The organism is Celeribacter arenosi, from assembly GCF_039539485.1.
Classification (GTDB): Bacteria; Pseudomonadota; Alphaproteobacteria; order Rhodobacterales; family Rhodobacteraceae; genus Celeribacter; species Celeribacter arenosi.
This window is the reverse complement of record NZ_BAABDF010000007.1, coordinates 1182348-1238964: the sequence shown is the minus strand read 5'-3', so window position 1 is coordinate 1238964 and position 56617 is coordinate 1182348. Positions and strand designations below refer to the sequence as shown.

General features: G+C 57.4%; 54 protein-coding genes and 1 tRNA gene (2 of these 55 only partly in view). 29 read left to right on the top strand and 26 right to left on the bottom strand.

The window, feature by feature from the left end; all coding sequences use genetic code 11:
• The 3 genes from ligA to ABD815_RS13670 form a co-directional block, all read left to right on the top strand.
• Positions 1 to 1436: the 3' portion of an NAD-dependent DNA ligase LigA gene (gene ligA, locus ABD815_RS13680; protein WP_344847929.1), read on the top strand. Its footprint begins 676 nt before the window's first position; the window shows 1436 of its 2112 coding nt (coding positions 677-2112); its start codon lies beyond the left edge, outside the window; its stop codon occupies positions 1434 to 1436.
• The gene (gene recG / locus ABD815_RS13675; protein ID WP_344847928.1) at positions 1433 to 3526 is read left to right on the top strand and encodes an ATP-dependent DNA helicase RecG; all 2094 of its coding nucleotides are present in this window, start codon (positions 1433 to 1435) and stop codon (positions 3524 to 3526) included. The genes ligA and recG overlap by 4 nt, the downstream gene beginning before the upstream one ends.
• Positions 3527 to 3671: 145 nt before the next feature.
• Positions 3672 to 3794: a hypothetical protein gene (locus ABD815_RS13670; protein ID WP_344847927.1), complete on the top strand. Its 123-nt coding sequence runs from the start codon at positions 3672 to 3674 to the stop codon at positions 3792 to 3794.
• A 185-nt stretch (positions 3795 to 3979) separates the two neighbouring features.
• On the opposite strand, the gene ABD815_RS13665 is transcribed toward ABD815_RS13670, so the two are convergent.
• Positions 3980 to 5386 (bottom strand): methyl-accepting chemotaxis protein, encoded by a 1407-nt coding sequence (locus ABD815_RS13665; protein ID WP_344847926.1) that lies wholly within the window; start codon positions 5384 to 5386, stop codon positions 3980 to 3982.
• Positions 5387 to 5436: 50 nt separating this feature from the next.
• On the bottom strand, positions 5437 to 5883 hold the full coding sequence (locus ABD815_RS13660) for an iron-sulfur cluster assembly scaffold protein (RefSeq protein WP_344847925.1): 447 nt from the start codon (positions 5881 to 5883) through the stop codon (positions 5437 to 5439).
• 82 nt (positions 5884 to 5965) lie between these two features.
• On the opposite strand from ABD815_RS13660, the gene hisI reads away from it, so the two are divergent.
• Positions 5966 to 6325: a phosphoribosyl-AMP cyclohydrolase gene (gene hisI / locus ABD815_RS13655; RefSeq protein ID WP_344847924.1), complete on the top strand. Its 360-nt coding sequence runs from the start codon at positions 5966 to 5968 to the stop codon at positions 6323 to 6325.
• Positions 6326 to 6355: 30 nt separating this feature from the next.
• On the opposite strand, the gene gluQRS is transcribed toward hisI, so the two are convergent.
• From gluQRS to gyrA, 4 genes are all read right to left on the bottom strand, one after another.
• Positions 6356 to 7207 carry a tRNA glutamyl-Q(34) synthetase GluQRS gene (gene gluQRS, locus ABD815_RS13650; protein ID WP_344847923.1) on the bottom strand — a complete coding sequence of 284 codons (852 nt, stop codon included), beginning with the start codon at positions 7205 to 7207 and terminating at the stop codon, positions 6356 to 6358.
• Positions 7195 to 8550 (bottom strand): methylenetetrahydrofolate--tRNA-(uracil(54)-C(5))-methyltransferase (FADH(2)-oxidizing) TrmFO, encoded by a 1356-nt coding sequence (trmFO, locus tag ABD815_RS13645; RefSeq protein WP_344847922.1) that lies wholly within the window; start codon positions 8548 to 8550, stop codon positions 7195 to 7197. Before trmFO ends, gluQRS begins: the two co-directional genes overlap by 13 nt.
• A gap of 91 nt (positions 8551 to 8641) precedes the next feature.
• A complete protein-coding gene (locus ABD815_RS13640; protein WP_344847921.1) occupies positions 8642 to 9553 on the bottom strand; it encodes a hypothetical protein in 912 nt (303 codons plus the stop codon).
• Positions 9554 to 9698: 145 nt separating this feature from the next.
• On the bottom strand, positions 9699 to 12443 hold the full coding sequence (gyrA, locus tag ABD815_RS13635) for a DNA gyrase subunit A (protein WP_344847920.1): 2745 nt from the start codon (positions 12441 to 12443) through the stop codon (positions 9699 to 9701).
• Positions 12444 to 12687: 244 nt separating this feature from the next.
• Between gyrA and ABD815_RS13630 the strand changes: the two genes are divergently transcribed.
• Positions 12688 to 12951: an usg protein gene (locus tag ABD815_RS13630; RefSeq protein WP_344847919.1), complete on the top strand. Its 264-nt coding sequence runs from the start codon at positions 12688 to 12690 to the stop codon at positions 12949 to 12951.
• A 45-nt stretch (positions 12952 to 12996) separates the two neighbouring features.
• Here ABD815_RS13630 and ABD815_RS13625 read toward each other — a convergent pair whose 3' ends face one another.
• Both ABD815_RS13625 and ABD815_RS13620 read right to left on the bottom strand, forming a co-directional pair.
• Positions 12997 to 13473: a disulfide bond formation protein B gene (locus ABD815_RS13625; RefSeq protein ID WP_344847918.1), complete on the bottom strand. Its 477-nt coding sequence runs from the start codon at positions 13471 to 13473 to the stop codon at positions 12997 to 12999.
• Complete coding sequence (locus tag ABD815_RS13620; RefSeq protein ID WP_344847917.1) at positions 13470 to 14048, bottom strand: YqaA family protein; 579 nt, start codon at positions 14046 to 14048, stop codon at positions 13470 to 13472. Before ABD815_RS13620 ends, ABD815_RS13625 begins: the two co-directional genes overlap by 4 nt.
• 137 nt (positions 14049 to 14185) lie before the next feature.
• Here ABD815_RS13620 and ypfJ point away from each other — a divergent pair, with 137 nt between their 5' ends.
• The 3 genes from ypfJ to ABD815_RS13605 all read left to right on the top strand — a co-directional run bounded on the left by ypfJ (position 14186) and on the right by ABD815_RS13605 (position 17255).
• Positions 14186 to 15034 (top strand): KPN_02809 family neutral zinc metallopeptidase, encoded by an 849-nt coding sequence (ypfJ, locus tag ABD815_RS13615; RefSeq protein ID WP_344847916.1) that lies wholly within the window; start codon positions 14186 to 14188, stop codon positions 15032 to 15034.
• A gap of 140 nt (positions 15035 to 15174) precedes the next feature.
• Positions 15175 to 15261: transfer RNA gene (locus ABD815_RS13610), tRNA-Leu, on the top strand.
• Between the two features lie 479 nt (positions 15262 to 15740).
• Complete coding sequence (locus ABD815_RS13605; protein WP_344847915.1) at positions 15741 to 17255, top strand: Hint domain-containing protein; 1515 nt, start codon at positions 15741 to 15743, stop codon at positions 17253 to 17255.
• Between the two features lie 25 nt (positions 17256 to 17280).
• Here the strand turns inward: ABD815_RS13605 and ABD815_RS13600 are convergent, their stop codons facing one another.
• From ABD815_RS13600 to ABD815_RS13570, 7 genes are all read right to left on the bottom strand, one after another.
• Positions 17281 to 17856, bottom strand: a complete 576-nt coding sequence (locus ABD815_RS13600; protein WP_344847914.1) for a nucleotidyltransferase family protein — start codon at positions 17854 to 17856, stop codon at positions 17281 to 17283.
• A 4-nt stretch (positions 17857 to 17860) separates the two neighbouring features.
• Complete coding sequence (locus ABD815_RS13595; protein WP_344847913.1) at positions 17861 to 19159, bottom strand: branched-chain amino acid ABC transporter permease; 1299 nt, start codon at positions 19157 to 19159, stop codon at positions 17861 to 17863.
• Positions 19156 to 20169 (bottom strand): branched-chain amino acid ABC transporter permease, encoded by a 1014-nt coding sequence (locus ABD815_RS13590; RefSeq protein ID WP_344847912.1) that lies wholly within the window; start codon positions 20167 to 20169, stop codon positions 19156 to 19158. Before ABD815_RS13590 ends, ABD815_RS13595 begins: the two co-directional genes overlap by 4 nt.
• A complete protein-coding gene (locus tag ABD815_RS13585) occupies positions 20166 to 20588 on the bottom strand; it encodes a hypothetical protein (RefSeq protein WP_344847911.1) in 423 nt (140 codons plus the stop codon). The genes ABD815_RS13590 and ABD815_RS13585 overlap by 4 nt, the downstream gene beginning before the upstream one ends.
• A gap of 3 nt (positions 20589 to 20591) precedes the next feature.
• Entirely contained in the window at positions 20592 to 21299 is a 708-nt protein-coding gene (locus ABD815_RS13580) for an ABC transporter ATP-binding protein (protein ID WP_344847910.1), read from the bottom strand.
• Entirely contained in the window at positions 21296 to 22084 is a 789-nt protein-coding gene (locus ABD815_RS13575) for an ABC transporter ATP-binding protein (RefSeq protein WP_344847908.1), read from the bottom strand. Before ABD815_RS13575 ends, ABD815_RS13580 begins: the two co-directional genes overlap by 4 nt.
• 115 nt (positions 22085 to 22199) lie before the next feature.
• Positions 22200 to 23384 (bottom strand): ABC transporter substrate-binding protein, encoded by a 1185-nt coding sequence (locus ABD815_RS13570; protein WP_344847907.1) that lies wholly within the window; start codon positions 23382 to 23384, stop codon positions 22200 to 22202.
• A 444-nt stretch (positions 23385 to 23828) separates the two neighbouring features.
• On the opposite strand from ABD815_RS13570, the gene ABD815_RS13565 reads away from it, so the two are divergent.
• Positions 23829 to 25199 (top strand): class II 3-deoxy-7-phosphoheptulonate synthase, encoded by a 1371-nt coding sequence (locus tag ABD815_RS13565; RefSeq protein WP_344847905.1) that lies wholly within the window; start codon positions 23829 to 23831, stop codon positions 25197 to 25199.
• Between the two features lie 86 nt (positions 25200 to 25285).
• On the opposite strand, the gene ABD815_RS13560 is transcribed toward ABD815_RS13565, so the two are convergent.
• Entirely contained in the window at positions 25286 to 25993 is a 708-nt protein-coding gene (locus tag ABD815_RS13560) for a PAS domain-containing protein (protein ID WP_344847903.1), read from the bottom strand.
• A gap of 683 nt (positions 25994 to 26676) precedes the next feature.
• On the opposite strand from ABD815_RS13560, the gene gmk reads away from it, so the two are divergent.
• Positions 26677 to 27327, top strand: a complete 651-nt coding sequence (gmk, locus tag ABD815_RS13555; RefSeq protein WP_344847901.1) for a guanylate kinase — start codon at positions 26677 to 26679, stop codon at positions 27325 to 27327.
• Positions 27324 to 27851 (top strand): gamma carbonic anhydrase family protein, encoded by a 528-nt coding sequence (locus tag ABD815_RS13550; protein WP_344847899.1) that lies wholly within the window; start codon positions 27324 to 27326, stop codon positions 27849 to 27851. The genes gmk and ABD815_RS13550 overlap by 4 nt, the downstream gene beginning before the upstream one ends.
• A 12-nt stretch (positions 27852 to 27863) precedes the next feature.
• On the opposite strand, the gene ABD815_RS13545 is transcribed toward ABD815_RS13550, so the two are convergent.
• Positions 27864 to 28292, bottom strand: coding sequence for a hypothetical protein (locus tag ABD815_RS13545; RefSeq protein WP_344847897.1), 429 nt, complete (start codon positions 28290 to 28292; stop codon positions 27864 to 27866).
• A gap of 224 nt (positions 28293 to 28516) precedes the next feature.
• Between ABD815_RS13545 and ABD815_RS13540 the strand changes: the two genes are divergently transcribed.
• The 8 genes from ABD815_RS13540 (at position 28517) to ABD815_RS13505 (ending at position 37002) form a co-directional block, all read left to right on the top strand.
• Positions 28517 to 29581, top strand: coding sequence for an ATP-binding protein (locus ABD815_RS13540; protein WP_344847895.1), 1065 nt, complete (start codon positions 28517 to 28519; stop codon positions 29579 to 29581).
• Positions 29582 to 29758: 177 nt separating this feature from the next.
• Positions 29759 to 30787 carry a substrate-binding domain-containing protein gene (locus ABD815_RS13535; RefSeq protein ID WP_344847892.1) on the top strand — a complete coding sequence of 343 codons (1029 nt, stop codon included), beginning with the start codon at positions 29759 to 29761 and terminating at the stop codon, positions 30785 to 30787.
• 134 nt (positions 30788 to 30921) lie between these two features.
• A complete protein-coding gene (pstC, locus tag ABD815_RS13530) occupies positions 30922 to 32388 on the top strand; it encodes a phosphate ABC transporter permease subunit PstC (protein WP_344847890.1) in 1467 nt (488 codons plus the stop codon).
• Positions 32388 to 33740, top strand: a complete 1353-nt coding sequence (pstA, locus tag ABD815_RS13525; RefSeq protein WP_344847887.1) for a phosphate ABC transporter permease PstA — start codon at positions 32388 to 32390, stop codon at positions 33738 to 33740. Before pstC ends, pstA begins: the two co-directional genes overlap by 1 nt.
• An 11-nt stretch (positions 33741 to 33751) precedes the next feature.
• Positions 33752 to 34549: a phosphate ABC transporter ATP-binding protein PstB gene (gene pstB / locus ABD815_RS13520; RefSeq protein ID WP_344847884.1), complete on the top strand. Its 798-nt coding sequence runs from the start codon at positions 33752 to 33754 to the stop codon at positions 34547 to 34549.
• Positions 34550 to 34566: 17 nt separating this feature from the next.
• Entirely contained in the window at positions 34567 to 35286 is a 720-nt protein-coding gene (gene phoU / locus ABD815_RS13515) for a phosphate signaling complex protein PhoU (RefSeq protein ID WP_344847882.1), read from the top strand.
• Positions 35287 to 35288: 2 nt separating this feature from the next.
• Positions 35289 to 35978, top strand: coding sequence for a phosphate regulon transcriptional regulator PhoB (gene phoB / locus ABD815_RS13510; RefSeq protein ID WP_344847879.1), 690 nt, complete (start codon positions 35289 to 35291; stop codon positions 35976 to 35978).
• A 274-nt stretch (positions 35979 to 36252) separates the two neighbouring features.
• Positions 36253 to 37002 carry a LuxR family transcriptional regulator gene (locus ABD815_RS13505; RefSeq protein WP_344847876.1) on the top strand — a complete coding sequence of 250 codons (750 nt, stop codon included), beginning with the start codon at positions 36253 to 36255 and terminating at the stop codon, positions 37000 to 37002.
• A gap of 431 nt (positions 37003 to 37433) precedes the next feature.
• On the opposite strand, the gene tsf is transcribed toward ABD815_RS13505, so the two are convergent.
• Together tsf and rpsB are read right to left on the bottom strand one after the other, a co-directional pair.
• A complete protein-coding gene (gene tsf, locus ABD815_RS13500; RefSeq protein WP_344847874.1) occupies positions 37434 to 38309 on the bottom strand; it encodes a translation elongation factor Ts in 876 nt (291 codons plus the stop codon).
• Between the two features lie 99 nt (positions 38310 to 38408).
• The gene (gene rpsB, locus ABD815_RS13495; RefSeq protein WP_344847871.1) at positions 38409 to 39179 is read right to left on the bottom strand and encodes a 30S ribosomal protein S2; all 771 of its coding nucleotides are present in this window, start codon (positions 39177 to 39179) and stop codon (positions 38409 to 38411) included.
• A 329-nt stretch (positions 39180 to 39508) separates the two neighbouring features.
• Between rpsB and ABD815_RS13490 the strand changes: the two genes are divergently transcribed.
• The 4 genes from ABD815_RS13490 (at position 39509) to ABD815_RS13475 (ending at position 42465) form a co-directional block, all read left to right on the top strand.
• Positions 39509 to 40402 carry a PfkB family carbohydrate kinase gene (locus tag ABD815_RS13490; protein WP_344847868.1) on the top strand — a complete coding sequence of 298 codons (894 nt, stop codon included), beginning with the start codon at positions 39509 to 39511 and terminating at the stop codon, positions 40400 to 40402.
• Positions 40402 to 41310: a pseudouridine-5'-phosphate glycosidase gene (locus ABD815_RS13485; RefSeq protein ID WP_344848655.1), complete on the top strand. Its 909-nt coding sequence runs from the start codon at positions 40402 to 40404 to the stop codon at positions 41308 to 41310. Before ABD815_RS13490 ends, ABD815_RS13485 begins: the two co-directional genes overlap by 1 nt.
• Before the next feature lie 108 nt (positions 41311 to 41418).
• Positions 41419 to 42144, top strand: a complete 726-nt coding sequence (locus ABD815_RS13480; protein ID WP_344847864.1) for a DUF502 domain-containing protein — start codon at positions 41419 to 41421, stop codon at positions 42142 to 42144.
• Between the two features lie 117 nt (positions 42145 to 42261).
• A complete protein-coding gene (locus ABD815_RS13475) occupies positions 42262 to 42465 on the top strand; it encodes a hypothetical protein (RefSeq protein ID WP_344847861.1) in 204 nt (67 codons plus the stop codon).
• Positions 42466 to 42493: 28 nt separating this feature from the next.
• Here ABD815_RS13475 and ABD815_RS13470 read toward each other — a convergent pair whose 3' ends face one another.
• Both ABD815_RS13470 and ABD815_RS13465 read right to left on the bottom strand, forming a co-directional pair.
• Positions 42494 to 43528, bottom strand: a complete 1035-nt coding sequence (locus ABD815_RS13470; protein WP_344847859.1) for a patatin-like phospholipase family protein — start codon at positions 43526 to 43528, stop codon at positions 42494 to 42496.
• 37 nt (positions 43529 to 43565) lie between these two features.
• On the bottom strand, positions 43566 to 44339 hold the full coding sequence (locus tag ABD815_RS13465; RefSeq protein ID WP_344847856.1) for a 3-hydroxybutyrate dehydrogenase: 774 nt from the start codon (positions 44337 to 44339) through the stop codon (positions 43566 to 43568).
• A gap of 380 nt (positions 44340 to 44719) precedes the next feature.
• On the opposite strand from ABD815_RS13465, the gene ABD815_RS13460 reads away from it, so the two are divergent.
• Together ABD815_RS13460 and ABD815_RS13455 are read left to right on the top strand one after the other, a co-directional pair.
• Entirely contained in the window at positions 44720 to 46531 is a 1812-nt protein-coding gene (locus ABD815_RS13460) for an extracellular solute-binding protein (RefSeq protein ID WP_344847854.1), read from the top strand.
• 33 nt (positions 46532 to 46564) lie between these two features.
• On the top strand, positions 46565 to 46678 hold the full coding sequence (locus tag ABD815_RS13455; protein ID WP_344847852.1) for an entericidin EcnA/B family protein: 114 nt from the start codon (positions 46565 to 46567) through the stop codon (positions 46676 to 46678).
• 185 nt (positions 46679 to 46863) lie between these two features.
• On the opposite strand, the gene ABD815_RS13450 is transcribed toward ABD815_RS13455, so the two are convergent.
• The gene (locus tag ABD815_RS13450) at positions 46864 to 47490 is read right to left on the bottom strand and encodes a helix-turn-helix domain-containing protein (protein WP_344847850.1); all 627 of its coding nucleotides are present in this window, start codon (positions 47488 to 47490) and stop codon (positions 46864 to 46866) included.
• Positions 47491 to 47640: 150 nt separating this feature from the next.
• Complete coding sequence (locus tag ABD815_RS13445; RefSeq protein ID WP_344847848.1) at positions 47641 to 47871, bottom strand: hypothetical protein; 231 nt, start codon at positions 47869 to 47871, stop codon at positions 47641 to 47643.
• A gap of 296 nt (positions 47872 to 48167) precedes the next feature.
• On the opposite strand from ABD815_RS13445, the gene ABD815_RS13440 reads away from it, so the two are divergent.
• Positions 48168 to 48839 carry a DsbA family oxidoreductase gene (locus ABD815_RS13440; RefSeq protein WP_344847846.1) on the top strand — a complete coding sequence of 224 codons (672 nt, stop codon included), beginning with the start codon at positions 48168 to 48170 and terminating at the stop codon, positions 48837 to 48839.
• A gap of 168 nt (positions 48840 to 49007) precedes the next feature.
• On the top strand, positions 49008 to 50222 hold the full coding sequence (locus ABD815_RS13435; protein WP_344847845.1) for a multidrug effflux MFS transporter: 1215 nt from the start codon (positions 49008 to 49010) through the stop codon (positions 50220 to 50222).
• Position 50223: 1 nt separating this feature from the next.
• Here the strand turns inward: ABD815_RS13435 and mfd are convergent, their stop codons facing one another.
• Both mfd and ABD815_RS13425 read right to left on the bottom strand, forming a co-directional pair.
• Positions 50224 to 53685, bottom strand: a complete 3462-nt coding sequence (gene mfd, locus ABD815_RS13430) for a transcription-repair coupling factor (protein WP_344847843.1) — start codon at positions 53683 to 53685, stop codon at positions 50224 to 50226.
• A gap of 6 nt (positions 53686 to 53691) precedes the next feature.
• Positions 53692 to 54222, bottom strand: coding sequence for a component of SufBCD complex (locus ABD815_RS13425; RefSeq protein WP_344847841.1), 531 nt, complete (start codon positions 54220 to 54222; stop codon positions 53692 to 53694).
• A 154-nt stretch (positions 54223 to 54376) separates the two neighbouring features.
• On the opposite strand from ABD815_RS13425, the gene hemB reads away from it, so the two are divergent.
• Positions 54377 to 55375 carry a porphobilinogen synthase gene (gene hemB, locus ABD815_RS13420; protein WP_344847839.1) on the top strand — a complete coding sequence of 333 codons (999 nt, stop codon included), beginning with the start codon at positions 54377 to 54379 and terminating at the stop codon, positions 55373 to 55375.
• Positions 55376 to 55418: 43 nt separating this feature from the next.
• Here the strand turns inward: hemB and ABD815_RS13415 are convergent, their stop codons facing one another.
• Positions 55419 to 55835 (bottom strand): DoxX family protein, encoded by a 417-nt coding sequence (locus ABD815_RS13415; protein WP_344847838.1) that lies wholly within the window; start codon positions 55833 to 55835, stop codon positions 55419 to 55421.
• Between the two features lie 297 nt (positions 55836 to 56132).
• Here ABD815_RS13415 and ABD815_RS13410 point away from each other — a divergent pair, with 297 nt between their 5' ends.
• Positions 56133 to 56617 carry the 5' portion of a lipid-binding SYLF domain-containing protein gene (locus ABD815_RS13410; RefSeq protein ID WP_344847837.1) on the top strand. The gene runs 73 nt beyond the window's last position, so only the first 485 of its 558 coding nucleotides appear in the window; the start codon lies at positions 56133 to 56135; its stop codon lies beyond the right edge, outside the window.

The window sequence follows — 56617 nt, the reverse complement described above, 5'->3', positions numbered from 1 at the left end:
CACGGCCACTGAAATTCTTTGCCTATGCTTGGGGCGAGGTATCAGAACCCCTCGCGCAGACCCAATCCGAGGCCATTCGCAGGCTGGCCCGGTTGGGTTTCAAGACCAATCCACTGACCCGACGCTTCGATGATCTCGAGTCCCTTCTTGACCATTTCCGCGCCATCGAACTTCAACGTGCGACCCTCGGCTACGATATCGATGGCGTCGTGTACAAAGTTGACGACCTCGATTTCCAGCGTCGGTTGGGGTTTCGCTCGACAACGCCGCGTTGGGCTATTGCACATAAATTTCCAGCTGAATTGGCGTGGACGCGTCTGGAAGCAATCGACATTCAGGTCGGTCGCACTGGGGCGCTGTCACCCGTCGGCCGGCTGCATCCGGTCACGGTAGGTGGTGTCGTTGTGTCGAACGCAACATTGCACAACGAAGATTACATTGCGGGTCTGGACAGCAACGGCGATGAAATCCGCGATGGCAAAGACATACGTGTTGGCGACTGGGTGCAGGTTTATCGTGCGGGCGACGTGATCCCCAAGATCGCCGATGTCGACCTCGCAAAGCGCCCCAAGGACTCCGAACCTTTCGTTTTCCCGACCATATGTCCCGAATGCGGCTCCGAGGCGATCCGCGACGAAGGGGACGCCGTCCGCCGATGCACGGGCGGGTTGATTTGTCCGGCCCAAGCAGTTGAAAAACTTAAACATTTTGTGTCGCGCGCGGCATTCGATATTGAAGGGCTGGGCGCAAAGCAGGTCGAACAGTTCTATGCGGACGGTTGGGTCCGCGAACCCGCCGACATTTTTGAATTGTATGGCCGTTACGGCCAAGGGCTGCGCCAACTGAAAAACCGCGAAGGATGGGGCGAAAAATCGGCCACGAACCTGTTTGCGGCGATTGACGAAAAGCGCCGGATTTCTCTGTCCCGTTTAATATTTGCGCTCGGTATACGCCATGTCGGAGAGAGTTCGGCATCGCTCCTGGCAACCCATTTCGGCGACTGGGGCAGTTTTCAAAATGCAATTCTATCCGCACAGGTCGGAGAGGGCGCCGCATGGGACGATCTGTTGTCGATCGACGGTGTTGGGGCGGTGATGGCGACATCCTTGATCATGACATTTCATCAGCCCGCCGAACGTGACTCCATCAATCGGTTGATTGCGCATCTGGACATCGTCGATGCTGCGCCGCCTGCGTCGGATAGCCCGGTTAGTGGAAAAACGGTCGTTTTCACGGGCACACTGGAAAAGATGACGCGCGCCGAAGCGAAAGCACGCGCCGAAGCGCTTGGTGCAAAGGTGTCGGGCTCCATTTCTGCGAAAACCGATATCCTGATTGCGGGACCTGGTGCGGGGTCCAAGGCCAAGAAAGCCGCGGAGCTCGGCATCGAAATCATTGATGAAGATGCGTGGCTCGACCTCATCGGTGACACATGAGTGCGGGCCGCCCAGCCAAATTGTTCCCCCTTTTTGCAGGTCTTGAAAGCCTGCCCGGGGTTGGTCCCAAAACGGCCAAATCGTTTTCCGGCCTGTCAGTTGTGCGCCCGCGCGATCTGCTATTCACCCTTCCTCATTCTGTGATCGACCGGCGTCGCCGCGACAGTGTCACTGAGGTCCCGGCCGGTGAAGTTGTCACCGTGGTCGCCAAGGTTCTGCGTCATCAACTGCCGCGCCGCAAAGGGTTGCCGCATCGCGTTTTCCTCGAAGATGCCGCGACGACTTTTCAGGTCGTGTTTTTCCGTGGCGCAAGCGACTGGATCGAAAAACAACTACCGGTTGGTGTAAAACGACTGGTGTCGGGAAAGACGGAGCTTTTTGATGGCCAGATACAGATGCCGCACCCGGATCACATTCTTGATCCCGCGGCCAGCGACGACCTGCCAATGTTCGAGCCTGTCTATCCGCTAACTGCGGGTGTGACGCAAAAAACCGTCGCCAAAGCTGCGCGTGCGGCGATTGATCTGTTGCCCGATCTGCCGGAATGGATTGATCCGGGGCTGCGCGCGCGAGAAGGATGGCCGAGTTTTGCAGAGGCGCTCAAGGCGGCGCATGCGCCTCTTTCAACCAACGAGGTGACGCCGGTTTCACCGGCCCGCCAACGCCTCGCCTATGATGAATTGTTTGCCCATCAGGTCACTTTGGCTTTGGCCCGCGCACGTGCCCGTCGTGGAAAAGGGCGGCCCACGGTTGGGAACGGGGCTTCTCGCGGCTCGGTTTTGGCTTCTCTTCCTTACCGGCCAACGGGGGCACAGGATCGCGCCATTCGTGATATTGAAAATGACATGGCAGCGCCGGTCCGGATGAACCGTTTGCTCATGGGGGATGTTGGTTCGGGCAAAACGCTTGTTGCGTTGATGGCGCTTTTGATAGCCGTCGAGGCCGGCGGGCAGGGCGCAATGATGGCCCCGACAGAGATCCTCGCGCGGCAACATTTTGACGGGCTACATCCGCTCGCACAGGCAGCAGGTGTGCGGGTTGAACTCCTGACGGGGCGGGACAAAGGTGCGGCGCGTTCGCAAAAACTCGCGGCGCTGGCGCGCGGTGACATCGACATTCTGGTCGGAACCCACGCGCTTTTTCAGCCCGAAGTCGTGTTTTGCGACCTCAGACTGGCAATTGTCGACGAACAGCACCGGTTCGGTGTCGCACAGCGGTTGGCACTCGCACAAAAGGGCAAATCAGTCGATGTTCTCGTCATGACCGCAACGCCGATTCCGCGTTCGCTTTCTTTGGCCCACTACGGCGATATGGATTTGTCGGTGCTGGATGAAAAACCGCCCGGACGCACCGCTGTTCGCACGGCGCTAAGTTCGACCGAGCGGCTCGACGAAGTTGTGGATCATCTGCGCGGTGCGGTGCAGGACGGGCGGCAGGCCTATTGGGTATGCCCGTTGGTGGAGGAAAGTGAAGTCGTCGACATGATGGCGGCCGAAGAGCGATTTAAAATGCTTCGCGCGAGCCTCGGTGAGGGACGGGTGGGTTTGTTGCACGGGCAGATGCCATCAGAGGACAAAGACGCCGTCATGGCACGGTTCGCGGCCGGAGACATCTCGGTTCTCGTGGCGACGACCGTCATCGAAGTTGGCGTGAACGTACCGAACGCGTCGATTATGGTGATCGAACGGGCCGAGCACTTCGGTCTCGCCCAGTTGCACCAACTGCGCGGGCGCGTGGGGCGGGGTGATGTCGTTTCGACCTGTTTGCTGCTTTACCAACCTCCTTTGAGTGAAAGCGGGCGACGACGCCTCGAGATCCTTCGTGAAACAGATGACGGTTTCAGGATAGCTGAAGAGGACCTCGCGATGCGGGGGGCGGGAGATGTGTTGGGGACCGCGCAGTCGGGGTTGCCGCGGTTCCGCATCGCCGATTTGGAGCGTCAGTCAGCCCTCATGGCTTTGGCGCAATCTGATGCCCGCAAATTGCTTCACGATGATCCTGATCTGAAGTCCGAGCGCGGGTTGGCCGTCCGCCTGTTCCTGTGGTTGATGGAAAAAGACGAAGCTATTCGTTTAATTTCTGTAGGTTAGACGAAAAAATTTTTCGTCGGTTACTTTTTGTTCGCTAATGTTCTCATAAAGTTCTTTACAGAGCGGAGGCAATATGAGAACAAATAGGCAACAAACATTAACCTTAACGCGCTGACGATGCGTAAGTTCATCAAGGGAATTCGATATGATCCACGATTTGAAATCCGCTCTGACACGTTCCCGTTCGACACTTGCCGAAGACATGGTCGGTGCGGTTTCCCTGCTTGTGATCCTGATCGGCGGGCTTTCTATCCCGGCAATCTTCTAACACCTGTTTCTGCCCAAGATCTGACCCACCGGCCCGGCCTTTCCCCAAGGTTTCGACTTCACCTGTTCCGTCGGGGCGATCCTCATCCCGCCCAAAACGGACCGGCAGATCGTACTTAAGCCGCCACACTTTTCAGTGTGCGCGGCTTTTTTTTGGGAATGAAGTACGCGTGGCGCAAGTTGCGCTCAGAAATTGTAGCCCATGCGCATGCCACCCCAATGACGACCCGCTACAAAAATCGGGCAGGACAGGTCCTTCATCATGACAAAGTTTCCGCCCCCCATATCGCGGCGATAGACTTGTAGAAGGAACGGTTCGGTGTTGCGTCCCGCTTTCACGCCGACGCGATCGTTGAACAGGCGACGGTTACGCGAATTGGCCGCATTCCAGTCGGGGTCTGTGCCTTGGGGCTGGGAAAACTTCGCGTTGTGTGTGGGGAGATAACCATTCGGGTCAATGGCTGCACAAAAGACGACTTTGGGATCAAAAGAGAGCATCGGCTCCTGAATTGCGGGCAGAACCTCATCCGTGAACCCGGTGAAGCGGGCGGCGTATTGTTGGGGATTGGTGCCCGAAATGGGCACGTAGTTCCGGTCAAACAGATCCTGACTGGTGATCCGCCCGGATTGGAGCGCTTCTTCGAAAACCAGGCCGGCTTGTTTGGCGGTTTCGGTCAGCGCATCGATAAAGTGGAGTTCATCGCTCGCCCCACCCAGTGCAACGCAGGTTTGGAAGATGGTCTCCGAGGTATCGATCAGTTTATCCGTGCGCTCATGAGCGGTCGTAATGCCGGCCGCCGTTTCGTTTGCGGCGCTTTCGATCTCTTTAAACGCGGGCGCGAACTGTTCAATTGCGGAGCGCACGCTTTCCGCTTCGCGTTTCATATCATGGGTGGCTTCGTGGGTCTCGCGCACGCCGAGCGCGATTTCATTCAATGCCTTGTCTGTCGCATCTGCGCTTTCAATGACATGGCCTGCATCGTCGGAGACCCCTTTGGCCTCTTCGCGCAGCTTGCAGACCCACACGGACAGGTCAGAGATGTTTTCCTCAATACCTTCGGCTGCGCGGGCGGTTTTCTGGCTAAGCTCGTTGATCGCCTCGGCGACGACGCCGAACCCGCGACCGGAATCACCTGCGCGCGCGGCCTCGATCTTGGCGTTAATGGCGAGAATGTTCACCTGACGCGCAATTTCGGCGATATGGGCATTGTTCGCTTCTACCGCGTTCAGTGAGGTGGCCACCCGTTCCATGCGTTCGGATAGGGCCTTTACCCATGTCGCGACAGAGGCGGATTTTTGGCCGCTGTTGCGCACAAAGCCGACCGATCCTTCCACCTGTTCGAGCGTGCTGTCGGTGATCTCCGTGACGGCATCGATCGCCGCGCGCACAGCCAGATTTCCGCTCGTGACGGCATGCACTGCGGTCTGGGCACGTTCGAGGACGCCAATTTGGCGAATTGATTGATGATCGACCTCGTCAAGAAAGCCGGCAATGTCGACAATTTCATACCCCAGATGACCTGCGTATTCCGCAAGGCGGGACAGTCCGTCGTCCGCAGTCGTGGCATTGTCAAAATCGGGATTGGGAATCATGCGCGTCTCCAGTTTGGCCCAGAAGATGGCGCATGGCTGTTACATCTTCGTTAAGCGCAATCTTTTTCTGCAGCCTGGGCAAAGGCTTGGTCGGCTGCGGTGATCGCGAGCAGAATGGATGCGTGGCGGTTTTTGTAGTCCCGTGCGGGCAGGAGTGCTTCAAAGCCGTCGAACGGTGCGGCGGGGACGGGGCCGTTTTCTTTGAGAAACGCCGCAAGTTCGCGTTTGGCGCGGGCAATTTGGGCGTGGGTACATCCGATGATGTTCGCGCCCACGACCGCCGCCGCTGCCTGACCAAGGGCGCATGCTTTTACGTCCTGTGCAAAGTGTTGAACGCGGTCATCTTCGATATCCATATCGACGGTCACGGTCGATCCACACAGTGGCGCCCGTTCGCGCACCGTTGCCTGAGGGGCCTCCAAGCGGCCGACATGAGGAATGTCAGCTGCGAGCGCCAGAAGGCGCGTCGAATAGAGTTTGGCGAGATCATTGGACATTTTGGTGGTCTTCCGAGCGTTGCCAATCAGGCATTTGCCCAGATAGATAGGGCAGGTCGCGCGCTTTGAAAAGGAAAACACCATGACTTTTGATCCAACGAGCCTGCGCTACAATGCCGACGGACTGATCCCTGCCATCGCGCAGGATGCAAACAGTGGCGAGGTATTGATGTTGGCGTGGATGAACGCGCAGGCCGTCGCGCGCACGTTGGACACGGGTCGCGTCACCTATTGGAGCCGGTCACGGCAGGACTATTGGGTCAAAGGGGAAACCTCGGGTCACATTCAGGAACTCGTGGATTTTCGCTATGACTGCGATGAGGATTGCATCCTCGTGACGGTTAATCAGAGCGGACCCGCCTGTCACACAAACCGACGGTCCTGTTTCTACCGTGCGGTGCGTGGCGGCGACGTTGTAGAGCTCATGACGCCAGAGGCGTGAGGACGTAGTCCGCTCTCGCTCCCGAAGGGGTCAGGCGAGGCCGACCATTTCCCTGATATCTGCCGGCGTTTTGCCCATGTCACGGTAGGTCGATAGCGCCCGCGCATCGTCACGTTTCGCGAGTCGTTTACCTGCCTCGTCGCGGATCAGGGTGTGGTGGTAATAGGCCGCTGTCGGGAACCCCATGAGAGTTTGAAGCAGGACGTGGATCGGCGTGGCTGGTGCAAGGTCCTCTCCGCGCACAACATGTGTAATCGCCTGTGCGGCATCATCGACGACCACAGAGAGGTGATAGGATGTGCCCATATCCCTCCGTGCGAGCACGACATCACCTATAGACGTGATTAGCTCACTGGAGGGGATGGAATGGTGTCCGCAATCGGGGCCGGCTTCATCCCATTCAACATGCGAAATCTCCTGTGTTGCCTTTGCGATGTCGAGCCGGAGGGCAACATCATACGGTCTGGGGCCCGTTGGAGGCTGCGTGGGGCGACAGGTTCCGGGATAGATGATGCCATCGGGCCCTTGCAGGGGGGCACCCTCCTGTGGAGCGCTGGCCGCCGCAGAAATATCGCGGCGGTTGCACGAGCAGGGGTAGAGCAGCCCCTTTTCCCAAAGCAAATCCAGAGCCCGACTGTAGGCCGCCAGGTTGTCCGATTGGCGCAGAACCGGTGTTTCCCACGTCAGCCCGAGCCACGCGAGATCATTGTAAATCTGCGCTTCCCATTGGGGCCGCGCACGCGATTGGTCAATGTCCTCGATCCGTAGGAGGAAACGACCGTTCATCGATTGTGCGAGGCGAAATGCGGTCAGAGCCGAGAAGGCATGACCCAAGTGCAGTGGACCCGTCGGTGACGGCGCAAAGCGGGTTATGCATTGCATGAGGATTGCGCCTCAAGCCATTGATTAAAGTCTACTTTGGCGCGGACTGTGTAGCCTTTGTAACGCTCTTTTCGCCCTTTTCGGCCACCGCGCAATCCTTCGAGCGGCGGGAAGAGGCCGAAGTTCACGTTCATCGGCTGGAACGTCTTGGCATCCGCACCGCCGGTGATGTGGTTGATCAGGGCACCCATCGCCGTTGTGAACGGTGGGGGCGCGAGGTCGCGGCCCATGATTGTGTGGGCAGCCATGCGTCCGGCAAGGAGCCCCATCGCCGCGCTTTCAACGTAGCCTTCCACACCGGTGACCTGACCGGCAAAGCGGATGTTCGGTTTGGAGCGTAGGCGCATATGATCATCGAGAAGTGTTGGCGAGTTGAGGAAGGTATTGCGGTGGATGCCACCGAGGCGCGCGAAAGACGCATCCTGAAGTCCGGGAATCATCTTGAAAACAGCGGTTTGTGCGCCGTACTTCATCTTTGTTTGAAAGCCGACGATGTTGTAAAGTGTGCCGAGTTTGTTGTCGCGGCGCAGTTGAACGACAGCATATGGTTTGTCGTCCGGTCGATGTTCGTTGGTCAGGCCAATCGGTTTCATCGGGCCGAACCGCAGGGTTTCGCGACCGCGTTCGGCCATGACTTCGATGGGCAAGCAACCATCAAAGTATCCGGCAGTTTCGCCTTCGTGGAACTCGGTTTTGTCGGCGGCGAGCAGGGCATCGATAAAGGCTTCGTACTGGTCCTTACTCATCGGGCAGTTGAGGTAGGCTTTTTGCTCATCCTCGGTTTCGCCTTTGTCGTAGCGCGACTGCATCCATGCGACCGACATATCAATGCTCTCGGCATAGACGATGGGCGCAATGGCATCGAAAAACGCGAGGCGATCGGTGCCGGTTTCGCGCGCGATCGCTTCGCCCAAGGCGGGCGACGTCAGGGGGCCGGTCGCGAAAATCCATTCGCCCTCATCGGGAAGTTCGGTGACTTCTTCGTAGGAGGTTTCGATATTGGGGTGGCTTTTGAGGGCCGCAGTCACGTGTTCTGCGAAGGGTTCGCGGTCCACAGCCAAGGCGCCACCCGCAGGAAGTTTGTGACGATCCGCCGAGGCCATGATCAGGCCCTTGGACGCACGCATCTCCCAATGAAGAAGGCCCACGGCGTTTTGTTCGTCATCATCCGAGCGGAACGAGTTCGAGCAAACCATTTCGCCAAAATTGCCGGTTTGGTGGGCAAAGGTGCCGACTTTGGGGCGCATTTCATGGAGAACCACGCGAACGCCGAGGTTCGCGGCCTGCCAGGCGGCTTCGGATCCGGCCATTCCGCCGCCAACGATGTGCAATTCTTTTGTCATGCGGGGGATGTAGCTTGTCCGCGCGCCAAGGGAAAGAGGGCACGCAAAAGGGCGGCACATGCGCCGCCCTCAGGTTACCATTTTGTCCGGATCAAAAGCTGATCGCGTTGGTGAACAGGTTGCCGGAAATTTTCGAAAAGCTGTCTTCCGCGCGTTTGACGACCCGACGGCTATCATAGGTGTCAAGCCGCATGGCGATCCCCACGACAGTCGCATTGTCGCCGGAATGCGGGCGAGCCTGGCCGATGCGGGCTTCGATGGATGCGTTGGGGGCGACTTCGTAGCCAAGGCCCAGAGCCACGAAAGTGACCGGGTCTTCTTCGAAGTAGCGGGCAAGGTTGGCTTTGGCGGAAATTTTGGGCGACAGATCATAGCTCATGTCGATGCCGGCCAATTTGTCACCTTCGTCCAGATCCAAGTACCCGATCGTGCCGGTGAAGGGTCCGCGATCAACGTCCAGAATGAAACCGTATTGCGTATCGACGGGATCATCGTCGTCCAGATTGCGCCAGTATCCGTAGGCGTCGACATTGTCGGTGATCGGCAGGGCGGCCGCGATGGTGTAGATACGGTCGCCACTCGAATTGGTCATGAATTCGAAACCATATTCGCCGTAGAGAAGGTTGGTTTGCGCACCCAGACCCCACAGGGTCTCACTGTCACTAAATTCATCGTCAAAGGATGCATTGATGATGCTCGCACGGGCGTAGACATCCGAAATTCCGGCAATAGATGTCCCGATCACGAGAGAAGAGGTGCTAATCTCGGCAGTCTCTTCAAACGGACCTGCGGTGAACTTTTGACGCACAAGGCCTGCGTTGAGTTCGCCGAACAGAGATCCATGCACAAATGACGCTTTGCCCGCAATGCTGAAGACATTTTCGGTGACCCCGTCACTGCTCGCTTGTGTCAGCGTTGCTTCGACCGCTGTTTTGGAGAACTCCAGAGCAACAGCTGGTGTAGTGAACAGGGCGACCGAGGCAGCGGTCAAAAGATAACGCATGGCAAATACTCTTCCGGGCAGGATTACAGATGAAACATCTTGATTCTGTTGGTCATATAGTCACAAAAGCGTCGTTTTACGTAGCGGTAGCCAGCCTCTTGCAGGCGTCCTGTGGCCGCGCGGCCACAGGATTCGCTGCTGGTTCTTAAACGTCCTCGTCAGGTTCGTCGTCCTCGCGTTCCGCAATCCACGCGACAGAGACGACTTCCTCACCTTTTCCGGTGTCAAACACCTTCACGCCACCCGCAGAGCGCGACCGGAACGATATGCCGTTGACCGGACAGCGGATGGATTGGCCTTTGGAGGTGGCAAGCATGATCTGATCATCGAGGCCGACGGGGAAGGACGCCACAAGAGCCCCACCGCGCATCGCTTTGTCCATGGCCGTCACGCCTTGGCCACCGCGGCCGCGCACCGGATAGCCATGGCTCGACGATAGTTTGCCTGTGCCACCTTTGGAGATGGTCACAATGAGTTCTTCTGCGTCGCGCATTTCCTCGAAACGTTCGATCGAGATATCGCCTGGAACGGCGTCTTCGTCGTCATCGGTTCCATCAACCTCGTCCGCGCCAGCCATCTGGCGACGCATTTTGAGGTAAGCGGCCCGCTCGGACGGCTCGGAGTCAAAATGGCGGATCACGGACATCGACACGACTTCGTCGCCTTCATTCACCAGTTTGATCCCGCGAACACCGGTGGAAGAGCGCGAGTTGAACACCCGCACGTCGGTGACAGGGAAACGGATCGCACGACCCGAAGAGGTCACGAGCATGACGTCGTCGTTTTCGTCACAGATGCGCGCGTTGATGAGGCGGGTGCCTTCATCGTCGCCTTCAAACTTCATCGCGATTTTGCCGTTCGACTTCACATTGGTGAAATCCGACAGGCGGTTGCGGCGCACAGAACCCTTGGACGTCGCAAAGATCACCTGCAGATCGTCCCAATCAATCTCGGCCCTGTCCACAGGCATGATCGCCGCGATGCCGACGCCGGTGGGGATCGGGAGAATGTTGACGATGGGCTTACCCTTCGCCGTGCGCCCACCAAGTGGCAGGCGATAGGTTTTGAGTTTGTAGGCCATGCCGTCGTCGGTGAAGAACAACAGCTGGGTGTGAGTATTCGCCACAAAGAGCGTGGTGATAACGTCTTCGTCCTTGGTGGCCATCCCCGACAGGCCTTTGCCGCCGCGTTTCTGGGCGCGGTAGTCGGCAAGTGGTGTGCGTTTGGCCCAACCGGAGGCGGTGATGGTGACCACCATGTCCTCTTTTTCGATCAGGTCCTCATCGTCCATATCGCCGGACCAATCCACGATCTCTGTGCGACGGGGAACTGCAAAAAGGTCTTTTACCTCTTTGAGTTCATTGGAGATAATTTCCATGATGCGCGCGCGCGAAGACAGGATGTCGAGGTAGTCTTTGATTTTCGCCGCGAGTTCCTGCAACTCGTCCGTGACTTCCTTTACGCCGATCTGTGTGAGGCGCTGAAGGCGGAGTTCGAGAATGGCGCGTGCCTGAACTTCCGACAGGTTGTAGGTGCCGTCTTCGTTCACCGTGTGGCTCGGATCGTCGACTAGTTTGATGTATCCGGCGATATCGGCAGCCGGCCAGCGGCGCGTCATGAGCTTTTCACGCGCTTCGGCGGCATCTGCGGAGGAGCGGATCGTGGCGACAACTTCGTCCACGTTTGTGACCGCTACGGCCAGACCACAGAGGATATGCGCGCGGTCGCGGGCCTTGTTGAGTTCAAAGGCGGTGCGACGGCTTACAACTTCCTCACGGAAGGTGATGAAATGTTCAAGGAATTCGCGCAGCGTGAGCTGTTCGGGTTTTCCGCCGTTGAGCGCCAGCATGTTACAGCCAAAAGACGTCTGCATCGGTGTAAAGCGGTAGAGTTGGTTCAGAACCACTTCAGGTGTCGCGTCGCGTTTCAGTTCCACAACGACGCGGACGCCATCACGGTCACTTTCGTCCTGAACGTGCGAAATGCCTTCGATCTTTTTCTCGCGAACCTGCTCGGCGATCTTTTCGATCATCGACGCCTTGTTCACCTGATAGGGAATGTCATCGACCACGATGGCGTAGCGATCCTTGCGGATCTCTTCGACACGGGTTTTGGCGCGGATAATGACAGAACCGCGGCCTTCCAGGTAGGCTTTGCGTGCGCCGGCCCGACCGAGGATCATCGCACCGGTGGGAAAGTCCGGGGCCGGGATGATTTCCATCAACCGTTCGGTCGAGGTGTCAGGGTCATCGATCAGTGTGAGGGTCGCATCGATGACTTCGCCGAGGTTGTGGGGCGGGATGTTTGTGGCCATGCCGACCGCGATACCGCCAGCGCCGTTGACCAGCATGTTGGGGTAACGGGCGGGCAGGACTGTGGGTTCGCTGTCCTTACCGTCGTAGTTCAACGCAAAATCGACAGTGTCCTTGTCGATATCTGCCAAAAGGAAGGAGGCGGATTTCGCCATCCGCACCTCGGTATAGCGCATGGCCGCGGCCTGATCGCCGTCCATCGAGCCAAAGTTGCCTTGTCCGTCGAGCAGGGGTAGCGACATCGAAAACGGCTGCGCCATCCGCACCAAGGCGTCGTAGATCGCGCTGTCGCCGTGGGGGTGGTATTTACCCATAGTGTCACCGACGGGGCGCGCGGATTTCAGGTAGGATTTGTCGTGCGTGTTGCCCATTTTGTGCATGGCAAACAGAATGCGCCGGTGCACAGGTTTCAGGCCGTCACGCAGGTCCGGAATTGCACGCGAAACAATCACGCTCATCGCATAGTCGAGGTAGGAGGATTTCATCTCCTCTGTGATGGAGATCTTCGGTCCATCCCAAGCCATCGGTACGCGCTTGATTTCTTCTGGGTTTTCAGGGGTTTCGGGTGTGTCGCTCACGTTGTCCGCCTGTTCTTGTCCGCCGCCGCTCTGGCGTGCTGTATCTTGTTGTCAGGCAGTCTACCTCATACGGGATATGGGGTGCAATGGTGGATCGGGGTAGGCATTGGCAGCCACGATGCTCAATTGATAACATACTGTTTTTATTGACAGTTAACGAATTTGGCGCAGGCTGTACGCAGGGGAGGCTCGTATCTGGCGAAAAGCCGGTCACCAATTAGGAGAAACGTATATGCAAAAGGACATGAGCGAGACGGAGCTGATGCTCACAGGATACGGCCTGACTTTGGCCGAATTTACCTATCGACTGCCTGATTTTCAAAGCGTCCTGAACACCTACACGTGGCAGGATTACGATCTCGCGCCTGATTATCCCCGCCTATTCAAATTCATCGAGTTCTGGCAGGAGAATATCGAAGGTCCCTTGCATCACGTGCGCTTCACCCATCGCAAACTCATCTCTCCGGGTGAATGGCGCAACTGTGTGGGTGAATTCACCGTTCACTAGGCCGGTCAGATAGGGCGGTTGGTGTCACTTGGCCAAGATTTCAGATCAGGCCGATTTGCGCCATGCCATGATCCACAGGACCGCAAAACCCGCGGAAAAGAGGAAGTTGTAGGACGCCATCGACAGGCCAAACAGTTGCCACACGACGTCATCACACATGACGATCGCTTCGGCACCCGCAGAGGGCAACAACGCGTCGCCTGCCAAACTGCCTAGGTTCGATCCCGAGGAGGTACATGAGGTCGGGCCTTCCCACCAATCGCGCTCCACGCCCGTGTGGTAGAGACCGAGACCGGATGTGATTGCCGCTGCGATCGCGCCCAATGGCAAAAGCCAGTGTTTGCGCCACATCACGAAGAGGGCGCCGATCAAGATGGCGGCGGCATGGGGCCATCTTTGCCACAGGCACATTGCGCAGGGGGCGAAACCGATCGCTTGGAACAGGAACGCGCCGAGCAGCAGAGCGAGGGAGCCACTTGTGGCCAGCAGGGCGAGGTTCAGGCGCGAGAGTTTATCGATCATAGGTATTTCACGGCCACAAAGCCGCCCACCAAAAGGATTATGAATGCGGTAAAGACGAGACCGAGCCGTCGTTCGATGAAATCACGGATCGGGTCACCAAATTTCCAAAGCAGCGCCGCGACCACAAAGAAACGGAATGCGCGCGCCACGAGGGACGCCACGGCAAAGACCGGCAAGGAAAGCGACGTCGCACCTGAGAGTATGGTGATGACTTTGTAGGGAAATGGCGTCACGCCCGCGATCAGGACCGCCCATGCGCCCCATTCATTGTATTTCACCGCGAATTCGTCGAAATATGCATCCTTGCCGTAGAATTCGAGGACCGGACGGCCAATGGTTTCAAAGGCGCCGTAGCCGATCCAATATCCAAGAAATCCGCCGAGGACAGAAGAGATCGTCGCGACGGAGGCAATGAGAAAAGCGGATTTCGGGCGCGCCACGATCAGCGGGATCATCAGGATGTCTGGCGGGATCGGAAAGACCGAGCTTTCAATAAAGGCGACAAACGCGAGGGCCCAAAGGGCGCGCGGGTGTTCGGCCAAAGACATTGTCCACTGGTAGAGTCGCCTGATCATGTTCCGACCTTCTTTTGGTTGGCCCTATAGGCCCCAATGCCTGCAAGCGGGTCAAGCCGATAGGCGCTCTTTTTCGCTTGGGTTTGCACCGGTTGCCGCTATTGTGAAGCCGATTTTTTTACCTGGGAGGCCGAAGCATGAAGTGGCAGGGTCGGCGCGGTTCGCGCAACATTGAAGACCGCAGACGGATGTCCGGCGGGGCGCGCGCGGGGGGAATCGGCGGGCTCGGTTTGGTCGCTGTCGTTGTTATCGGGCTATTTTTGGGTGTGGATGTCTCTCCCTTCCTGCAAGGGGCAGGTGGCGTTCAACAAGGGGGGTCTTCGACGATCACCGCGGCCGACGAGGAGCGGGCGCAGTTCGTCTCCGTGGTGCTCGCTGACACCGAAGAAATCTGGACCGACATTTTTGCCCGTCAGGTAGGACAGCCCTACGATCCAGCGACGCTGGTTCTGTTCAAAGGCGTCACACAGAGTCCCTGTGGCGGTGCATCCGGTGCCACCGGACCGTTTTACTGCCCGGGCGATCAAAAGGCCTACCTCGATACGGATTTCTTTGTGACCATGCAGCGCAAACTGGGCGCGGGCGGCGATTTCGCGGCGGCCTATGTGGTTGCCCATGAGATCGCGCATCACGTGCAGAACGAGTTGGGTATCCTAGGTCAGGCAAACCAGATACGGGCGCAAACCAGCGAGGCGCAGTCGAATGCAATTTCCGTGCGCATCGAGCTTCAGGCAGATTGCTACTCAGGCATTTGGGCACGCCATGTCGGTGACCGGTTTGGCGCCTTGGAGCAAGGTGATATCGCCGAGGCGATGAATGCCGCGCGCCAGATCGGGGATGATACGCTGCAAAGCAATGCCGGTCGGGTCCCGCAGCCCCATACCTTTACCCACGGGACGTCGCAGCAGCGCCAGACGTGGTTCGCAACAGGGTATGAAAGCGGTGATATCCGCGCCTGTGACACCTTCTCTGCCAACGCTCTGTAAAGGGTATTCCGGACCATCGAATTTGGATCGCGTCGGGGCAGGGCGATGGATCAACTGGCGTAAATTGTGACGATAAATCAGGTGAAATGATAATCCCACTTTACGCCGCCTGCGCGAGCGGCTAAACCGCCGCAACCTTAGCCCGTGTGGTGGAATTGGTAGACACAGGGGATTCAAAATCCCCCGCTGTAACAGGCTTGCCGGTTCGAGTCCGGCCACGGGTACCACCTAATCTCATCTGCACAAAACGCGCAGAATGCGCGGTGATTGTCAGGCAAATCCGATGATTCTCTCAATCGTCGCATGACGTTGGGTCAATTCGCCTCTCCATCCAGACATTGTGGATATTCAGGAAACGCCTGCCATCTCTCCGGGGCAGCGGGCACTTTTTTTCGTCACAATTTGTGCCCAGGGTAAACGCGGGGATTTTGTCTACATCGCAGATCAATTCCTCCAGCGATCTCAAACTGTTCCTGACATGGAAACAAAAAACTGTTCGCGGATCGGGATTGTCCAGATTTTGCCACAATTGCCGAATCCCGTCCTGAGACGCCTGCAAAACGTGGCACAAATGTGACTTGGACGCTTGGGCGACAACGTATAAATCAAATGGACCAAAGCGGTGTGACCGGGCGGGGGGCTCGGTCGTTGTAAGATTGTGAGTAACCGCCTTTGTCAGGGCGCATTTTTTTAGACGGGTTCGAGTATGGCTACGTTCAACGGCGATAGTTCCGACAACACAATTAACGGTACCCAATCCGCAGACACGATCTACGGAAATGGCGGCAACGACACGCTCGACGGGCATGGTGGCGATGACACCATTCACGGCGGAAGCGGTAACGACAAGATCTATGGCGGCTCCGGGAACGACAGGCTGTACGGCGACGATGGCGCGGACGACATCTATGGTGAGTCGGGAAACGACGTCATTTACGGCGGCGAAGACGATGATGCGATCTACGGTGGTGACGGGGTAGACACCATCTATGGCGATGGCGGAAACGACTTTATCGATGGCGGTGCCGATACCGACACCATCAATGGTGGCGAAGGCAATGACACCATCTCCGGGGGCGATGGAAACGATGTCCTCTACGGTGATGGTGGCAGTGATGTGATCAATGGCGATGGTGGCAACGACACTCTTTACGGTGGCGAAGGCGACGACACGATAACGGGCGGTGACGGCGCCGACACCATTTACGGTGACAACGGCAACGACATCATTGACGCCGGAGCGGGCAACGACACGGTCTACGGCGGCGCCGGTAATGACACGATCACAGCCGGTGACGGATACGACAATATCTACGGCGGTGATGGGAACGACATCATCTACGGGGGCGGCGAAAATGATTATCTGCGCGGCGAAAATGATGCCGACACATTTATCATCAATACGCTCGGTGCGACGACGTCCTACAACGTCACCGTCGATGGCGGCTCCGGCGGTGTCGACGATGATAAATTGGATTTACGGTGGCTGATCCAGAACGGATTTGATGTTACCCATCAGGTTTTGAACCCTGAAAACAATGGTCAGGCCGGATTCAATGGTCAGGTGACGCTGACCCATGCGGTGTCTGGCGAACAGGTCAACGTCAACTTCCACGATATCGAAAAACTGGTCATTTGTTTCACGCCAGGCACGGCTATTGCGACCCCCAAAGGCGAATTGCCGGTCGAGATGCTGCGTGTGGGTGACAAAGTCTTCACGCGGGACAACGGCGCGCAAGAGATTAAGTGGGTCGGGCGTCGCAATCTGTCGGCACGCGAACTAGAGCGTCAAAAATCACTGATGCCGGTGTTGATCGAGAAGGGGGCTCTCGGGGACGGGTTGCCGGAGCGTGATCTGATGGTGTCCCCGCAGCATCGCATCCTTCTGACCTCTGAACGGGCGGCACTGTTTTTTGACGAAAGCGAAGTCATCACCCCTGCGAAGCATCTCGTCGGGCTGCCGGGTATCTCGCGCGTCAAACCGTTGGAGACCTCATACATCCATTTCCTGTGCGATAATCATGAGATCGTGCTGTCGAACGGATCATGGTCGGAAAGCTTCCAGCCGGGTGCAAATTCTATCGGTGGGCTTCAGGATGATGCGCGCGACGAATTGTTCCGTTTGTTTCCCGAGTTGGCAACGCAATCGGGTCTCAAAGGCTATGGTGCAGCGCGTCGGTCTTTGAAGAAACACGAAACCCAGATTCTCGTAAGTGCCTGACGTCACATCCGACGATGTGCAGTGACTAGAGCCTGTGCCAGTCCTGCGGTGTGTCAACGTCCCACGTCGCAGCATTGGATGGCAGCGTAAGGCGTTTGATTGCCTGACGTGAGACCACGTCGCGCGCGCCGTGATCGCCAGATATCTGTGCAATCTCAGGCAGGATAGAGGCCGGGATAATAACGGGGTGACCGTCCTGGAGGTCTTCGGAAGTGGCCCGCACGATCCATTGGCCATCGAAGGTTTTGAACAGATCAACGAGCTGGCTCACGTGGTCCGCGGTGACAAAGGGCATGTCGGCCAGCATCACCAAAAGCCCGTTATAACCGTGCGCCCTCTGTGCGAGGGCTTTGAGCGTATCCGAAAAATCGGTCCCCTCGACGTGCACGATTTGTGCAGCCTCGCCGACCGCCTCGCGGCGAGCGGGTTCATAGGGGGAGCCAAGTGGGGGAAGCGCGACAAGGGTGTCCATGCCCCGCACGGCGCTCAAGGTCCGTGCGAGAAGTGGTTCGGGGGCTTGCAGGTTTGGCGGGGTGGATAGTTTATCGAACCCCATGCGAGACGACTTGCCCGCCGCGCATATCCCCGCCAAAATCCGCATGCATTTACCTCTCCGGCAATAGCCCTCTCGGGCTGAACCTCAGGACCAACAACAAGATTAGTCCCATGGTCAGGTTTCTCATATAGGCGACCCTGCTGAGCAGGCCCTCCTTGATCGGGTGACCATCATCCAAACCGATCGTCACTACATCAATGAGCCATGCGCCGATTGGTTCCACTTCGACCCAAAGAAACCAGATCAACATGCCACCGAGAACCGCGCCCCAGTTGTTGCCCGATCCGCCCACGATCACCATTACCCAGATCAGGAAAGTGAAGCGGAGCGGTTGGTAGGAGCCGGGGGTCAGCTGACCGTCGAGCGTGGTCATCATCGCACCTGCAAGGCCACAGATGGCGGCCCCGAGGACGAAGATTTGCAGATGGCGGCCGGTGACATCTTTGCCCATGGCCTCTGCGGAGACTTCGTTGTCGCGGATGGCGCGCATCATGCGACCCCAAGGGCTGTTGAGCGCGAGTTGCATCAGCGTCACGAGGATGATGATCACGGCGCCAAAGAGCGCGGCATAGAGGAGTTTGACCACAACGGAGGAGGCAGTGACCGGATCGGCGCCAATGCTTTCCATCCACGACAGGAAAACCGGATTGGTCTGAAGGTCGATTTCATAGGGCACGGGGCGGGGCAGGCCGTTGACGTTTTTCACGCCACGGGTGAGCCAGCCTTCGTTTTTCAGCGCCGCCACAATGATTTCCGCAATTCCGAGCGTCGCAATAGCGAGGTAGTCCGAGCGCAGACCAAGAGCGGTCTTCGCAATGATCCAGCCTGCACCTGCCGCAAACAACGCGCCGACTGGCCAGGACAGCAGCACGGGCAAACCTGCACCGCCAAGATAGCCGGTAACGGATGGGTCAATCGCCTCGATCGCTTCAACGGCATCATCGAAAAGCCAGCGGAAGAGGAAGAACCCCGCGACGATCCACGCCGCCACGATTAGGCCACGCAGGCGTCCCTTTGGCAGGCGCGGATAGGCGACGACGGCAGCGGCAATCGCAAAGACGCCGATGGCCAAAGCAAACAGGACCTTCATGCCGCCGGCTTCCCATGCGGGGCCGACAGGGGAGACGGATGTGAGAACCACGGCAAGGCCGCCGAGGGCGACAAAGCCCATGACCCCGACGTTGAACAGACCCGCATAGCCCCACTGGAGGTTCACGCCGAGTGCCATGATGGCGGAAATCAATCCGAAGTTAAGAATGAACAGGGCTGTGTTCCATGACTGGATCAGGCCGACGCCGATAATCAGCAGCGCCATCAGAGCGAAATAGAGAGGTGTACGACCCGTCATACCGATTTCCCCTTGAAGAGACCCGTGGGCTTAAACAGCAACACGATAATGAGAATGGCGAAGGAAACGGCGAATTTGTAATCCGTCGACAGCAGCTGGACCAGACCATCCGGGCTCCACCCTTCGGGACCGATGTAGCCCACCACTTTCTTGAACGCGTAGGTGAGTGTGACCTCGGAAAAAGCCACAACAAAACCACCCGCAATCGCGCCGATCGGGCTGCCCAATCCACCGACAATTGCGGAGGCGAAGATCGGGAGGAGAAGGTGGACGTAGACGATGGGCTGGAACTTTTTGTCGAGGCCATAGAGCGTTCCCGCCACGGCGGCGAGCGCGGCCACGATCAGCCATGTGACCATCACGACCCGCTCAGGGTTGATGCCCGAGAGCAGGGCGAGATCTTCGTTGTCCGAATAGGCGCGCATGCTTTTGCCCGTCCGTGTCCGGTTCAGGAACCAGAACAGGATGGCGACCACGATGACAGCGGTGATCACGGTGAGGGCCTGCGTGGTACGGATGGCGAGGCCTTCACTCAGGCCGGACCAAGCCTTGAACTCGGGCGCGGTGAAGAGAAAGCGTTCGCCATCCGCAAACTGGCGGTCATCGGTGCCCACGAACATGCGTGTGAGGCCGTTCAGGATGAACATGACGCCCATCGACACAATCACCAACATAACCGGCGCGGCTTTCACGCGGCGGTAGAATTTATAGACGACCCTGTCCGTGGCCAGCACGAGGGCGGCTGTCGCGAGAATTGCGAAGGGAAGCGCGAGCAGGGCGGTTGGCAGGGGGCCGAGAGACAGCCCCGCCGATTGAAACAGCCCCGTTAGAAGCACCGATACCATCGCGCCGAAGGCCATGGTTTCCCCATGCGCAAAATTCGAGAACCGCAGGATGCCGTAAATCAATGTCACGCCGAGCGCGCCAAGTGCCAGCTGCGCGCCATAGGCGGTCGCGGGCACCAGAACGTAGTTTGAAAACGCCACAAAGGCGTTGAGGAGGTCCGTCATTGTTCTGTCACCTCACAGGAACCTTCGTAGTAGAGCGCCATATCTTCCTGACGCATGTGGATCGAATAGCGTGCGCGTCCGTCGGCTATTGTCATCAGACGCTGAGTTGCGTCCCCGTTGAACGCAACGAAACCGGTCAGCGGGGCGCCGGGAGTGCCATCGGTGATGGGCGCGGCTTTGAAGTCGCCGGACAAGTCACTGACGAAGACCGTGAATGGGTCCATCTCAGCCGCTTCAGGGGTCGCTCGGTAGTCAACCGACATTGCATAATCGGTGGCCTCGCAGGCCTCGGTGTCGATGCATTCGGTCGTGAATGTGCACGACAGTTGTTGCAGGCTCTGGACCTCATCCGCGGCACTCGCGGGGAACGCTGCGCAGACTAGGGCAAGGGCCGACATGGTCGTTTTATATGTCGCCATACCTCAGCCCCCCAAGAACGTGCGGCGCACGTCCGGATCGTCCAAAAGCGCCTGTCCGGTATCCGTATAGGCGTTGCGTCCTTGCACGAGGACATAGCCTTTGTCCGCGATTTCAAGAGCTTGGCGCGCGTTCTGTTCAACCATCAGGATCGAGATGCCGGATCTGGCAACCTCGATGATGCGGTCGAATAACTCGCCCATCACGATGGGAGAAACGCCTGCTGTAGGCTCGTCGAGCATCAGGAGTTTCGGTCGCGTCATCAGCGCACGTCCAACTGCGACCTGTTGACGTTGTCCGCCAGATAGTTCGCCCGCGTTCTGGTGACGTTTCTCGCGCACGGCCGGAAACAACTCGTAGACCTGTTCCATGGTCTCGGCGATTTCCGCATCGGTGCGGGTAAACGCGCCCATTTCCAAATTCTCTTCGACGGACATGGTCGGGAAAATGTTGTGGGTCTGCGGGACAAAGCCCATGCCTTTGTGGACACGTTCCTGAGGCGACAGTGCGGTGATGTCGTCGCCATCAATCGTCACGGTCCCTTTGCGCAGGTTCAACATGCCGAATACCGCCTTCATCGCGGTGGATTTGCCAGCACCGTTCGGGCCGACGATCACGGCAATCTCGCCGCGTTCCACCGTGATCGAACAGTCGTGCAGAATATCCGCCCCACCGTAGCCGCCGGTCATATGGGTGGCTGAAAGGAAACTCATTGCGCGGTCTCCTTTTTGGGTTTGTTTTTCAAACCGGTGCCCAAATAGGCCTCGATCACCTGTTCGTTCTTCATGATTTCGCTGGCACCGCCTTCGGCGAGGACTTTGCCCTCTGCCATGACAATCACCGGATCGCAGAGCTGTTTGATGAAATCCATGTCGTGTTCGATCATGCAGAAGGTGTACCCGCGCTCTTCGTTCAGGCGTTTGATCGCATCGCCAATGGTGTAGAGCAGGGTGCGGTTCACACCTGCGCCGACCTCGTCGAGGAAGACCATTTTCGCGTCGACCATCATGGTACGGCCAAGTTCGAGCAGCTTCTTTTGACCGCCCGAAATATTGCCGGCTTTCTCGTCGGCGATATGTGTAATCGTAAGGAATTCAAGAACTTCGTCGGCTTTCTTCGCCAAAGCGCGTTCTTCGAGGGCAATCTGTTTGCGCCCGAACCATGCGTTCCAAAGCGTCTCACCGGATTGGTCCGAGGGGACCATCATCAGGTTTTCGCGAACGGTCATGGTGGAAAACTCATGCGCAATCTGGAAGGTGCGCAATAGACCCATATGAAACAGTTCATGTGGTTTAAGGCCGGTGATGTCCGTGCCGTCGAACATAACCTGTCCGCTGGTTGGGGTAAGAACCCCTGCGATACAGTTGAAAAGCGACGTTTTTCCCGCCCCGTTCGGTCCGATCAACCCTGTGATCGATCCCTTTTCGATGGTCAGGCTTGCCCCGTCCACCGCGCGGAAACCGCCGAAATGCATGTGCAAATCACGCACTTCGATCATAGCTTCACCCCTTTTTGTCCCGCCACGTACCCAAACTTAGGGGGCGGCCATTTTTTGTCGTTGAAAATGCAGACCGGCGCGACGAATGCCGCGCCGGTTACAATGTGTTTAAAGCTTAGCGGTAGCCAACCGTGGTGATCTTGCCGTCTTTGACAACGATTTCACGGTAGGAACCAGCGGCTTCACCGGGCTCGATCAACTCGACTGCCGAACCACCGACGTAGTCGACGTCACCGCCGGCTGCGAGAATTTCCAGAGCTTTGCCGATTTCACCGGGCATGATCAGCTCGCCAGGGGCGTTTGCGACCGAGTAGACGAAGTCTTTGTAGACCTGCGGATCGGTGGAACCTGCGGCCTGCATGGCGAGAACCATCAATGCGCCTGCGTCATAGGATTCAGGTGCGTAGGGTGCGGTGCCGTTGTAGCCATTGGCTTCACCGATTGCGACGAGCATTTCGCCACCTTCGCTGTCGGAACCGGGAACCTGACCGGTGGAACCTTCGATTTCCGCACCAAAACGGTCTTCGATCGTTTGACCGATCATCGCGTCCGGGAGGTGGAATTTATCGAATGCGCCGGTGTCGAGAGCTGCGCGAATGATACCCGGGCCGCCTTGGTCGAGGTAGCCGACAACCACGAGGACGTCACCGCCAGCGGATGCGAGGGATCCAACTTCCGAAGAGTAGTCGGCCTTGCCGTCTTCGTGCGCGATGTTGATCGTCACTTCACCGCCCATGGCCTCGAAGGAGCCTTGGAACGCATCAGCCAGACCTTTGCCGTAGTCGTTGTTGGTGTAGGTCACGGCAACGGATTTGATGCCTTTTTCGAGCAGCGATTCCGACATCACCTGACCTTGACGCGCGTCAGATGGGGATGCGCGGAAGAACAGGCCGTTGTCTTCGATGGTGGTGAGGGCTGGCGAAGTTGCCGACGGGGAAATCATGACCATGCCGTTTGGCACAGCAACGTTTTGGAGTGCCGCAATCGTGGCGCCGGAACAAAGCGCACCGATGATGCCGGAAACGCCATCAGCGGTAATAAAGCGTTCGGCCACAGCTGTGGAGACAGCGGCGTCGATGCAGGTACTGTCGCCCTGGATGACGTCGATTGTGGTGCCATCAAGGAAAAGGCCGGATGCGGACGCTTCCATGAGTGCGGTTTTGGCACCAGCGAACATGTCGGGTGCGAGAGATTCGGCAGGGCCGGTAAAGCCCAGCATGACGCCGATCTTGATTTCTTCAGCAATGGCAGCGCCGGAGACGAGTGTCGCAGCCGTGGTAGCCAGAAGCAGCTTTTTCATTATTTTTAACTCCCTGTTTGGATCGTATCCTGGCGCGCAGCCTAGACGCGCGTTTTCGGATTGAAAAGAGAGGCCATCGGGAGAAAGTTCTCCCAGAACGCCCGAAACGTTAAAAAAACGGCATGTGACCTTAGGGCAGGCGGTCTGGTATGCGCGTTGGTTGTGGCAAATGGTTGAACTCGCGCGCGCGAGAGCCGGGGCAAATGCCCTGTGTATCCGACCCGGGGTTTGCGGATTCGCGGCCGGTCAATTGCATGTCCGGGCGCACCTTTGTCTGCGCGATGTCGGCGCGATGCCTTATATACGGGTCAAAATGGCGCCAGAGTTGGCCCATTTCCAAAGCGCAGGTGATAAGTTTTGGGTTTTCTATATGTCCTCTGCCGCCTATAACCCGCCAATTAACCCCGCCTGCGGGGTGGCATGTATCAGGACCGGAGAGAGATCATGACGGAGTGGGTAAAATCAAGCTGGCGCAACAAGCCACGGGTGCAAATGCCCGATTATACGGACGAGGTGGCTCTGAATGCCGCCGAGACGCAGCTTGCAAAATATCCGCCGCTGGTTTTTGCCGGTGAAGTCCGCACGTTGAAGTCGCAGCTGGCCAAAGCGTCCCGCGGCGAAGCCTTCCTGTTGCAGGGCGGCGATTGCGCCGAGAGTTTTTCCGAGTTTGGGGCTGACACCATCCGTGACACGTTCAAGGTCATGTTGCAGATGGCGATGGTGTTGACGTTCGGTGCCAAGGTTCCCGTGATCAAGGTTGGTCGCATGGCCGGTCAATTCGCCAAACCGCGTTCTGCTCCCTCTGAAGTTGTGGGTGGCGTGGAGCTTCCGTCCTACCGTGGTGATATCATCAACGGATTTGAATTCACGCCGGAAGCTCGGATTCCCGATCCGAACCGGATGCTGCAGGCCTATACCCAAGCGGCGGCGTCCCTGAACCTGCTGCGCGCCTTTTCCAAAGGCGGCTTTGCCGATGTTCACCGGGTTCACGCTTGGACATTGGGGTTCACCGAGGCGGATGAGGCGGAAAAATACCGCGATATGGCCAACCGTATTCAGGATACGCTCGACTTTATGTCGGCGGCAGGCATGACCGCGGCAAGCAATTCCGATCTGGCCACAGTTGATTTCTACACCTCTCATGAGGCGCTGCTCCTCGAATATGAAGAGGCGCTGACACGGGTCGATAGCACCTCGGGTGCAACAATTGCGGGCTCTGGTCACATGATCTGGATCGGCGACCGGACCCGTCAGCCTGACGGTGCCCATGTCGAATACTGTCGTGGTGTCGCAAACCCGATTGGTTTGAAATGCGGCCCGACTACGACGGCAGAGGACCTCAAAGTTCTTATGGCAAAGCTGAACCCCCAAAACGAAGCGGGGCGTCTGACGCTCATCGCGCGTTTCGGTGCGGGTAAAGTTGGTGATCACCTGCCACGTTTGATTGAAACTGTGCGCAGCGAAGGAGCAAACGTCGTTTGGTCCTGCGACCCGATGCATGGCAACGTTATCAAATCGTCGACCGGCTATAAAACCCGTCCCTTTGACTCGATCTTGTCGGAAGTTCAGGACTTTTTCGCCATTCACCGTGCCGAAGGCACAATCCCGGGTGGCGTGCATTTCGAAATGACCGGCAAAGACGTGACCGAATGCACCGGTGGTCTTCATGCGCTGTCGGACGAGGATCTGTCCGATCGCTATCACACGGCCTGTGACCCCCGCCTTAACGCCAGCCAATCGTTGGAATTGGCATTCCTCGTGGCGGAAGAGCTGCAGAAAACCCGCGAAGGCGGGGCGATGGCGGCGAGCGCCTAAGACCTCTTACGAGAATTGAAAAGGGCCGGACGTGTTGTCCGGCCTTTTTTGTCGCACGCTGTCGCCGTGTTCGCAGGCGCTGGTGATCAATCGTCGTTGTCGGAAATCAACCGGAGCACTGGTTTGCTCACAGGGCGATCCGGACGCACGATGTGGCCTGTCGATTTCGGCGAAAAGGCTTTGTGGGATTCTGCAAACCCTGCGGCCACCGGATCGGGACGGGCGGGTTTTGTATCTTCGCTCGGGTCCAGAAGAAGGTTGCGCACAGTACAATCTACTACATCAAACCGGCGTGGTTGGCGGCCAATTCCGCCTTTGGTCTGCAGGCAGCCAAGGACACGGTTCACGTCGCCGAGATCGGATTTCAACGGGCAGAGCAAAAGCTGACCGTCCATCGCGCCGCGGCCAATTCCACGTTCGGCACGAATGTTGATTGTAGTGACCTGAGGCGTGTCAAAGACCGCCTCCAGCGCCGCGCCAACTTCTGCGCGGGCCTCGGGGACAAACATCGCCGTTAGGGGCATTCCGCGGACTTCCATGCCCATCAGATCCGTCAAATGCATGCCCGACAGACGAAAACGCGCCACGCCCGGTGCGATACGTTCCAGAATGAATGCATATTCCAGCGCGTTTTGCATGCCGCGCGGGTCGATATCGGCACGTGCGGGAACGACGCGGCCATTGCGCAGACCGTCCCAATAGGCTTCCACAGTTTTAAGTGCAGGAAACAGCATGTCTTGTTTACGGGGCAGGAGGGATACGACGTTGGATCCGCTCATATATTCAATCTTCATGGCCTGAACCTCTGTCCTTGCACTTCTTTACCACGAGGTGGCGGTAAAGTCGCGCACTCTCGATATCCGCATGCCGAATTGGCACGAATTTGCCGTTGGCATTTGTCGTCCCGTTGCCCCCAACGTCGACAGGCACCAATATGCCACGAGTTCGCCCAAATTTGTAAGATTTCCTAACAGATGGTTAACGCGCGCAGGTCTCAGGCTTGGGTTTGACCTTCGATGCTGTGATGCCCGCATTTCTGGGTGCCCTTTAAGGTGCTAAAATCCTTTAATAAAACCACTCAGAGGGCAGATTGGTCGGGAGCGACCACACTCTATTCGAGCGGCGTTAGCCGGTCGGGGGCACTCATCTTATGGGGTATTAAAAGCGACTCAAACCGCTTTTAGTTGTGGTGGAATCAGAGGGTCCGCCATCGGGTTGGCCACATTCTCGACAAAATTCACGTCAATTCACCATGCAATTGAGGCAGGCAAATGAGGCCGACAAAAGTCCTCCGCACGTGGCGTGGCGCGTGAATCTTTGTGAGTAGAAGGAGCATAGCAGGAACATCGGGGCGGTTTCGCGGCGAATAGGCATACCGTGGGGCCAAACCCAATGGCGGTTCCATTGATGTCCACAGGGTTCTATACGAAGGAAACGATCCGACAGGGCGCATGCGCCCGCCAATATGGAGCCAACCATGTCCGCAGACCGCCGTGGCCTTCTCATCATTCTCTCTTCGCCTTCGGGTGCTGGTAAAACCACACTCGCGCGGCGACTGATGGAATGGGATGAATCGCTCTCCTTCTCAGTTTCCGCCACGACGCGTGCCCCGAGGGCAGGGGAAGAAGATGGTGTCCACTATCATTTCACCGATGAGGCCGGATTTAAGGGAATGGTGAGCGCGGGTGAGATGCTCGAGCACGCGCTGGTGTTCGGGAACTACTATGGGTCTCCCTCGGGTCCGGTGCGCGATGCGATCGAAGAGGGCCGGGATGTGTTGTTCGACGTTGACTGGCAAGGTGCCCAGCAAATCGCGAACTCCTCTTTGCAGGACCACGTTCTGTCGATTTTCGTGCTGCCACCCTCCATTGCCGAACTGCGCCGCCGTCTTATTAGCCGTGGTCAAGACAGTGACGAGATCATTGCAGGCCGGATGAAGAAGAGCTGGGATGAGATTAGCCATTGGGATGGCTACGACTATGTGCTCGTCAATGACGATCTCGACACAAGTTTCGAGCGGCTCAAGACCATCGTATCGGCCGAAAGACTGCGCCTGAAGCAACAGCCCGGCCTGACGGATTTTGTGCGTGGGCTTCAGGCCGAATTCAATGATGAGGAACAGTCATGACTCTCTACACGCTTGAGGATCACGCACCTGTGCTGCCTGAAAACGGGGATTATTGGGTGGCACCGGATGCCAATGTGATTGGCAAAGTCATCTTGGGCGCGGGAACGTCGATCTGGTTCGGCGCGACGTTGCGTGGGGATAACGAGGCGATTGTCGTCGGTGACGGGACAAACATTCAGGAAAACTGCGTGTTGCACACCGACATGGGTTACCCGCTAACGATTGGTCAGGGATGCACTGTGGGGCATAAGGCGATGCTGCACGGCTGTAGCATCGGGGAAAACAGCCTCATCGGTATGGGCGCCACGGTGTTGAATGGTGCCGTAATCGGATCGAACTGTCTGATCGGGGCAGGGGCGTTGATCACGGAAGGCAAGGTCATCCCCGACGGTAGCCTCGTGATGGGCGCTCCGGGAAAACCGGTCCGCATGCTCACTGAACAACAGATTGCGGGCCTCAAGGCCTCCGCGCGCCACTATCAGGAAAACGCGCGGCGGTTTCGCGATGGGTTACAACCGATCTAGTGACATTACAGATCAGTGAAGGACCTGCGGCTCCGTGGGTTCGCAGGACGGTGGGTCGTAGGACACAACCGCTGCATCGAGGCTCGGGAAACTTTGTTTGATTTCGCGGGAGACAATTTGCGGGCGGGGCAGGCATTCGCCAAACACACGAAATGCGCCACTAAATTCGCTTTCCGTCAAAAGCCGCGCGAGATCGAAGCAGTCAAACCCGTCGCAAAACAGGGGGCCGACAACGACTTCGGGTGAAATCGCGCGCAGAATCTCGCGTGACAGGTCGGAAAACTCTGCAAAGAATACACTCGTCTGCTCTGGAAAATGTTGCTTTAACACCGACAGATGTGCGGCGTCACCGACAACAATGATCAACCCGGTGCTACCGTCCTGAGCATCGCCGCGCCGAACGGCGCTATCGGCAAGCAAAATATCAAGTGGTCTTCCCATTGACGCAATTTCTCCGAATTGGGGTGCGACGTAGTATCTAGCAAACGTCTAAAGGTTGGTTCCTGCAAGACCTTTTTCTATTTCAGGTTGCATTTTAGCGGAATGCGAAACTTTTGTTTCATGAATTGGTGTGGGAGAAATGCATCTATTGGCGCCATCGCGCGTCATGTAGTCGTTACAAGATGCCCTGATAACGCTGTCTCATGCAGGATTTTAGAACCAACATGAATTCCCCGAGCGAAAAAGTCACTGCGCCGGACCTCGTTGCGGCGATGGTGCAGGCGATGCCTTTGCCCATCATTGCGATCGGACAGGACGAGCGCGTTCTGGCGTGTAACACGCTGGCGACTCAGATGTTTTCCGACACAATGCTCGGGCGCCATTACATAACCGCGCTGCGCCAGCCGATGCTTTTGGACGCAATCGAAAACGTTCTGCGGTTGGGCGAGCCTGCGGATACGACCTACCGCGTGTCCCAAAGCGCGCGTGATCTGTCATATGAGGTCCGTGTGCGCCCCGTTGTCGTGGACGGATTTTCGTTTGTGACAGTCATTTTTGAAGACAGGACACAGGTTCTGGAAGCCGGACAGATGCGCCGCGATTTTGTGGCCAACGTTAGTCATGAGCTACGCACGCCACTAACGGCTGTTTTGGGGTTCATCGAGACCCTCATGGGGCCTGCCGCCGACGACACCGCCGCACGAAAGCGATTTCTGTCCATTATGGAGCGGGAAGCAAAGCGGATGAACCGGATTGTCGGGGATCTTTTGTCCCTGTCGCGCGTGGAATCCGAGCGGCGTGTGCGCCCGACCGACCGTGTCGACATTCCGGCTGTTGTGCGCACTGTAGCCTCGTCCTTGCAGTCACTGGCGGAAATCCGTGACGTGAAAATCATTCTCGAGGGCGGTGAAAATGCCGATACGGTTCCCGGCGATCGCGACCAGATTACGCAGGTTTTTACGAACCTAGTGGAGAATGCCATCAAATACGGCGGGGCGGGTAAGGAAGTGCGTATCTGCATCACCTCCCACACCGTAGAGCCGACGATGAGGGGGCCGGCGATCCGTGTTGATGTCTCCGATCAGGGGGATGGCATCCCGCATCAACATATTCCGCGTCTGACAGAGCGTTTCTACCGCGTGGATTCGCACCGCTCGCGTGAAATGGGGGGAACGGGTCTCGGGCTGGCGATTGTGAAGCACATTCTCAACCGACATCGCGGGCGATTGCGCGTTGAAAGCTACCCCGGACAAGGCAGCCTTTTCTCGGTCATTCTACCCTATGAATAACGGGTCGGGGTGGTCTGGCGCGGGGATTTTGAGGCAGAATTAAGTTGACGTTAAGTTAGATTTGGCCCGCGTCATAAAACTGTTACAAAAAATACACAAAAGCATTGCGTGCTACTCCTACACCGCCCACCGAGGGGGCATGCTGGCCTCCGGAATACATCAAATCAGGAGCATATGATGTCCTTTGTGAAACTTTCCGTCTCCGCGCTTGCGATCGCTGCAGTTAGCACAACCGCCGCCGCCGCGCGTGATCAGGTTCAGGTTGCCGGTTCCTCTACAGTTCTTCCTTACGCCTCTATCGTGGCTGAAGCCTTCGGTGAAAATTTCGATTTCCCGACACCCGTCGTTGAATCCGGTGGCTCCTCCGCTGGCCTCAAACGTTTCTGCGAAGGTGTTGGCGAAAACACCATCGACGTTGCAAACGCATCGCGCAAAATCAAGGACTCTGAAGTTGCTGCATGTGGCGAAGCTGGCGTGAGCGACATCATCGAAGTCCGCATCGGCTACGACGGAATCGTGTTCGCATCCGACTTCAACGGCAACTCGTTCGAGTTCACACCACAGGACTGGTTCCTCGCACTGGCCGCAGAAATCCCCGAAGATGGCAAAATGGTCCCCAACCAGAACGTAAACTGGTCGACCGTGAATGCCGCTTTCCCGGATCAGGAAATCATGGCCTTTATCCCGGGTACCAAGCACGGCACCCGTGAAGTGTTCGAAGAAAAAGTGCTTTTGGCAGGCTGTGAAGCATCCGGTGCCTTTGAGCAGATGGTGGCGATCCTCGGCGACGAAGACGAAGCAGAAGCGGCCTGTATGGCGGTGCGCGCCGATGGTCTTTCTGTCGACATCGACGGCGACTACACCGAGACGCTTGCACGTATCGAATCCAACACGAACGGCATCGGTGTGTTTGGCCTCGCATTCTACGAGAACAACACAGACAAGCTTCAGGTCGCGACAATGTCCGGCGTGACGCCATCGACTGAAACCATCGCAACTGGCGAGTATCCGGTTTCGCGTCCTCTGTACTTCTACGTGAAAGCGGCCCACATCGGCGTGATCCCGGGTCTCAAAGAATTCGCTGAGTTCTTCGTGTCTGACGATATGGCTGGTGGTGACGGCCCGCTTGCCCAATACGGCCTCGTTGCCGATCCCGAGCTTGCCACGACACAAGCCATGGTCGCTGACGAAGCAACGATGCAGTAAGCCAAACGGTTTTCTGGAAAATCTGACGGCACACCCAACGGTGTGCCGTCACCATGCAAAGGGTCACGGGCAGGGGGTGCCAGACCCATCGCAATAGGATAGACCCCCGTGAATTCGCAATTGGGAGGCGCGCCTTGTCCGCTTTTTGGCTCTTTGTACTGGTGGTTGCGCTCGCGGTTGCGGGATTTGTTCTGGGCCGCATGCGTGCCATGAACGACGCAGGGGGCGATGTGCGTCAATTGCACTCCTTGCCGAGCTACTATGGCTCCAACGTCCTGTTTGCGACGCTCATTCCCGGTTTCCTGCTTTTGATGGGGTGGCTCATTGTCCAGCCGATGGTCATTCAGGCGCAGGTCTCTTCGGTCATTCCGCAAACCGCCTATGATGATGCAGGATCGCTCAATCTGGTCATGTCCGATGTGCGCCGCGTTGCACAAGGGCTTGATCTCGCGGTGGACACCGGTGCGCTGTCCAAAGAGGGCGCCGTCAACCTCAGCGCCGAGACGGACAATGTGCGTTCTATTCTGGGCGAAGTGGGCGTTGCGCTCGGATCCGATGTCGAGAGCTATGTTCTGCAAGCCGCGCAAAAATATCGTGGTTTGTCCAAGACCGGCAATTGGTTGATGACGCTCGGGGTGCTCGGGGTTGCTCTCGTGGGTTGTGTTCTTGCGCTCAAGCGCACCAACCGCAATTTGCGTGCCCGCAACCGTGTTGAAACGGTTATTCTTTCCTTGCTTCTCGGGGCCGCGTCATTGGCGGTTCTGACAACGTTGGGCATCGTATTTTCCCTGATTTTTAACACCATCGAGTTCTTCAAGGTCTACCCTTGGACAGAATTTTTCTTTGGCACGACGTGGCAGCCATCCTTTGGCGGCGGCTCAAAGCTCGGGATTGTTCCGCTGTTCTGGGGCACGTTTTACATCTCGCTGATCGCGCTGGCTGTGGCCGTTCCAATCGGTCTCTTCGCAGCAATTTATCTGTCGGAATATGCCGGCCCGAAAGTGCGCGCGATTGCCAAACCGCTCCTTGAGGTGCTCGCCGGGATTCCAACGATCGTCTACGGGCTTTTTGCGCTGCTCACCGTGGGGCCCATGTTGATGAGCGTCTTTGGAAATGACGGTGGTCTGGGCTGGATGCAGGGTGGCACAGCGGTCATGACCGCGGGTCTGGTCATGGGTATCATGTTGATCCCCTTCGTTTCATCTCTGTCAGACGACATCATTAATGCGGTGCCGCAAACCATGCGGGACGGGTCTCTCGGCCTCGGGGCAACCAAATCCGAAACCATCAAACAGGTCGTTCTGCCCGCCGCTTTGCCCGGTATCGTAGGTGCAATTCTTTTGGCCGCGTCGCGTGCCATCGGGGAGACCATGATCGTCGTTCTCGGGGCAGGGGCCGCCGCGCGACTGTCGCTCAATCCATTCGACGCTATGACGACGGTGACGGCCAAAATCGTGTCCCAGTTGACAGGTGATGCCGATTTCGCATCGCCCGAAGCGCTCGTCGCATTTGCCCTCGGGATGACGCTCTTTGTCATCACCCTCGGCCTCAACATTTTCGCGCTCTACATCGTGCGCAAGTATCGGGAGCAGTATGACTGATGTCTGACGCAAACGCACAAACACCCCAGCCGCGCCAAACGACTTCGCTCTATGTAGAAGACGCGCGCACCAAACGGCGCAACGCATCAGAGGCGCGTTTCAAAGCCTTTGGCATCGCCGCCATCGGGGCAGGATTGCTGTTCCTCGTGGCGCTTCTCTACGCGATCATCGGCAACGGGTTGCCGGCGTTCAAACAGACATTCGTCACTATTCCCGTCGAACTCGTTGAGGCCAAACTGGATAAATCAGGCACACGCGATATCGACGTCATGAAGAAGGTGACGACCTTCGGCTACAAACCCTTGGTGACGAATTCTCTGGTGGCGGCTCTTGAAGACAACGGCATCGAAATTCCCTTCGCCAAGGCGACGGATGTTGGCGACATCCTGTCAGCTTCGGTTGCCGCCCAAGTGCGCGATACTGTTCTCGCGGATCCTGCTTTGGTTGGCAAAACGGTTGAGTTCCGCCTTCTCGCGTCGTCGCGTGTGGATGGCTACTTCAAAGGGCGTGTGACGCGCGAGGCCCTCGCGCGAGATAAGAACCTGGATGCAGAGCACCTCGATCTGGCCGATCAAATGGTCGCGGCAGGGCTCATGGACACGTCGTTCAATATCGACTTTATCATCGGCGCCGATGCTTCCGAAAGCCGCCCCGAACAGGCCGGGATCGGTGTGGCGATGATGGGGTCCTTCTTTATGATGCTGGTTGTGTTGGCGCTGTCCCTGCCGATTGGCGTGGCTGCATCGATCTATCTCGAAGAGTTTGCCTCCCAGAACCGGCTAACCGATCTAATCGAGGTCAATATTTCAAACCTCGCCGCAGTGCCGTCGATCGTATTCGGGATCCTGGGCCTGGCTGTTTTCATCCAGTTCGCGCACCTTCCACAGTCGGCGCCACTCGTGGGGGGGCTTGTCCTGACGTTGATGACGCTTCCTACGATCATCATTTCAACGCGTGCCTCCCTGAAAGCGGTTCCGCCGTCGATCCGCGACGCGGCGCTGGGGGTAGGGGCGTCGAAAATGCAGGCGGTGTTCCACCACGTGCTGCCGCTTGCCATGCCCGGCATTCTGACCGGAACAATCATTGGTCTGGCGCAGGCCTTGGGTGAAACGGCACCACTTCTGTTGATCGGGATGGTCGGATACGTTGCGTCCAACATGCCCGACGGGGTGGCATCGGGGTTCTTGGACCCGAACTCTGCGATGCCTGCGCAGATCTACGAGTGGGCAAAACGCGCCGATCCAGCCTACTATGAACGCGCCTGGGGTGGGATCATCATCCTGTTGGTTTTCCTGATGACGATGAACATCATCGCCGTCATATTGCGCCGCCGCTTCGAGCGCAGATGGTAACGAGGCTCACCATGAACGATATGCGAATTGCGAAGAGAGACGTCGATATGAATGAAACAAAGATCTCCGCCAAGAACGTGCAAGTCTTTTACGGTGACAACCACGCTATCAAAGACGTGGATGTGGAAATCAAGGACAAGACGGTCACGGCCTTTATCGGACCGTCCGGTTGCGGCAAATCTACTTTCCTGCGGTGTCTGAACCGTATGAACGACACGATCGACATCTGTCGCGTCGAGGGGGAGATATTGCTCGATAACGAAGACATCTATCACCCGAAAGTAGACCCCGTTCAGCTGCGGGCCAAGGTCGGGATGGTGTTCCAAAAACCCAATCCGTTCCCCAAGTCGATCTACGACAATATTGCCTATGGCCCCCGCATTCACGGGCTGGCCCGGTCCAAGGCCGATCTCGATGATATCGTGGAAAAATCTCTGCGGCGGGGTGCTATTTGGGATGAGGTCAAAGACCGCCTACATTCACCCGGCACGGGGCTTTCCGGTGGTCAGCAGCAGCGTCTGTGCATCGCGCGCGCCATTGCGACGGAACCTGAGGTTCTGTTGATGGACGAACCCTGTTCGGCGCTGGACCCGATTGCGACCGCGCAGGTCGAGGAGCTGATCGACGAATTGCGTGAAAACTATTCGGTGGTCATCGTGACACACTCCATGCAGCAGGCAGCGCGCGTCAGCCAGAAGACCGCGTTTTTCCACCTCGGCAATCTCGTTGAATACGGCGATACGGGTCAGATTTTCACAAACCCGCAGGACAGCCGTACTGAATCCTACATTACCGGCCGTATCGGCTAAGGGCAGGGGACAAAACCATGGCGAATGACAAACATATTGCGTCAGCTTTCGATCGCGACCTCGAAGGCGTGCAGGCACTGATTATGAAAATGGGCGGCCTCGTGGAGGCAGCCATCACAGACGCGGCGACGGCGCTGGAAACGCGCGATCTCGAGCTTGCCGAAGAGGTTCGTCGCAGGGATGCGCAGATTGACGCGCTGGACGAGCAAATCAATGAGGATTGTGCACGTGTCATCGCAATGCGTCAGCCGATTGCATCCGACCTGCGCACCGTGCTTTCCGTTATGCGGATTTCGACCAACCTTGAACGTTGCGGCGACTATGCCAAGAACCTCGCCAAACGGACCTCGGTTCTCTCGGAACTGACACCGATTGAAGGGTCGGGGACGTCTCTGCGCCGTATGGCCCGGGAGGTTGAGGAGATGCTCAAACAGGCGCTCGACGCCTATATCCAGCGCGATGCGGATCTGGCGAACACCGTGCGTCACCGCGATCTCGATGTTGATCAGATGTACAACACGTTGTTCCGCGAATTCCTGACCTACATGATGGAAGATCCGCGCAATATCACGCCCTGTATGCACCTGCATTTCATCGCGAAAAACATTGAACGGATGGGCGATCACGTCACCTCTGTGGCAGAGCAGGTGGTCTATCTGGTGACAGGCAAACTACCGGACGAAAATCGCCCCAAAGGTGATCTGACGTCTGGCCAAACCGTGGAAACCTGGGACTGAAAATGGGACTTGAACAGCCACGTGTCCTCGTCGTCGAAGACGAGCCTGCACAGCGCGAAGTGCTTGCCTATAACCTGGAGGCCGAAGGGTTTGCGGTTTCCAAGGCCGAGAATGGCGATGACGCGCTGTTGTATGTGAGCGAGGAAAACCCCGACATCATCGTGCTCGATTGGATGTTGCCGGGTGTGTCGGGCATAGAAATCTGCCGGCGTTTGAAAATGCGTCCCGAAACACGCGATATCCCGATCATCATGTTGTCGGCGCGTTCCGAGGAAGTCGATCGAGTGCGCGGCTTGGAAACCGGTGCCGATGATTACGTCGTCAAACCGTATTCTGTGATCGAACTGATGGCGCGCGTGCGCACTCAGCTACGGCGCGTGCGTCCTGCGGCTGCGGGGCAGGTTCTTGAGTACAGCGATATCCGGCTGGATGCAGAAACCCATCGCGTCACGCGTGGCGAGAACGCTCTTAAACTCGGACCGACCGAATTCCGTCTTCTGTCGACGTTCATGGAAAAGCCGGGTCGAGTTTGGTCGCGTGAACAGCTTCTCGATCGGGTTTGGGGTCGTGACATTTACGTCGATACGAGGACGGTGGATGTTCACATCGGGCGCTTGCGTAAAGCGCTGTGTCAACACGGTGGGGATGATCCGGTTCGGACAGTTCGTGGGGCTGGGTACGCTCTGGGTTAACAGGGCACGTTAATTGAGGACACAAATGTATAAATGCGGACACGCGTGCCTTTAGTCCTATAATCAGTATTATGTAAATGTAGCCAATTTAGGCATCCGCAGGTTGTTTGTGCAGTTGCGCAGTCACACGCAGTTCAATGCGTCTAAAATCATAGACTTGTGGAAGCATCCTCATGTTGCGCTGTGGCTGCTTCGTCTCTCCACGCGCAATGGACGATGCACGTGTAACGAGAGGTCTCTTGCCAGACGAATGTCTTTGTGACTAAACCAAAGTATGCACCAGGATGAGGTCATCAATATCGTCGAACGACTCCTCGCTTCAACGCAGGTCGAGGAAGTCTGGAATCTCCTTTTGGAGACTGTGACGGGTTTTGGATTTTATCATGCTCTCTACGGGTTTACGCATTTCCACACCGACTATGGATTTGGCGACGACAAAGACCACTTCCTCCTGACCAATTTCAGCAAAGACTACATGACGGGATATTTCGACGAAGGTCGCTATCGCAATGGTCCCATTGTGAACTGGGCGCTCGAAAATGTCGGGACCATTCCTTGGTCATGGATCTCCAAGAACTCCGAATGTTTCTCGGAAGCTGAAAAAGAGACCATCGAATACAATCGCACGCACGGTGTTGTCGCGGGATATACCATCGGATTTCACCAAGGACAGCGTCGCTCGAAAGCCGCAATTGGCCTGTCGATGGAGCCTTTCGTGGGCACGCAAAGCCAGGCGGATCGAATCTGGAAGGAATCGGGCCGATTTATCGCGATGATCTGCGAAATTGCGCATCTCAAAATCGTCTCCCTACCCTTGCCGATGAAGCTATTGACGCCGCGCCAGCGTGAAGTTCTCGAATGGATTGGCGATGGCAAGACGGTCTTGGATACCGCGATGATTATGGGCCTCAATCGCGCGACTGTTGAAAAGCATCTTCGACTGGCGCGGGATGCACTGGGCGTCGATACAACTGCCCAAGCCGTCCTCAAAGCGTCGTTTCACACCCAAATCTACGTGATTTGATCCGGTTTTCTGGCCGAATTCACAACTATTCACAAAATAGCTCACGAAATTTCGCCCAAACCGCTACGGGTATGGAAACACATACTTTCGTTTCTAGTTCAATTACATGAGTATGTAGCTGTCCCTTGGGTGAAGTTCATTTCGGGGACGTAGGATCGATACATTGGGTGCAGTTTTGCCCCGTGAATCTGTCCCGATGCGCACCGAATCTGGTTCAGGTGCTCTGGTTTTATGAGTGGGTGTAACGAGTGAATCTTCCCGGACGCCGCCCTCATCCCGGTTCTTGGCTGTTCGGTGTCGGCGTGATTTCCATGTGGAGTCACGCCGATTTTGATTTGTGCCACCCTACCCTGCACAACGTTGGGGTCTGAACGCGAAAAAGGCCGGCGATATGCCGGCCTTTTCCAAGTTATCTGTCTGATTTCAGACGATTAGCCGCGAACAGCTTTTGCAACTTCAGCTGCGAAATCTTCGGAGGCTTTTTCGATGCCTTCGCCAACTTCGAGACGAACGAAACCGGTGATTTCTACGCCGGCTTCTGCCGCCGCTTTTTCAACGGTCAGATCGGGGTTGATGACAAAAGCCTGACCGAGGAGTGTGCTCTCGGCGATGAATTTTGCCATACGGCCTTTGATCATGTTCTCGATGATGTTCTCGGGCTTGCCGGATTCGCGTGCGATATCCATCTGGATCTGACGCTCTTTTTCGACAACAGCCGGATCGAGATCCGCTTCGCCGAGGCCCTGCGGGTTTGCAGCCGCGATGTGCATCGCAACCTGCTTGCCGAAAGCTTCGTTGTCGCCTGTGAGACCAACGAGAACGCCAATTTTGCCAAGACCATCGGCTGCTGCGTTGTGCACGTAGGTCACAACGGTTTCAGCTTCGATGCTCGCCATACGGCGAAGGCCCAGGTTTTCACCGATTGTGGCGATCTTGGAGGTGATGAGATCGGTCACTTTGGTGCCGTTCACGTCGGCGTCTTTGAGTGCTTCAACGTCGGAAACGGTCAGAGCGACGTTTGCGATGTCGTTCACCATTTTCTGGAATTCGGCGTTTTTCGCAACGAAGTCGGTTTCGGAGTTCACTTCAACAGCGACACCTTTTCCGCCATCAACAGCGACAGCAACGAGACCTTCAGCCGCGGTACGACCGGATTTTTTGGCAGCTTTCGCGAGACCTTTGGTGCGCAGCCAATCGACAGCGGCTTCCATGTCCCCATCGGTTTCGACCAGCGCTTTTTTCGCGTCCATCATGCCTGCGCCGGTGGATTCGCGCAGTTCTTTGACCTGAGCAGCAGTGATTGCCATGTGGGCTCTCCTCGGATGTTTTCGGCCCCTCGGGGCCTTTTTCGGCAGTCTACGGGGGCGGATTACCCTGCCCCCGTATCAATTTTGTAATGGTGCCGATTACTCGGCTGTCGCGGTCTCGGCGACGACTTCTTCGACGGGCTGTTCTTCGAACGCACCCATGTCAACGCCTGCAGATTCCATCTGCTTGTTCATGCCGTCGAGCGCTGCGCGAGCAACGAGATCGCAATAGAGCGAAATTGCACGAGCCGCGTCATCGTTGCCGGGGATGACATAGTCAACGCCAGCAGGCGAACAGTTGGTGTCAACAACGCCAACAACGGGAATGCCGAGTTTGTTGGCTTCGAGGATTGCGAGATCCTCTTTTTTCACGTCGATGACGAAGATCAGGTCGGGAAGACCACCCATCTCACGGATACCACCAAGCGAAGCTTGCAGCTTGGTCTGGTCGCGTTCCATGTTCAGGCGCTCTTTCTTGGTGAGGCCCTCTGCACCGGAACCGAGCGACTCGTCGATTTCGTTGAGGCGCTGGATCGACTGGGAAACGGTTTTCCAGTTGGTCAGCGTGCCACCGAGCCAGCGGTGGTTCATGTAGTACTGTGCACATTTCTCGGCGGCTTCGGCGACAGCGCCAGCGGCCTGACGTTTCGTGCCAACGAAGAGAATGCGACCACCTTTTGCGGCAGTGTCACGCACAACCTGCAGCGCCTGATCGAGCATAGGCACGGTCTGCGTGAGGTCGAAAATGTGGATGCCGTTGCGGGCCCCGTAGATGTAATCCTGCATCCGCGGGTTCCAGCGCTGAGTCTGGTGGCCAAAGTGTACGCCAGCTTCAAGAAGCTGACGCATGGTGAAATCGGGAAGCGCCATGCGTATTTCCTTTCCGGTTTAATCCTTGGCAGAGGGTCTCAGGGCTAATGCCCCAACCGGTGGACCACACGGGGATTTCTCCCCCGTAGGCCCGCCTCCGCCTGTGAAGTGACGCGCGTTTAGGCCAGAAAACCGTCCGACACAAGGGCGAATGCGCCCCAAACCCGGACTAACGTGCAGGAAACGGTGGAATTGGCCCATATTCTTAGGTGCGCCGTAGTTTAGCGGGGTTATATCACGTCGCTGCCCAATCACGACACTCCTATGTCTGACAAAAACCTGTGGCCGTCCCTCTTGCCATTTAGGGCGCTGGCGCGGCAAATGGCGCTATGAATACAAGCTCGAATATACTGTGTATCGGATCGGTCCTTTGGGATGTCATCGGGCGATCCGATAGGTCTATGCGGGTTGGCTCCGATGTTCCGGGGCGGATCGTGCGGGTTCCCGGTGGCGTGGCGATGAATATCGCGATGGCCTTGGCACGTTTTGGGCTGAGGCCAGAGCTTTTGACCGCCGTGGGACGTGACGCCGAGGGTGACGAACTCATGGAGGCCGCCCGTGTACGCGGGATTGGCACCGCATTGGTTTATCGTTCGGATGATTTGCCCACAGACACCTATATGGCGGTCGAGGGTGCAAATGGCTTGATCGCCGCGATTGCGGATGCGCATTCACTTGAGGCTGCGGGGGACAAAATCCTGCGCCCCCTCGCAGACGGTCGGATCGCAAGCGCCGATGCGCCCTATGTCGGGCCCGTCGCACTGGATGGAAACCTCACGGTGTCGCTGCTGCGCGAGATTGCGGTGTCCCCGCTGTTTGCGGCGGCCGATTTGCGCGTGGCACCCGCCTCGCCCGGTAAGGCAGAGCGTCTCATCCCCCTGCTCGATCATCCGAACGCGACGCTTTATGTGAATCTCGAAGAGGCCGGTCTGCTCCTGCACCGCACCTTTGACAGCTCTTCCGAGGCCGCCAACGCTCTGGTTGCAAAGGGTGCGCACCGCGTGTTGGTGACCAATGGTGGGCAGGATGCGTCACTGGCGCATAAGAACGGGGTGTTTACCCAACAACCGCCCTCCGTTCTGGTCGCGCGTGTAACCGGCGCGGGCGACACCTTTATGGCCGCCCATATCGCCGCCGAGCTGGAGGGTCAGCCCGACCCCGAGGCCCTGAGAGCCGCGCTCGACGCTGCTGCACTTTATGTATCGGGAGATACGCCCTTATGATGAACCTGCCCCATTCGATCTCTCGCGACGTCAGAAATGCTTTGGCCACTGGCGCGCCGGTCGTCGCCCTGGAATCGACGATAATCACGCATGGGATGCCCTACCCTCAAAACGTGGATACCGCGCGACTGGTCGAAGACGAAGTGCGCGCCGCAGGTGCCGTGCCTGCGACGATCGCGATCATCGACGGCGTTCTCCATATCGGCCTGTCGGATGCGCTCATTGAAAATCTGGCGCAGGCAGAAAATGTGATGAAGGTCTCGCGCGCCGATATGCCTGTCTGTATGGCGCTCGGGCGGACCGGTGCCACGACTGTGGCGGCCACGATGATCGCCGCGCATTTGGCGGGGATTTCTGTCTTTGCCACAGGCGGGATTGGGGGCGTTCATCGCGGCGCGAGTGAAACCTTCGACATCTCCGCCGACTTGCTGGAACTGGGCCAAACACCCGTGACTGTTGTGGCCGCCGGACCGAAGGCGATTCTGGATATCCCGAAAACCCTCGAAGTCCTCGAAACCTACGGCGTGCCGGTGATTGCCTATGGTCAGGATGCCCTGCCCGCGTTTTGGTCTCGTGATGCGGGTATCACGGCCCCGCTGCGTCTGGATCATGCATCCGACATTGCTGCCGCGGCAATAATGCGGGCTCAAATGGGTCTCACCGGCGGGCAACTCATCGCCAATCCCATTCCGCAGGAGGACGAAATCCCCCGGTCCGTCATCATGCCCCATGTTGAACAGGCACTCACGGAAGCGGCACAACGTGGGATTGCGGCAAAGGCAGTGACGCCTTTCCTGTTGCAGCGGATTTTCGAACTGACCGAGGGGGCATCGCTGGTCGCAAATATCGCGCTTGTGCGCAACAACGCCCGTCTCGCGGCGCAAATTGCCACGGCTTTGTGCGATTGATGCGGCGTTGCGGCGATTTTGTGGTGCTTGTTATTGTGTCTTGATCTGTCGCACCTTACGTTCCACGGCGCGCGGACCGCTCCGCCGATGCTGGGATGACGGACACAGATGAACAACCCTTTCGATGATCAGCCGCCCGTTCACGTGCGAAAGTCTGGCCTGTTTTCGAGATTGCGGGCCTCCTTTTTGACCGGTCTGGTCGTCGTCGCCCCGATCGGGCTGACGGCATATGTTATCTGGACTGTGATCGGTTGGGTGGACGGTTGGGTTTTGACCTTTGTCCCCAATGCCTATCACCCTGATGCGCTGATCAACCGGTTCCTCGGATACACCGACCCCGCCGATCAGATCCACGTCAACCTGCGCGGTGTTGGCGTCATCATCTTTCTGATCTTCACCATATTCGTCGGCTGGATCGCCAAGGGGCTGGTCGGGCGTTCATTGTTGCGGTGGGCCGAGAGTCTCGTTGATCGCACGCCGGTGGTGCGCTCCATCTACAACGGTGTGAAACAGATCGCGGAGACTGTCTTTGCACAGACGGAAACCTCCTTTGACCAGGCCTGTCTCATTGAATATCCGCGCAAAGGTATCTGGGCTGTGGGTTTTGTTTCCACCGAGGCCAAGGGCGAGATTACCAAGCGCACTCCCGAAGGCGAAAAAATGCTTTCGGTCTTTGTTCCCACGACCCCCAACCCGACGTCCGGTTTCCTTTTGTTTTTCCCGGAATCCGATGTGACCATCCTGAGTATGTCCGTGGAAGATGCTGCAAAATTGGTCATTTCGGCTGGTTTGGTCTATCCGAACCAAAAAAAGGTGGACACTTCCGCAACTTAATCGATTTCTTTGCGTTGAGTATTTAGCCAATTCGTGACTTTCATGCGGAGTGGTTTAAAATTCACCTCGTTACGCGGGGGCGGGACGTCGCCGCGAATCGATATAAAGGGATATCTCATGAAGAAAATTGCTGTATCTGCAATCGTCGCTACCTTTGTAGCAACCTCCGCATTCGCTGGCGGTTACTCCGAGCCTGTGATCGAAGCTGAAACCGTGTTCGTTGAAGAGCCTACAAGCGGTGGCTGGCTCGTGCCTCTCGCACTGATCGCTCTCTTTGCTGTTGCTGCAGCAAACAGCGGTTCGGACACTGCGGTCGAGTAATCTACGCGACCTAACATGCGGGCGCCGGTCAGGCGAACATTTTCTCCAGATCGACGCTCGCCCTTTCGCCCAGACAGTCATAGTGGGCGTCCAGAAATTTCTCACAGGCGACGCGGCCCGCTTCCTTCATCCGAAGGAGAACGGCGACCGTAGGCACCATTTTGGTGCGCGCAGTGAGTCCCTGCATCAGTTCGTCATCCGCGATCATATGCACCAACACATCCTTCATCATGCCTTCCGGCAGCCTGTGATTGGCGATCAGTTCGTGGACAAAGTGAACTGCGCGCAATTCGCGCAAGAGCGATGAGTTGAATGAAATCTCGCTCATGCGATTATGGATTTCTTCGGGCGTGCGCGGCGTTCCAACCCGTTCGAGCGGATTGATATTCACGATCACCACATCGCGCGGATATCGCTTTTCAAACAACGGGAATAGCGCGGGGTTGCCCGTAAAGCCGCCATCCCAGTATGGGTCCGTTTTCCCGGTAATTGGATCGGTCAATTCGATCGCTTGGAACACTTCGGGCAGGCATGCAGAGGCCAGTATGACCTGCGATGAAATCTCGCCATCCTGGAACACACGGATCTTGCCTGTTCGCACGTTCGTGGCACAGATGAAAAGATCGGGGCCTTTACCATCACCGAGAACCGAACAATCGAGGTGCTCTGCCACGCTCTGCAACGGGTTCTGGTAGAAGGGGCCGTAGGAATAAGGGCTCACAATACTCGACAGGCTCTCGGTGAGTGAAAATGGCATCGCCGACTCCAACATCTGAGTGACCATGGCGGTGCTCGGCGCAAATTGTGTGGCCCAGTTGGCAATGCGCATGTCCTTAATGCCGCCCATCTGGCTCCACACCCAGTCGAGCGTATCACGCGCGCCTTCCTTATCGCCTTTGACAAAGCCGGACTTGAAGGCGGCCGCGTTCAACGCGCCCGCCGATGTGCCCGATATTGCCGCCACTTCGATGTCGTCGCGGTCCAGCAGATAGTCGAGAACGCCCCAGGTGAAGGCGCCATGTGCGCCGCCGCCCTGTAGGGCAAGGTTGATCTTTTTCACCATGAGTCGCCCTGCCCTGTATGAGGATCGCTATGTGGTATTAAAGCGCTGTCCATCCGCCATCGACGGAGATTGTCGTCCCCGTGATCTGCGCCGCAGCGTCGGAGGAAAGGAACACACATGTGCCCCCCAATTGCTCCACAGTCGCGAATTGTTTGGATGGCTGTCGTTTCAACAGGACTTCGCGGATGACGGTGTCGCGATCCATGTTGTACTCTTTCATCGTGTCGGGGATTTGGCTTTCGACCAAGGGGGTCAGAACATATCCCGGACAAACGGCGTTCGCGGTGATGGGTTCTTCGGCTGTTTCCAGTGCGGTCACCTTCGTGAGACCAATGACACCGTGTTTGGCCGCGACATAGGCCGATTTGAACGGCGAGGCAGTTAGTCCGTGTGCCGAAGCGATGTTGATCACGCGACCCCATCCGGCCTTGCGCATCACAGGAAGTGCGGCTGCGGTCGTGTGAAAGGCCGACGACATGTTAATCGCGATGATCGCATCCCATTTTTCGACCGGAAAATCGGGGATCGCGGCGACATGTTGGATGCCGGCGTTATTGACGAGGATGTCGCAGGTACCCGCTTTTTCAATCAGCGCGCGGCACTGATCGGACTTTGACATGTCGGCTTGGATGTAGCGGGCGGTCACGCCGTGCTCTTTGCCGAGCGCCTCTGCGAGAGCGTGGTCTTCATCGCGATCTGAAAACGAATTCAACACGATATGCGCGCCAGCTTTCGCAAATTCATGCGCCACACCCAGACCGATGCCGGAGTTGGAGCCCGTGATCACGACTGTCTTACCCGATATGTTCATAAGATTGCTCCTTTCGAGAAACTTTGCATCTAACTTAGATGCTGCGTCTGCAAAGCAAAGGCACAATCTGGACCCTAGCCGAAAGAATCACTTCGCGCGCCGAAAATTTCCTTTGGCATGAGGACCCTGCCGATCTCTGAGAGTACATAAATGCGCCAAGCCCGCTTGGATAATTGGCTATGATGGGGCCAAAAAAAACGCCCGCACAAGGCGGGCGCTGAGTTATTGAGGCAGGTTTCATACAGGCAAGAAACCTATCGAGCAGTGCCTTGGTTATACGCGGTTCTTTGCGCTACTCCAAGCCAAAAGTTTGATATCATGAAAAACCTCCCGTAGGCTCAACGCCAACAACAATAAGGCCCGGAGGCATTGTTCACGATATGGCACCTGTTAATTTCTGCGCGACGGCGCGTGTTGGCGCTCTTGCATTGATCCTGTCTGCAGGGACAGCTTTCGCAGAGCCAAAACACGGCATTTCGATGTATGGCGAGCCCGATTTGGGCCCCGATTTTACCGCCCTTCCCTATGCGCGCGCCGATGCGCCAAAGGGCGGGTCGATCATCACCGGTGAAGGCGGCGGATTCGATAGTCTCAATCCATTCATCCTCAAAGGGTCCGCACCGTGGCAGCTGCGGTTTTTCTACGCCGAGAGTTTGATGGGGCGCGCCTATAGCGAACCGTTCACACTCTACTGTTTGCTTTGTGAAACCGTTGAAACCGGTCCCAACCGCGAGTGGGTCGAATTCACCCTGCGCCCCGAGGCCGCGTTTTCCGATGGCACGCCTGTGACGGTCGAAGATGTCATGTGGTCGTTTGAAACGCTCGGCACCGAAGGTCACGGGCGCTACGCCAGCCTGTGGGGCAAATTCGCCTCGATGGAGAAAACCGGCGATAACTCGGTCCGCTTCACCTTTAACGAAGAAAATGCCGAACTCGCGCTTCTCGTTGCGATCCGCCCGATCCTGAAAAAAGGATACTGGGACGACAAAGACTTCACCGAAAGCGGCATGGACAAGATACCTGTGGTCTCAGGCCCCTATGTGATCAGCGACGCCGAGGCCGGTTCCTATATCGAGCTGACCCGTAACCCTGACTATTGGGGAAAAGACGTCCCCTTCATGCAGGGTCAGGCCAATTTCGATACCATCCGGTTTGAATATTTCGGTGATGCATCGCTCGTGATCGAGGCGTTCAAGGCCGGTGAACTCAATGCCCACCGCGAATTCAATCTCCAGACATGGGAAGACCAGTATGATTTCCCGTCGGTGCAATCCGGCGATGTCGTCAAATCCGTGATCCCTCACCAACGCCCTACCGGCATGACGGGCTTCGGAATGAACACCCGCCTGCCCCAACTCGCCGATTGGCGCGTGCGCCAAGCGCTGATCGAGGCGTTCAACTTCGAATATATCAACGAGGTCCAAACAGGCAGCAAACAGACCCGGATCACATCGTGGTACTCCAACTCGCCTCTGGGCATGGACGAAGGTCCCGCAGAGGGCCGCGTCGCCGAGTTCCTCGCCGAATATGCCGACGACCTGCCGCCCGGCGCGATGGAGGGCTACAGCTTTCCGGTCACCTCGGGTCGCGAGATTGACCGCACCACCACGCGGCGTGCGCTCGCCCTGTTCGAAGAGGCCGGATACACGGTTGAAAACGGAATGTTGGTCGATGCCAACAAAGCGCCGTTTACCTTCGATATCCTGCTGAAATCGGGCGACAACGAAAACATTTCGATCATCAACACCTATGTGTCTGCCCTCAACCAGCTCGGCATTCAACCAACTGTGTCCGTCGTCGATCCCGCGCAATACACCGAGCGGGTCGATACCTTTGACTTCGGGATGACACCGATCCGCTATGGTTTGTCGCTCAGCCCCGGAAACGAACAATACGCGCTCTTTGGGTCGGACGCGGCGGACGCCCCGGGGTCGCGCAACCAGATGGGTATCAAATCGGCGGCTGTGGATGGTTTGATTGGCAAAATGCTCTCCGCACAAAGCCAGGACGATTTCTATGCGGCGACGCGAGCTCTTGACCGTGTCTTAACCGCAGGGCGCTATGCCATTCCGATCTATTCGTGGAACGTGTCTTTGAATGCGCATGCCAAGGAAATGAAAATCCCCGAACCGTTGCCGATCTACGGGGATTGGATCATGTGGCGTGAAATGACATGGTATTGGGAAGAATGAGCCGGTAAAAGCGGCAAAAATCCGGAGAACACTATGAAACGAGCAGCTGTCTTTTTGCTGATCCTTAGCCTTTCCGCCTGTGGCACAGTTGCCGGGGTCGGTGAGGACATCCAAACCGGTGCCCGCACCGTTCAGGGATGGCTGTGAAGGTCGCCGTCGTCGCCCTGTGCATCACACTCGCGGGATGTGCGCCGATCAAAACCGGTGCAAAGATCACCAAGGGCGTCGTGAAAACCACGGCCCGTGTCGCGTTCTGACATGGGGCCGCCTTGCCTGCCATCAGCACCCTAGGGCGACAGTGTCGGGATGTGTGGCGCTGGCATGGGCACGGGCTACGCCAGCGATGTGACCCAGAGGATTGTCGCGTCTTCCGCTGACGTGGAGATCACGTTGTGGCCCATCGTAGCGTCGTAGTAGGCGCTGTCGCCACGACGCATTTCAATGGGTTCGTAGAACTCGGTGATCAATTGGATGACGCCGGTGAGGACGAAGAGGAATTCTTCGCCGTCGTGGCGCACCCAGCCATCAAACTCCTCGAAGTCACGCGCGCGGATCGTCGTGCGGTATGGCATCATCTTTTTGTGCGTCAAAGGCCCTGCGAGCATTTCGTGCTCGTATGTGGCGGTCGGATGCGCGGCGCCCTCGCCCGACTTTGTCACCGCCATCCTGCCTGAGACCTGCGAATTGCGTGGTGGTGTGAAGAGCTGTGGGACCGATATTTCCAACCCGACGGCCAGCTTTTTGAGGGCGTCATAGGTCGGGGACATCTGCCCGTTCTCGATCTTGGAGAGCGTCGAACGCGCAAGGCCTGCGTGTTTGGCGGCCTGTTCGAGTGTCCAGCCATGGGCCTTTCGCAGGCTGCGCACACGTGGACCGAGTTCGAGGGGCAATGCGTCTTTCGCGTCGTCACCATTCGCACGCGCCAATCGGATCAGGCTAGGTGTGGGGTTGGATTTCATCGCGCCACTCTATGCGGCGCGGGAAAAAAGAAAACCCCCGGACGCTGTTGTTCGCGTCTTCGGGGGTTCATTCAGAAAGCGGGCTTGGGTCTGTCGTCTTGGGGAAGACTGCTCGTGAGGTTTTTTGTCCTGCTTCCTGTGTCCGTGGTGTCAGCGATCAACGACCGCCGACAAGAATTCGATCTGGATCAGCTCGTCCATCAGGGGGGATTGGGCGGGCAGTTTGTTCAATGCGCCCGCCGCAATTGCGAGGGCCGCAATCATGCCGAGCACCAGCGTCGCTGTGGGGAGGCGGAGCCGGTTTCCACGAGTGGCGTCTTCATTCAAACGGGTAGCGCGACCTTGGAACGTCGAGAAGCTTCTATCGCTGTAATACGCCATTGAACATGTACCTTCGTGAACTGGAATCGTTTCGTTGCAATGATTTAAGCATTGGTTCGCCCCCTCGATCCAGTCCCATGAATGTTACAAAGCACGCGCAGCGCCAGTGAGAACACGCGGTGAACAGCATGTGAACATCCGCCCGTTTCGACGAGTTTGCAAAGTTGCAAACCCGGGCAAACACAAGATGTAGGGCCAGTGAGAACATCCCGATTTTGGGAATTGTGAGGGGCGGAGAACAATTTCCTTTTCTTGGGGTGCTGGTCAAAGCCGCCTGCCCGCGCTATGTGCGGGCCATGATCAAACTCGACATTTTCCACGATCCGATTTGCCCCTGGTGCTACATCGGAAAGTCCCGCCTCGACCGCGCACTTGAGGCGCGCCCTGCACATCCGTTCGTCGTTGAATGGCACCCGTTCCAATTGAACCCCGAAATGCCCGCAGAGGGCATGGACCGGCGGGCGTATCTCGAAGGGAAATTTGGTGGCGTCGAGGGGGCGAAAGCGGCCTACCAGCCGATCGTCGACACGATGTCCGCCGAATTGCCCAAGGCGGATTTGGGCAAAATCACTCGGACGCCGAATACGCTGAATGCACACCGACTGGTCCATTGGGCCGGATTGGAGGGTGCTCAGACACCGATCGTCTCCGCCCTCTTTCGCGCTTACTTTGTCGAAGGCCGTGACATTGGCGATAGCGAAGTTCTCGCCGATCTCGCCGACGGGAACGGCATCGATGCGGCGTTGGTTCAAAGGTTGCTCGCAACTGATGAGGATGTTGATGCCATCCGTGCACGCGATTCCCACGCACGCGACCGTGGCATCAATGGGGTGCCCCTGTTTTTGGTTGGCGGCCGTCATGCGGTCTCGGGGGCCCAGGCGACCGATCTCTGGCTTCAGGTTCTCGATGAAATCCAACAGCGTGGTCTGGATGGCGATGAACGGGGCCTTCTGACCGATCAGGAATGATCGCTGCCTCTGGCCAGCGGCATTAAAGGTTCGCCTGATCAGAATGTAATCGCGGGCAGTTCATATCTGACCCTCTCAGGGGTGTGCATTTGCGCGCCTCCCCTGATCCTTTGCAACCGATCCATGTCGCACTAGTGTTCCTTCCATAGCCCAATGGCCGGAGTCTTTATGCCTCGTCGCTTGTCCCAATCCGAGTTCATCGCACTCCTTGCATTTCTGTTTGCCGCCGTCGCATTTTCAATCGACTCGATGCTCCCGGCCCTGCCGCAAATCGCGCAGGAATTGACCGCACAGGACATTAACCGCGCGCAACTCGTGCTGACTTCATTCGTATTGGGACTTGGGATCGGGACCCTTTTTACAGGTCCCCTGTCGGATGCCTGGGGGCGCAAGGCCGTCATAACAGGCGGTCTCGCCCTATATGCCGTTGCGGCGTGGTATGCAGCGCATGCCCCGACATTAGAGGGAATGCTCGCCGCCCGTGTCGTTCAGGGCATGGGGGCCGCAGCGCCGCGCATTGTGGGGCTTGCCATGGTGCGCGACCTTTATAAGGGGCGGGAAATGGCGCGGATCACCTCCTTTGTGATGATGATCTTTATTCTGGTCCCCGCCGTGGCACCCGCGCTTGGTGCGCTCGTCATTTCAGGCTTTGGATGGCGCGGGGTGTTCTACAGCTTCATTATCTTCGCGATTGTGAATTCTGTCTGGCTCAACATCCGACAGGAAGAGACGCTATCGCGCGAAAATCGTCGCCCGTTGCGTTTCGCCACATTATGGAACGGGGTGAAGGAGACACTGTCCAATCCAACGGTGCGTATCTATATCACGGTGCTCACTTTGGGATTTGCGCAGATGTTCGCGCTCATTTCTACGACCCAGCAAATCTACGCGGATGTCTTTGATAAAGGTGATGTCTTTACGATCTGGTTTGCGGCGACCGCCCTGCTGTCGGGAACGGGAACGGTCCTCAACGCGGTCATGGTCATGCGTTTCGGGATGCGGCGGATCGCAATCGCCGCCTATGGCGCCCAAACCATCATTTCCGGTCTGATTCTGGCGGGAACGCTCGCGGGGGTGATCCCGCCTGTCCTTGCCTTCCCGGTCTTCTTTTTCTGGTCAGTGTCGATCTTTTTCATGGCAGGTGTGACCTTTGGCAATCTGACCGCATTGGCGTTGGAACCATTGGGCCATATCGCAGGTCTGGCCAGTTCGGTCGTCGGCGCGATTTCTACGATCCTCGCGGCCTTTATTGCAGCGCCAATCGGGCTGATGTTTGACGGCACGATCGTGCCTTTGCTCGCAGGCGCGTTGATCTGTTCGGCGATTGCGTTCATGTTGATGCGCCGCACTGTCGAACCCGAGGCGGAGCCATCGGCACACTGACTTATTTTTTGCCGACTTTTCCGGCCCGTGCGAGATCTTGGGCAATGGAATAAGCCCCTTTGATCTTGTCGCTGTCTTTAGGCCAATCGCGCCGCACGATGATTTTGTTGTCCTTAACCTTCGCCTGCCCTTTTTGAGCATGGATAAAGTCGACAAGACCCTTGGGACTCGCGAATTTGTCGTTGTGGAACTGGATTGTCGCGCCTTTGGGGCCGCCATCAAGCCGCGCAATACCAGCCTCGCGGCATTTTTCCTTGATCCGAACAACGAGGAGCAACGTGTTGACTTCTTTTGGCAATTTACCAAATCGATCGATCAGCTCGGCTGCGAAACCTTCCAGCTCCACTTTCGTGTGCAACGTCGACAGACGCCGGTACAGGCCAAGACGCACGTCTAGATCGGGTACATAGGTTTCAGGGATCAAAACCGGCACGCCGAGGTTGATCTGCGGCGCCCATTGGCCATCGTCGAGCGTGACACCCTCTTCGCCCGATTTGATCTTGGCAATCGCCTCTTCGAGCATCGATTGGTAAAGTTCGAAACCCACCTCTTTCACCTGCCCCGATTGCTCTTCGCCGACCAGATTGCCCGCGCCGCGAATGTCGAGGTCCTGACTGGCGAGTGTGAAACCGGCGCCAAGCGTATCGAGGCTGCCAAGGACGCGCAGGCGCTTTTCCGCAGTGGCGGTCAAAGGCGCGCGCGGTTTGGTGGTGAGGTAGGCATAGGCCCGCGTTTTGGCGCGCCCCACCCGTCCACGGATTTGATAAAGCTGGGCGAGGCCGAACATATCGGCGCGGTGGATGATCATCGTGTTGGCTGTTGGAATATCGATGCCGGATTCAACGATGGTCGTGGCCAAAAGCACATCATATTTACCGTCATAAAAGGCATTCATGCGGTCGTCCAACTCGCCCGCCGCCATTTGACCGTGAGCAACAACAAAGGACACCTCGGGGACCTGATCGCGCAGGAATTCTTCCATTTCGGGAATATCGGCAATGCGGGGCACCACAAAAAAGCTTTGCCCCCCGCGATAGTGCTCTCGCAGGAGCGCTTCGCGGATGGTGACGGTGTCGAATTCGCTCACGTAGGTGCGGATCGACAACCGGTCGACCGGTGGCGTCGCGATCAATGACAAATCGCGCACGCCTGTTAGAGACATCTGGAGCGTTCGCGGAATTGGCGTGGCCGATAGGGTCAGCACGTGTATGTTTGATTTCAGAGACTTAAGGCGTTCTTTGTGTGTAACGCCGAAACGTTGCTCTTCGTCGACAATCAAGAGGCCGAGGTTCTTGAAATTGACGGCCTTGGCGAGCAAGGCATGTGTTCCGACCACGATGTCGATTTCACCCGAGGCCAAACCATCACGCGTGGCGGCCATGTCGCGTTGGCTGACAAAGCGCGACATCGGGCGCAGGTTGATCGGAAAACCACGGAACCGATCTGCAAAGGAGCGGAAATGTTGGCGCGCCAGCAATGTGGTGGGCGCGATAACCGCGACCTGATGGCCACAAAGCGCCGCGATAAAGGCCGCGCGCATCGCGACCTCGGTTTTGCCAAAACCCACATCCCCACACACGAGACGATCCATGGGACGGCCCGCGGCGAGATCGTCGAGAACGTCCTCGATGGCTTTGAGTTGGTCGTCGGTTTCGGTGTAGGGAAAGCGCGCACAGAATGCTTCCCACATGTCATGGGGCGGCTCCATAATCGGGGCCGCGCGCAGGTGCCGTTCGGCCGCGATCCGGATGAGTTTCTCCGCAATCTCGCGGATACGCTCCTTCATCCGTGCCTTTTTGGCCTGCCATGCCCCGCCGCCGAGTTTGTCGAGCAGGCCTTCGTCGTGGCCATAGCGGCTCAGGAGTTCGATGTTCTCCACGGGCAGATAGAGGCGGTCCCCGCCGGCATACTCCAGCAACAAACATTCGTGCGCCGCGCCCAGTGCGGTGATGACCTCAAGGCCTTTGAAAATCCCCACGCCATGTTCGACATGGACGATCAGATCGCCGGGGCTGAGGCTCGAATGCTCGGTCAGGAAGTTTTCGGCGCGTTTTTTGCGCGACGGTCGCCGGATCAGCCGGTCGCCGAGAACGTCCTGTTCGGAAATAACGGTTAGATGATGGCCATCGGAGGTGGATTCAAACCCCTCGTCGAGTGCCCAGACCGCGAGGTAAATACCGCCATTGCCGTCGGGAACATCGCGCCAATCATTGATCTCTGTGAGGCCTGTCACGTCCTGATCTTCAAGGAGGCCTTTCAACCGCTCGCGCGCGCCATCCGACCATGATGCGAGGATGACTTGTCCATCTTCACGTTTTTTCTGAACATGGGCAGCCAAAGCATGGAAAAGATTGACGTTTTCAGAAAGGCGTTCAGGTGCGAAATTGCGCCCCACACGCCCCATTGCATCGACAACCCCGGGACCAGAGGCCTGTGGGTTTGGATGGAAATGCACCACCCGGCGCCCTTCAATCGCCGCCTCCCACGCCGCGTCGTCAAGATAGAGAAGGTCCGGCGGACAGGGTTTGTAAACGCTGTCGAGTCGTTTTTTGGCCTGCAACGCCAAGCGCCGCGTTTCGTACTGATCCGCAATGCTGTCCCATCGCGCAATCCGAGCGGCTGTGCTCTGGTCGTCCAGAGTGACGACGGCATTGGGCAAATAGTCGAAAAGAGTATCAAGGCTTTCATGGAAGAACGGCAGCCAATGCTCTATTCCCGCGTGCTTTTTTCCTGCCGATACGGCTTCATAAAGCGGATCGTCCGTACCTGCCGCGCCAAATTCTACCCGATAGTTCTGGCGAAAGCGCGTGATCGTTGTGTCGTCGAGAATGACTTCGCTGACTGGTGTGAACGACACCTCGTCCAGCGTATCAATTGTCTTCTGGGTCGCAGGATCGAAGCGGCGCAACCCGTCGAGTTCATCGCCAAAAAAGTCGAGGCGAACGGGCAGCTCCTGCCCGGGAGGAAAGACGTCAATAATGCCGCCGCGAATGGCGTAATCACCATGCTCCACCACCGTCGGGGCCTGCGTAAAGCCCATGCGCACGAAAAAGGCGCGCAGGGCGTTTTCATTGACCCGCTCGCCTTTGCGAATTGTGAATGCCGCGTCTTTTAACGTCGAGCGCGCCGGAACACGCTGTGTGGCGGCAGATAGCGTTGTGAGCATGACGAAACGCTCGGGCATAACCCCGTGGGCCAAAGCGGCCAAAGCCGTCATGCGCGCCGCGGAGACATCCGCATGGGGCGAAATCCGATCGTATGGCAGGCAATCCCACGCGGGAAATTCGAAAACGGGCAGATCAGGCGCGGCAAATGCCAACGCGGCGCGCAGGGCCGCGAGCCGTTTGTCGTCACGCGCAACATGCAGGACCGGAGCGCCGGATTTTGCCGCCTCGCGCGCAATCAGAAAGGCGTCATAGCCCTCGGGCGCGCCGCCCATTTGGAGATGCTGCGATGCCTTCATCCGTCATCAGATCCCGCCGAAGGGGCCAAGGTCGAGGTTCTGATACATCCCCCACATGCCAGTGATGAAGATCGACAACATCCCCACCAGTTGGGTGTAGAACCGGTGACGGCGCAGGAATGAGTAAAGCATATCGCCCTTCGGTGCCTCGTTGCGAATCCGGTGCGCGGTGCGCAGGTTCAGCAGTGCGATCACCGACATCGGGAAGACCATCAAAAACACCGCTTGGCAAAACTCGATCCCGTAGACGAAACCGGTCACGGCTAGCAACGTGATCAACCCTGTGCTCAACGCGGTGAGCAAAAGGCCGGAAACTTCGGCGATATTGAGGAGGCGACCGACGTTAATACGCACAAGGTCTTCGAGGTCCTGCATCGTCTCACCGCCGCGCCGTTTTGCGCGCTGAGCGAGATCGAAGGGAACACCCAGAACATAGTGAGAGGCCGTGGACCAAAGCACGGCGAGCCCGATCCAATACCACAGGTTGGAGAAGGATCGCATGTCGATCACTTCGAAGATCGTTTCGTAGATGTTCACGGGGCGTTTCTTTTTCTTTGGTGTGCTCTGGCGCCGGTCGGAGTGGCGCGAGCGCGACATTAGAGCGGGTGCACGGCGATTCCTACCCTTGATGGCGTTGAAAATCCATGTCACCCCTGAACCCCGCCCGTTCACGTTATTCAAAGGTCCCGCCATGACCCGCACCACCGCCCCCTTCCCCCTCACGCGCCTGCGCCGGACACGGAAAATGGAGAGCCTGCGCGGACTTGTGCGCGAAAACCATCTGGCCGCGAGCGATCTGATCTGGCCGGTGTTTGTGCGCGAAGGCATGGATGACGCCACACCGATTGACGCGATGCCGGGCGTGTCGCGTTTGACGATTGATCGTTTGGTGGGTGCCGCGACAGAGGCCTATGACCTCGGCATACCTGCGATCTGCCTGTTTCCTTATATCGAACCCGATCTGAAAACCGAGGACTGCGCGGGGGCATGGGATAACGACAACCTCGTCAACCGTGCGATCCGCGCGCTCAAAGACGCCCTGCCCGACATGGCGGTCATGACCGACGTGGCGCTCGATCCCTATAACATCAATGGGCACGACGGATTTGTCGTTGATGGCGAGATCGTCAATGATCGCACCGTTGAGGCGCTGGTCAAAATGGCTGTGGCGCAGGCACGCGCCGGCGCGGATATCATCGGACCTTCCGATATGATGGACGGGCGCATTGGGGCAATCCGTCGCGCGCTTGAGGCCGAGGGTTATGACAAGGTTTCGATCATGTCCTACGCTGCGAAATATGCCTCGGGGTTTTATGGTCCGTTCCGTGATGCCGTTGGCGCATCCGGTGCCTTGAAGGGCGATAAAAAGACCTATCAAATGGATCCCGCGAACGCCGATGAGGCGCTGAGATTGGTCGAGCGCGATTTGCTCGAAGGGGCGGATATGGTGATGGTGAAACCGGGGATGCCCTATCTCGACATTTGTCGGCAGGTCAAAGACCGGTTTGGCGCACCGACGTTTGCCTATCAGGTGTCCGGTGAATACGCGATGATTGTGGCTGCGGCCCAGAACGGGTGGCTGGACCGCGATAAGGTCGTGATGGAGAGCCTGATGTGTTTCAAGCGTGCAGGGTGCAACGGCATCCTGACCTATTTTGCGCCTGAAGTGGCACGCGCCCTGAAGGTATAAAAAAGGCCGGCGCAATTGCCGGCCTTCTTCATGTTTGATTGATTTACGCAGCTACTTTGGCAGCCCGATTATCCACGGCATAGGCGCCTGCTCCAACCGAGACGATGAACAAGAATGCACCGGTCAGGGAGAGGTTTTTCATGAAGGAAATCATTTCACCCTGTGCGGCGTAACCTTCCATCCCGAAGGACGGAACGAGGTGGAACAGGATACCTGCAAGCAACGTGAAACCGGCCAGCGCGAGAGCGGCAATGCGTGTTTGATAACCCACGGCAAGCGCAATACCACCGAGCACTTCGACCGCGATTGTTGGCCAAACGAGGAAACCGGGAAGCCCCATGGATTCAATGTAACCGGCGACGCCGGCGGGCGCGCCGAGTTTTTGCAGGCCCGACATGATGAACATGATCGCGAGGAGAATACGGCCCGCAGGCGCTGCGTATTTGGTGAGGTCTTGCATGATAGTTCCTTCGTGAATTTGTCTGCGCCGATAGTGGCGGTGTGCGGGGACTGATGTCCTATGTCCCACGGCAACTCAATTCGCTGTAACGGGACAGTTTCTGTGCAACTGCGCACAGAACAATGCGCCCTTCTCAGGGATCTCGCCAATTTTTCGCCCTCGGTTGCGCGCGAAACCCCCACCTCGCGTGGTTTCGCGGTGACAAGCGGGCTCGCAAGTCTTAACCTTTGCGTCAACGGGGCAAAGATCCCGCCAAAACACATTGGCAGTAGATACAGCAGTATAAAGGGCAGTCAGATGACACATTCCAACCGTCGCACCTTCATGATCGGTCTCGGCGCAACCGGCCTCCTCGCCGCCTGCGACAACGGCCTGCGCGGCACGGGCGCTACCACAATCGATGCGCGCGTCGACTCCACGCTATCCCAGCTTTATAACAATTACCCCGGAACGGCCGCCCTGCGCGACAAATCGGTCGGTCAATTGGTGATGCCACTGGTCACCGAGGCCGGCTTTGGGATTGGCGGCTCCTACGGGCGCGGCGCATTGCGCGTTGGCGGTGCGACCGTCGATTACTACTCGGCAACCGAGGCGTCATTCGGCCTGCAGATCGGTGCACAGCAATACGCCCATGTTCTCTTCTTCATGACACAGGAAGCGCTGCAGGGTTTCCGCGCATCCCCGGGTTGGGCCGCGGGTGCGGATATCGAATATGCGGTATCAAACCGTGGCGAAAACCTATCTGCAGAGACCATTACGTCGCTGTCGCCGGTGATCGCGGT

Bases quoted from the DNA above. Each gene is read 5' to 3' on its own strand.
- recG (WP_344847928.1), top strand. From the start codon at position 1,433: ATGAGTGCGGGCCGCCCAGCCAAATTGTTCCCCCTTTTTGCAGGTCTT.
- ABD815_RS13670 (WP_344847927.1), top strand. From the start codon at position 3,672: ATGATCCACGATTTGAAATCCGCTCTGACACGTTCCCGTTCGACACTT.
- ABD815_RS13665 (WP_344847926.1), bottom strand. From the start codon at position 5,386: ATGATTCCCAATCCCGATTTTGACAATGCCACGACTGCGGACGACGGA.
- ABD815_RS13660 (WP_344847925.1), bottom strand. From the start codon at position 5,883: ATGTCCAATGATCTCGCCAAACTCTATTCGACGCGCCTTCTGGCGCTC.
- hisI (WP_344847924.1), top strand. From the start codon at position 5,966: ATGACTTTTGATCCAACGAGCCTGCGCTACAATGCCGACGGACTGATC.
- gluQRS (WP_344847923.1), bottom strand. From the start codon at position 7,207: ATGCAATGCATAACCCGCTTTGCGCCGTCACCGACGGGTCCACTGCAC.
- trmFO (WP_344847922.1), bottom strand. From the start codon at position 8,550: ATGACAAAAGAATTGCACATCGTTGGCGGCGGAATGGCCGGATCCGAA.
- ABD815_RS13640 (WP_344847921.1), bottom strand. From the start codon at position 9,553: ATGCGTTATCTTTTGACCGCTGCCTCGGTCGCCCTGTTCACTACACCA.
- ABD815_RS13630 (WP_344847919.1), top strand. From the start codon at position 12,688: ATGAGCGAGACGGAGCTGATGCTCACAGGATACGGCCTGACTTTGGCC.
- ABD815_RS13625 (WP_344847918.1), bottom strand. From the start codon at position 13,473: ATGATCGATAAACTCTCGCGCCTGAACCTCGCCCTGCTGGCCACAAGT.
- ABD815_RS13620 (WP_344847917.1), bottom strand. From the start codon at position 14,048: ATGATCAGGCGACTCTACCAGTGGACAATGTCTTTGGCCGAACACCCG.
- ypfJ (WP_344847916.1), top strand. From the start codon at position 14,186: ATGAAGTGGCAGGGTCGGCGCGGTTCGCGCAACATTGAAGACCGCAGA.
- ABD815_RS13605 (WP_344847915.1), top strand. From the start codon at position 15,741: ATGGCTACGTTCAACGGCGATAGTTCCGACAACACAATTAACGGTACC.
- ABD815_RS13600 (WP_344847914.1), bottom strand. From the start codon at position 17,856: ATGCGGATTTTGGCGGGGATATGCGCGGCGGGCAAGTCGTCTCGCATG.
- ABD815_RS13595 (WP_344847913.1), bottom strand. From the start codon at position 19,159: ATGACGGGTCGTACACCTCTCTATTTCGCTCTGATGGCGCTGCTGATT.
- ABD815_RS13590 (WP_344847912.1), bottom strand. From the start codon at position 20,169: ATGACGGACCTCCTCAACGCCTTTGTGGCGTTTTCAAACTACGTTCTG.
- ABD815_RS13585 (WP_344847911.1), bottom strand. From the start codon at position 20,588: ATGGCGACATATAAAACGACCATGTCGGCCCTTGCCCTAGTCTGCGCA.
- ABD815_RS13580 (WP_344847910.1), bottom strand. From the start codon at position 21,299: ATGAGTTTCCTTTCAGCCACCCATATGACCGGCGGCTACGGTGGGGCG.
- ABD815_RS13575 (WP_344847908.1), bottom strand. From the start codon at position 22,084: ATGATCGAAGTGCGTGATTTGCACATGCATTTCGGCGGTTTCCGCGCG.
- ABD815_RS13570 (WP_344847907.1), bottom strand. From the start codon at position 23,384: ATGAAAAAGCTGCTTCTGGCTACCACGGCTGCGACACTCGTCTCCGGC.
- ABD815_RS13565 (WP_344847905.1), top strand. From the start codon at position 23,829: ATGACGGAGTGGGTAAAATCAAGCTGGCGCAACAAGCCACGGGTGCAA.
- ABD815_RS13560 (WP_344847903.1), bottom strand. From the start codon at position 25,993: ATGAAGATTGAATATATGAGCGGATCCAACGTCGTATCCCTCCTGCCC.
- gmk (WP_344847901.1), top strand. From the start codon at position 26,677: ATGTCCGCAGACCGCCGTGGCCTTCTCATCATTCTCTCTTCGCCTTCG.
- ABD815_RS13550 (WP_344847899.1), top strand. From the start codon at position 27,324: ATGACTCTCTACACGCTTGAGGATCACGCACCTGTGCTGCCTGAAAAC.
- ABD815_RS13545 (WP_344847897.1), bottom strand. From the start codon at position 28,292: ATGGGAAGACCACTTGATATTTTGCTTGCCGATAGCGCCGTTCGGCGC.
- ABD815_RS13540 (WP_344847895.1), top strand. From the start codon at position 28,517: ATGAATTCCCCGAGCGAAAAAGTCACTGCGCCGGACCTCGTTGCGGCG.
- ABD815_RS13535 (WP_344847892.1), top strand. From the start codon at position 29,759: ATGTCCTTTGTGAAACTTTCCGTCTCCGCGCTTGCGATCGCTGCAGTT.
- pstA (WP_344847887.1), top strand. From the start codon at position 32,388: ATGTCTGACGCAAACGCACAAACACCCCAGCCGCGCCAAACGACTTCG.
- pstB (WP_344847884.1), top strand. From the start codon at position 33,752: ATGAACGATATGCGAATTGCGAAGAGAGACGTCGATATGAATGAAACA.
- phoU (WP_344847882.1), top strand. From the start codon at position 34,567: ATGGCGAATGACAAACATATTGCGTCAGCTTTCGATCGCGACCTCGAA.
- phoB (WP_344847879.1), top strand. From the start codon at position 35,289: ATGGGACTTGAACAGCCACGTGTCCTCGTCGTCGAAGACGAGCCTGCA.
- ABD815_RS13505 (WP_344847876.1), top strand. From the start codon at position 36,253: ATGCACCAGGATGAGGTCATCAATATCGTCGAACGACTCCTCGCTTCA.
- tsf (WP_344847874.1), bottom strand. From the start codon at position 38,309: ATGGCAATCACTGCTGCTCAGGTCAAAGAACTGCGCGAATCCACCGGC.
- rpsB (WP_344847871.1), bottom strand. From the start codon at position 39,179: ATGGCGCTTCCCGATTTCACCATGCGTCAGCTTCTTGAAGCTGGCGTA.
- ABD815_RS13490 (WP_344847868.1), top strand. From the start codon at position 39,509: ATGAATACAAGCTCGAATATACTGTGTATCGGATCGGTCCTTTGGGAT.
- ABD815_RS13485 (WP_344848655.1), top strand. From the start codon at position 40,402: ATGAACCTGCCCCATTCGATCTCTCGCGACGTCAGAAATGCTTTGGCC.
- ABD815_RS13480 (WP_344847864.1), top strand. From the start codon at position 41,419: ATGAACAACCCTTTCGATGATCAGCCGCCCGTTCACGTGCGAAAGTCT.
- ABD815_RS13475 (WP_344847861.1), top strand. From the start codon at position 42,262: ATGAAGAAAATTGCTGTATCTGCAATCGTCGCTACCTTTGTAGCAACC.
- ABD815_RS13470 (WP_344847859.1), bottom strand. From the start codon at position 43,528: ATGGTGAAAAAGATCAACCTTGCCCTACAGGGCGGCGGCGCACATGGC.
- ABD815_RS13465 (WP_344847856.1), bottom strand. From the start codon at position 44,339: ATGAACATATCGGGTAAGACAGTCGTGATCACGGGCTCCAACTCCGGC.
- ABD815_RS13460 (WP_344847854.1), top strand. From the start codon at position 44,720: ATGGCACCTGTTAATTTCTGCGCGACGGCGCGTGTTGGCGCTCTTGCA.
- ABD815_RS13455 (WP_344847852.1), top strand. From the start codon at position 46,565: ATGAAACGAGCAGCTGTCTTTTTGCTGATCCTTAGCCTTTCCGCCTGT.
- ABD815_RS13450 (WP_344847850.1), bottom strand. From the start codon at position 47,490: ATGAAATCCAACCCCACACCTAGCCTGATCCGATTGGCGCGTGCGAAT.
- ABD815_RS13445 (WP_344847848.1), bottom strand. From the start codon at position 47,871: ATGGCGTATTACAGCGATAGAAGCTTCTCGACGTTCCAAGGTCGCGCT.
- ABD815_RS13440 (WP_344847846.1), top strand. From the start codon at position 48,168: ATGATCAAACTCGACATTTTCCACGATCCGATTTGCCCCTGGTGCTAC.
- ABD815_RS13435 (WP_344847845.1), top strand. From the start codon at position 49,008: ATGCCTCGTCGCTTGTCCCAATCCGAGTTCATCGCACTCCTTGCATTT.
- mfd (WP_344847843.1), bottom strand. From the start codon at position 53,685: ATGAAGGCATCGCAGCATCTCCAAATGGGCGGCGCGCCCGAGGGCTAT.
- hemB (WP_344847839.1), top strand. From the start codon at position 54,377: ATGACCCGCACCACCGCCCCCTTCCCCCTCACGCGCCTGCGCCGGACA.
- ABD815_RS13415 (WP_344847838.1), bottom strand. From the start codon at position 55,835: ATGCAAGACCTCACCAAATACGCAGCGCCTGCGGGCCGTATTCTCCTC.